Origin of the sequence: Pseudomonas siliginis (assembly GCF_024072275.1) — a bacterium.
GTDB classification, from domain to species: domain Bacteria; phylum Pseudomonadota; class Gammaproteobacteria; order Pseudomonadales; family Pseudomonadaceae; genus Aquipseudomonas; species Aquipseudomonas siliginis.
The window spans coordinates 4,297,466-4,354,119 of the sequence record NZ_CP099598.1 but is presented as its reverse complement, the minus strand read 5'-3'; the positions used below and the strand labels follow the sequence as shown (position 1 = coordinate 4,354,119).

Annotated in this window: 52 protein-coding genes, 4 tRNA genes and 1 pseudogene (2 of these 57 running past the window's edge); 42 read left to right on the top strand and 15 right to left on the bottom strand. The window is 61.1% G+C overall.

Going from position 1 to position 56,654, the window contains the following annotated elements:
• Positions 1–426: the beginning of an ABC transporter substrate-binding protein gene (locus tag NF676_RS20030; protein WP_252868108.1), read on the bottom strand. 507 nt of this gene lie to the left of the window's left edge; only the first 426 of its 933 coding nucleotides appear in the window; it begins with the start codon at positions 424–426; the stop codon falls past the left edge of the window.
• A 1-nt stretch (position 427) separates the two neighbouring features.
• On the bottom strand, positions 428–2,503 hold the full coding sequence (locus tag NF676_RS20025) for a TonB-dependent receptor plug domain-containing protein (RefSeq protein ID WP_150743513.1): 2,076 nt from the start codon (positions 2,501–2,503) through the stop codon (positions 428–430).
• 245 nt (positions 2,504–2,748) lie between these two features.
• Between NF676_RS20025 and NF676_RS20020 the strand changes: the two genes are divergently transcribed.
• From NF676_RS20020 to NF676_RS19980, 9 genes are all read left to right on the top strand, one after another.
• On the top strand, positions 2,749–3,774 hold the full coding sequence (locus NF676_RS20020; RefSeq protein WP_024013958.1) for an NAD(P)H-dependent glycerol-3-phosphate dehydrogenase: 1,026 nt from the start codon (positions 2,749–2,751) through the stop codon (positions 3,772–3,774).
• A 30-nt stretch (positions 3,775–3,804) separates the two neighbouring features.
• On the top strand, positions 3,805–4,152 hold the full coding sequence (locus NF676_RS20015; RefSeq protein ID WP_122507621.1) for a DUF4389 domain-containing protein: 348 nt from the start codon (positions 3,805–3,807) through the stop codon (positions 4,150–4,152).
• Entirely contained in the window at positions 4,149–4,601 is a 453-nt protein-coding gene (sixA, locus tag NF676_RS20010; protein ID WP_252886657.1) for a phosphohistidine phosphatase SixA, read from the top strand. The genes NF676_RS20015 and sixA overlap by 4 nt, the downstream gene beginning before the upstream one ends.
• A gap of 202 nt (positions 4,602–4,803) precedes the next feature.
• Positions 4,804–6,459 (top strand): AMP-binding protein, encoded by a 1,656-nt coding sequence (locus NF676_RS20005; RefSeq protein WP_252886656.1) that lies wholly within the window; start codon positions 4,804–4,806, stop codon positions 6,457–6,459.
• A gap of 31 nt (positions 6,460–6,490) precedes the next feature.
• Entirely contained in the window at positions 6,491–6,934 is a 444-nt protein-coding gene (locus NF676_RS20000) for a hotdog fold thioesterase (RefSeq protein ID WP_016773655.1), read from the top strand.
• Between the two features lie 152 nt (positions 6,935–7,086).
• Complete coding sequence (locus NF676_RS19995) at positions 7,087–7,893, top strand: alpha/beta fold hydrolase (RefSeq protein ID WP_252886655.1); 807 nt, start codon at positions 7,087–7,089, stop codon at positions 7,891–7,893.
• The gene (locus tag NF676_RS19990; protein ID WP_252886654.1) at positions 7,890–8,744 is read left to right on the top strand and encodes an alpha/beta hydrolase; all 855 of its coding nucleotides are present in this window, start codon (positions 7,890–7,892) and stop codon (positions 8,742–8,744) included. Before NF676_RS19995 ends, NF676_RS19990 begins: the two co-directional genes overlap by 4 nt.
• A gap of 115 nt (positions 8,745–8,859) precedes the next feature.
• Positions 8,860–9,666 carry a DUF4892 domain-containing protein gene (locus NF676_RS19985; protein ID WP_056788158.1) on the top strand — a complete coding sequence of 269 codons (807 nt, stop codon included), beginning with the start codon at positions 8,860–8,862 and terminating at the stop codon, positions 9,664–9,666.
• A 69-nt stretch (positions 9,667–9,735) separates the two neighbouring features.
• Complete coding sequence (locus NF676_RS19980) at positions 9,736–10,776, top strand: AI-2E family transporter (protein WP_041479597.1); 1,041 nt, start codon at positions 9,736–9,738, stop codon at positions 10,774–10,776.
• A 596-nt stretch (positions 10,777–11,372) separates the two neighbouring features.
• Here NF676_RS19980 and NF676_RS19975 read toward each other — a convergent pair.
• Complete coding sequence (locus NF676_RS19975) at positions 11,373–12,455, bottom strand: ATP-binding protein (protein WP_252886653.1); 1,083 nt, start codon at positions 12,453–12,455, stop codon at positions 11,373–11,375.
• Positions 12,455–13,204 carry a response regulator gene (locus tag NF676_RS19970; protein ID WP_252887980.1) on the bottom strand — a complete coding sequence of 250 codons (750 nt, stop codon included), beginning with the start codon at positions 13,202–13,204 and terminating at the stop codon, positions 12,455–12,457. The genes NF676_RS19975 and NF676_RS19970 overlap by 1 nt, the downstream gene beginning before the upstream one ends.
• A 262-nt stretch (positions 13,205–13,466) precedes the next feature.
• Here NF676_RS19970 and pyrF point away from each other — a divergent pair, with 262 nt between their 5' ends.
• Positions 13,467–14,165 (top strand): orotidine-5'-phosphate decarboxylase, encoded by a 699-nt coding sequence (gene pyrF, locus NF676_RS19965; RefSeq protein ID WP_041479471.1) that lies wholly within the window; start codon positions 13,467–13,469, stop codon positions 14,163–14,165.
• Positions 14,166–14,291: 126 nt separating this feature from the next.
• Here pyrF and NF676_RS19960 read toward each other — a convergent pair whose 3' ends face one another.
• Positions 14,292–15,296, bottom strand: a complete 1,005-nt coding sequence (locus tag NF676_RS19960) for an NADP-dependent oxidoreductase (RefSeq protein WP_016773662.1) — start codon at positions 15,294–15,296, stop codon at positions 14,292–14,294.
• A gap of 237 nt (positions 15,297–15,533) precedes the next feature.
• Here NF676_RS19960 and NF676_RS19955 point away from each other — a divergent pair, with 237 nt between their 5' ends.
• The 4 genes and pseudogenes from NF676_RS19955 to NF676_RS27830 all read left to right on the top strand — a co-directional run bounded on the left by NF676_RS19955 (position 15,534) and on the right by NF676_RS27830 (position 19,963).
• Positions 15,534–16,295, top strand: a complete 762-nt coding sequence (locus NF676_RS19955) for an SDR family oxidoreductase (RefSeq protein ID WP_016773663.1) — start codon at positions 15,534–15,536, stop codon at positions 16,293–16,295.
• Positions 16,296–16,486: 191 nt separating this feature from the next.
• The gene (locus NF676_RS19950; RefSeq protein WP_056788172.1) at positions 16,487–17,887 is read left to right on the top strand and encodes an aminotransferase-like domain-containing protein; all 1,401 of its coding nucleotides are present in this window, start codon (positions 16,487–16,489) and stop codon (positions 17,885–17,887) included.
• Between the two features lie 108 nt (positions 17,888–17,995).
• A pseudogene (locus NF676_RS27835) lies at positions 17,996–19,054 on the top strand (HAMP domain-containing protein); the annotation flags it as partial.
• A gap of 15 nt (positions 19,055–19,069) precedes the next feature.
• A complete protein-coding gene (locus NF676_RS27830; RefSeq protein WP_370695148.1) occupies positions 19,070–19,963 on the top strand; it encodes a methyl-accepting chemotaxis protein in 894 nt (297 codons plus the stop codon).
• Positions 19,964–20,216: 253 nt separating this feature from the next.
• Here the strand turns inward: NF676_RS27830 and NF676_RS19940 are convergent, their stop codons facing one another.
• A complete protein-coding gene (locus NF676_RS19940; protein WP_039764159.1) occupies positions 20,217–20,975 on the bottom strand; it encodes a hypothetical protein in 759 nt (252 codons plus the stop codon).
• A gap of 384 nt (positions 20,976–21,359) precedes the next feature.
• Here NF676_RS19940 and NF676_RS19935 point away from each other — a divergent pair.
• The 4 genes from NF676_RS19935 (at position 21,360) to NF676_RS19920 (ending at position 21,772) form a co-directional block, all read left to right on the top strand.
• A tRNA-Glu gene (locus NF676_RS19935) sits at positions 21,360–21,435 on the top strand.
• 2 nt (positions 21,436–21,437) lie between these two features.
• Positions 21,438–21,513, top strand: a tRNA-Gly gene (locus NF676_RS19930).
• Between the two features lie 104 nt (positions 21,514–21,617).
• A tRNA-Glu gene (locus tag NF676_RS19925) sits at positions 21,618–21,693 on the top strand.
• A 3-nt stretch (positions 21,694–21,696) separates the two neighbouring features.
• Positions 21,697–21,772: transfer RNA gene (locus tag NF676_RS19920), tRNA-Gly, on the top strand.
• 135 nt (positions 21,773–21,907) lie between these two features.
• Here NF676_RS19920 and NF676_RS19915 read toward each other — a convergent pair.
• The 4 genes from NF676_RS19915 to NF676_RS19900 form a co-directional block, all read right to left on the bottom strand.
• The gene (locus NF676_RS19915; protein ID WP_252886652.1) at positions 21,908–23,647 is read right to left on the bottom strand and encodes a dipeptidase; all 1,740 of its coding nucleotides are present in this window, start codon (positions 23,645–23,647) and stop codon (positions 21,908–21,910) included.
• Positions 23,648–23,835: 188 nt separating this feature from the next.
• Positions 23,836–24,474: a LysE family translocator gene (locus tag NF676_RS19910; RefSeq protein WP_042610677.1), complete on the bottom strand. Its 639-nt coding sequence runs from the start codon at positions 24,472–24,474 to the stop codon at positions 23,836–23,838.
• Between the two features lies 1 nt (position 24,475).
• A complete protein-coding gene (locus NF676_RS19905) occupies positions 24,476–25,246 on the bottom strand; it encodes a 2OG-Fe(II) oxygenase (RefSeq protein ID WP_095181606.1) in 771 nt (256 codons plus the stop codon).
• A gap of 90 nt (positions 25,247–25,336) precedes the next feature.
• Entirely contained in the window at positions 25,337–25,963 is a 627-nt protein-coding gene (locus NF676_RS19900; protein ID WP_252886651.1) for an alanyl-tRNA editing protein, read from the bottom strand.
• An 89-nt stretch (positions 25,964–26,052) separates the two neighbouring features.
• Here NF676_RS19900 and NF676_RS19895 point away from each other — a divergent pair, with 89 nt between their 5' ends.
• Positions 26,053–27,051, top strand: a complete 999-nt coding sequence (locus NF676_RS19895) for a LysR family transcriptional regulator (RefSeq protein ID WP_024013940.1) — start codon at positions 26,053–26,055, stop codon at positions 27,049–27,051.
• 631 nt (positions 27,052–27,682) lie between these two features.
• On the opposite strand, the gene NF676_RS19890 is transcribed toward NF676_RS19895, so the two are convergent.
• Positions 27,683–28,090, bottom strand: a complete 408-nt coding sequence (locus NF676_RS19890) for a PA2817 family protein (RefSeq protein ID WP_252886650.1) — start codon at positions 28,088–28,090, stop codon at positions 27,683–27,685.
• Between the two features lie 73 nt (positions 28,091–28,163).
• Entirely contained in the window at positions 28,164–30,611 is a 2,448-nt protein-coding gene (locus tag NF676_RS19885; protein ID WP_252886649.1) for an acyl-CoA dehydrogenase, read from the bottom strand.
• 247 nt (positions 30,612–30,858) lie between these two features.
• Between NF676_RS19885 and NF676_RS19880 the strand changes: the two genes are divergently transcribed.
• The 4 genes from NF676_RS19880 (at position 30,859) to NF676_RS19865 (ending at position 34,027) form a co-directional block, all read left to right on the top strand.
• Positions 30,859–31,518, top strand: coding sequence for a transglutaminase-like domain-containing protein (locus tag NF676_RS19880; protein WP_252886648.1), 660 nt, complete (start codon positions 30,859–30,861; stop codon positions 31,516–31,518).
• A 43-nt stretch (positions 31,519–31,561) separates the two neighbouring features.
• A complete protein-coding gene (locus NF676_RS19875) occupies positions 31,562–32,185 on the top strand; it encodes a glutathione S-transferase family protein (RefSeq protein ID WP_150637621.1) in 624 nt (207 codons plus the stop codon).
• Between the two features lie 133 nt (positions 32,186–32,318).
• The gene (locus tag NF676_RS19870; protein WP_095181611.1) at positions 32,319–33,251 is read left to right on the top strand and encodes an ABC transporter ATP-binding protein; all 933 of its coding nucleotides are present in this window, start codon (positions 32,319–32,321) and stop codon (positions 33,249–33,251) included.
• Positions 33,248–34,027, top strand: a complete 780-nt coding sequence (locus tag NF676_RS19865; RefSeq protein WP_056788203.1) for an ABC transporter permease — start codon at positions 33,248–33,250, stop codon at positions 34,025–34,027. The genes NF676_RS19870 and NF676_RS19865 overlap by 4 nt, the downstream gene beginning before the upstream one ends.
• Before the next feature lie 139 nt (positions 34,028–34,166).
• Here NF676_RS19865 and NF676_RS19860 read toward each other — a convergent pair whose 3' ends face one another.
• Entirely contained in the window at positions 34,167–34,685 is a 519-nt protein-coding gene (locus tag NF676_RS19860) for a DUF2062 domain-containing protein (RefSeq protein ID WP_039760200.1), read from the bottom strand.
• Positions 34,686–34,821: 136 nt separating this feature from the next.
• Between NF676_RS19860 and NF676_RS19855 the strand changes: the two genes are divergently transcribed.
• The 12 genes from NF676_RS19855 to NF676_RS19800 all read left to right on the top strand — a co-directional run bounded on the left by NF676_RS19855 (position 34,822) and on the right by NF676_RS19800 (position 46,290).
• A complete protein-coding gene (locus NF676_RS19855) occupies positions 34,822–37,056 on the top strand; it encodes a DNA internalization-related competence protein ComEC/Rec2 (protein WP_252886647.1) in 2,235 nt (744 codons plus the stop codon).
• Between the two features lie 101 nt (positions 37,057–37,157).
• Positions 37,158–37,793, top strand: a complete 636-nt coding sequence (locus NF676_RS19850; protein WP_016771007.1) for a MotA/TolQ/ExbB proton channel family protein — start codon at positions 37,158–37,160, stop codon at positions 37,791–37,793.
• Complete coding sequence (locus NF676_RS19845) at positions 37,790–38,218, top strand: ExbD/TolR family protein (protein ID WP_041479458.1); 429 nt, start codon at positions 37,790–37,792, stop codon at positions 38,216–38,218. Before NF676_RS19850 ends, NF676_RS19845 begins: the two co-directional genes overlap by 4 nt.
• Positions 38,218–39,228, top strand: a complete 1,011-nt coding sequence (lpxK, locus tag NF676_RS19840; RefSeq protein ID WP_252886646.1) for a tetraacyldisaccharide 4'-kinase — start codon at positions 38,218–38,220, stop codon at positions 39,226–39,228. Before NF676_RS19845 ends, lpxK begins: the two co-directional genes overlap by 1 nt.
• Before the next feature lie 23 nt (positions 39,229–39,251).
• The gene (locus NF676_RS19835; protein WP_003179363.1) at positions 39,252–39,437 is read left to right on the top strand and encodes a Trm112 family protein; all 186 of its coding nucleotides are present in this window, start codon (positions 39,252–39,254) and stop codon (positions 39,435–39,437) included.
• Positions 39,434–40,198 carry a 3-deoxy-manno-octulosonate cytidylyltransferase gene (gene kdsB, locus NF676_RS19830; protein ID WP_073472249.1) on the top strand — a complete coding sequence of 255 codons (765 nt, stop codon included), beginning with the start codon at positions 39,434–39,436 and terminating at the stop codon, positions 40,196–40,198. The genes NF676_RS19835 and kdsB overlap by 4 nt, the downstream gene beginning before the upstream one ends.
• Positions 40,198–40,662, top strand: coding sequence for a low molecular weight protein-tyrosine-phosphatase (locus NF676_RS19825; protein ID WP_252886645.1), 465 nt, complete (start codon positions 40,198–40,200; stop codon positions 40,660–40,662). The genes kdsB and NF676_RS19825 overlap by 1 nt, the downstream gene beginning before the upstream one ends.
• Positions 40,659–41,678: a UDP-N-acetylmuramate dehydrogenase gene (murB, locus tag NF676_RS19820; protein WP_095181616.1), complete on the top strand. Its 1,020-nt coding sequence runs from the start codon at positions 40,659–40,661 to the stop codon at positions 41,676–41,678. Before NF676_RS19825 ends, murB begins: the two co-directional genes overlap by 4 nt.
• A gap of 249 nt (positions 41,679–41,927) precedes the next feature.
• On the top strand, positions 41,928–42,398 hold the full coding sequence (locus NF676_RS19815; RefSeq protein ID WP_041479453.1) for a (2Fe-2S)-binding protein: 471 nt from the start codon (positions 41,928–41,930) through the stop codon (positions 42,396–42,398).
• Positions 42,395–44,716, top strand: coding sequence for a xanthine dehydrogenase family protein molybdopterin-binding subunit (locus NF676_RS19810; protein WP_252886644.1), 2,322 nt, complete (start codon positions 42,395–42,397; stop codon positions 44,714–44,716). Before NF676_RS19815 ends, NF676_RS19810 begins: the two co-directional genes overlap by 4 nt.
• The gene (locus NF676_RS19805; RefSeq protein ID WP_056788224.1) at positions 44,717–45,697 is read left to right on the top strand and encodes an XdhC family protein; all 981 of its coding nucleotides are present in this window, start codon (positions 44,717–44,719) and stop codon (positions 45,695–45,697) included. It abuts the gene before it with no gap.
• Positions 45,694–46,290, top strand: coding sequence for a nucleotidyltransferase family protein (locus NF676_RS19800; protein ID WP_252886643.1), 597 nt, complete (start codon positions 45,694–45,696; stop codon positions 46,288–46,290). The genes NF676_RS19805 and NF676_RS19800 overlap by 4 nt, the downstream gene beginning before the upstream one ends.
• A 191-nt stretch (positions 46,291–46,481) precedes the next feature.
• On the opposite strand, the gene rne is transcribed toward NF676_RS19800, so the two are convergent.
• A complete protein-coding gene (rne, locus tag NF676_RS19795; protein ID WP_252886642.1) occupies positions 46,482–49,763 on the bottom strand; it encodes a ribonuclease E in 3,282 nt (1,093 codons plus the stop codon).
• A 699-nt stretch (positions 49,764–50,462) separates the two neighbouring features.
• Between rne and rluC the strand changes: the two genes are divergently transcribed.
• Genes rluC through sppA form a run of 3 tightly spaced genes read left to right on the top strand, consistent with a single transcriptional unit; the run spans position 50,463 to position 53,085 of the window.
• Positions 50,463–51,422 carry a 23S rRNA pseudouridine(955/2504/2580) synthase RluC gene (rluC, locus tag NF676_RS19790; RefSeq protein ID WP_016770994.1) on the top strand — a complete coding sequence of 320 codons (960 nt, stop codon included), beginning with the start codon at positions 50,463–50,465 and terminating at the stop codon, positions 51,420–51,422.
• Complete coding sequence (locus NF676_RS19785; RefSeq protein WP_236168399.1) at positions 51,409–52,071, top strand: HAD-IA family hydrolase; 663 nt, start codon at positions 51,409–51,411, stop codon at positions 52,069–52,071. The genes rluC and NF676_RS19785 overlap by 14 nt, the downstream gene beginning before the upstream one ends.
• Positions 52,072–52,095: 24 nt before the next feature.
• Positions 52,096–53,085, top strand: coding sequence for a signal peptide peptidase SppA (gene sppA, locus NF676_RS19780; RefSeq protein WP_056788236.1), 990 nt, complete (start codon positions 52,096–52,098; stop codon positions 53,083–53,085).
• An 86-nt stretch (positions 53,086–53,171) separates the two neighbouring features.
• On the opposite strand, the gene NF676_RS19775 is transcribed toward sppA, so the two are convergent.
• Entirely contained in the window at positions 53,172–53,750 is a 579-nt protein-coding gene (locus tag NF676_RS19775) for a Maf family protein (RefSeq protein ID WP_071173215.1), read from the bottom strand.
• Between the two features lie 105 nt (positions 53,751–53,855).
• Here NF676_RS19775 and NF676_RS19770 point away from each other — a divergent pair, with 105 nt between their 5' ends.
• The 4 genes from NF676_RS19770 to fabD all read left to right on the top strand — a co-directional run.
• Entirely contained in the window at positions 53,856–54,383 is a 528-nt protein-coding gene (locus NF676_RS19770; RefSeq protein ID WP_003204262.1) for a YceD family protein, read from the top strand.
• A gap of 13 nt (positions 54,384–54,396) precedes the next feature.
• Complete coding sequence (gene rpmF, locus NF676_RS19765; protein WP_003179396.1) at positions 54,397–54,579, top strand: 50S ribosomal protein L32; 183 nt, start codon at positions 54,397–54,399, stop codon at positions 54,577–54,579.
• 4 nt (positions 54,580–54,583) lie between these two features.
• Positions 54,584–55,594 (top strand): phosphate acyltransferase PlsX, encoded by a 1,011-nt coding sequence (plsX, locus tag NF676_RS19760; protein ID WP_082530305.1) that lies wholly within the window; start codon positions 54,584–54,586, stop codon positions 55,592–55,594.
• 123 nt (positions 55,595–55,717) lie between these two features.
• Positions 55,718–56,654: the 5' portion of an ACP S-malonyltransferase gene (gene fabD, locus NF676_RS19755; protein WP_056788244.1), read on the top strand. It continues 2 nt past the right edge of the window; 937 of the gene's 939 nt are visible here — the first part of the coding sequence; the start codon lies at positions 55,718–55,720; its stop codon straddles the right edge of the window (only 1 of its three bases is visible, at position 56,654).

The following is a 56,654-nucleotide window of genomic DNA, read 5'->3' as shown; positions in this document are numbered from 1 at the left end:
GATCAGTTGCAATTGCCGGCTCAACGGTGGGTCGCTCCAGAGCAGACTCAGGCGCGCCGGTTGGGCATCGGCGAAACGCTGGCGCGCCTGCAAGCGGCTGATGCGCAACACCAGCGTCGATGGGCCTTGTGAGTCTTGCAGGCGCCAGTCGAGGCTGGGCAGGTCGAGCAGAATCAAGCGCAGACTGGCCGGCAGTTTGCCCGGTGCCGGCAAACTGGCCAGCGGCTGGAACCGCACATTGTCGGTCGGGCGCAGTTCACTCAGTGCTTGTACGAAAGCCTGCACGCCGGGGCTTTCCTCGGCGCCGGTCAACAAAATATCCGCCGCTTGCACCGCGACCCCGTGCAGCCACGCGGTCAAGAACAGGCAGAGCCCCGCCAGCCAGTGGCCAAGGGTTGGCGTCTTCCGTGACGGGCCGTTGCGCATCCTAGAACTCCAGCTCGGCACTGAAATACATTACCCGGCGTTCGTCGTAATTATTGTCGACGAAGGTGTTCGGCTGATGGTCGAGGCGCTGTTGCAGCACGCCGGCCAATTGCAGCTGAGCTTTGCCAATGGCGATGCGTTTGGCAATGCGCGTGTCGACGCGTTCGAAGCGATAGCCGTTGAGCGCGTTGTCACCGTAATAGAAGAGGGCGCTGTTCCAGCCATGCCCCCAGTTGCGCAGCCAACCGGCGGAACCGCTGTTGCGCGAGGTCAACTGCTGATCCAGCGGATTGCTCGCCTCGGCGTCGACGAAGGCGTAGGTCAAACGCAAACGGTCGGCGCTATTGAGGCGCCAGTCGAGTTGCGTTTCGGTGCCGCGAAAGCGCGAGCTGTTGGCATTGCTGGCGATGTACTGATTGTTGCGCAGCGGCTCGCTGATCATCCCAGTGATTTCGTCGTAGAACAGCTTCACGTCGACCGCCAGTCCGAGCTCGGCGAAGTAGCCGTTGTAGCCCAATTCCCGCGAGCGCATGTGTTCCTGATCGAGATCGCCGGGGCCGCGGGTCTTGACGAAATAACGCGCCGACGACTGGCCATAGGCCGAGGGTCGCAGGTTGCTGACCTGATAGCTCCAGTTGACGTTGTTCTCGAACATGTCCGGTGAACGGATCGCCTCCGAGTACACCGCGCGCAGGCCGTGACGCGGGTTGATCAGGTAGTTGACCGCGAAGCGCGGGGTCAGCGAACTGCCGATCAGTTGCGTGTCTTCGAACATCGCCCCGCCCTGCACCAGCCAGTGCTCGGTAGCGCGCCATTCCAGTTGGCCGAAGGCGCGCCAGGTGGTGTCGTCGAGGGTGCCGTTGAAGTAGGTTTCGGAGTCGGCGCGGTCGTAGCGGTAATTCAGGCCGCTGACCAGACGCAGGCTGTCTGCCAGGCTGAGGGTGTCCTGCAGTTCGAGGTCGTAACGCGACTCGCGGGCGCTCTGGTCGATATCGCCGCACAAGGTCTGGCTGGCGCCGTTGCGCCATTGCTCGAGCACTTGATTGGCCAGCGCCATTTCCTGCGGCGTGCCGGGCGCCGCGCCGGGGCCGGTGAACCGGGTGATGTTGCGCGCCAGCCGTTCGGTGTAATTCGGGTTGAGCTGCCACAGCTGCGTCAGTTCAGGGCTGAACGACACTTCGGCATCGCAGGCGCGCCAGACCTGCTGGCGATCCCAGTGCTGCGCCGAACCTTGCACATAGAGGCTGTGTTCGGGATTGATGTCGAGGTTCCAGCGCACCGAACCGGCGTAATCCTTGGCCACCACGTCGGAATTGTTCCCGGCGTCGGTAATCCCAGAGAACACCGGGCGGTAGGTATAAGGCCGCTGATTGCTGCCGTCTTTGGCGTTGAGCTGCCAGTCGAGGCTTTGATCTTCATTGAGATCATGGCTGACCGCCAAGCTCAGACGGTTCAAGCGCCGACTGTCGCGATAATCGGCGCCGTTGCGGTCGCTGTCGAAACCGTCGTCTTCCTGGCCGGACAGCGACAAGCGCAGATCGCCGCCATCCCAACCGGTGCCCTGGCTGGCATAAAAGTCGTTGATGCCACGCTGGCCACGGGTGATCTTCAGGCGCGTGCCGTGGCTGTCGGCCGGGTGGCGAGTGATGATGTTGATCACCGCCATCAATGCGTTGGCGCCGTAGCTGACAGTGTTCGGACCGCGAAACACCTCGATCCGCTCGATATCTTCCATCGCGACCGGAATATCGCTCCAGTCCACCGTCGCCAGCCCGGCGCGATACACCGAACGGCCATCGATCAACACCTGCATGCGCCGTGCTTCGCTGGCGTTGGTGCCGTGGTAGTTCACCGCTGGCTGATTGCCGTTGATGCTGCCAACCATCATTCCCGGTACCAGTCGCAGCAATTCGCTGATGTCGCGGGCGCCGCTGGCGCTGATCAATTCGCTGTCGAGAACGGTCATGCTCCCCGGTACTTCGGCCGGGGTCTGCTTCAGGCGCGTGGCCGTAAGCACCGGCGGCAGCGTCTGGCTGTCGACGAACAGATCGTCCGCCAGCACCAGCGGGCTGAACATCAGCGCGAGTAACAGGGGCGAGCGCGGGGAAGGAGGGCCAGAAAACACGACACAGCCTGCAGAGAGAAGAATTGGCGCGCATGTTAACCGAGGGCTGCGACTTTTCCAGTGACGTTGCAGGCATTTTCCTAGGTTTTATTGGTCTTCTTCCTACAAATGTCGGTAATTGTTGCTGGGGCTGGCCGCCACCGGGTCGCCCCGTATAATGCCCGGCATCGCCACTGGTATGGATTAACGGATTGCATATGACTGAACAGCGCCCGATTGCGGTCCTGGGAGGCGGAAGTTTTGGTACCGCCGTGGCCAATCTGCTGGCCGAGAACGGCCATCAAGTCCTTCAGTGGATGCGTGACCCCGAGCAGGCCGAGGCCATCCGGGTCAATCGCGAAAACCCGCGTTACCTCAAAGGCATCAAGATTCTCCCGGGGGTGACCGCTGTCACCGACCTGCAAGCCACTCTCGATGCCTGCGATCTGTGCTTTGTCGCGCTGCCATCCAGCGCCTTGCGCACGGTACTCGCCGCCCACGCCGAGCGCCTGAGCGGCAAGATGCTGGTCAGCCTGACCAAAGGCATCGAAGCGCAGACCTTCAAGCTGATGAGCCAGATTCTCGAAGAGATCGCCCCGCAGGCGCGGATCGGCGTGTTGTCCGGTCCGAACCTGGCGCGGGAAATCGCCGAGCACGCACTGACCGCCACGGTGGTCGCCAGTGAAGACGAAGAACTGTGCAAAGCGGTGCAAGCCGCGCTGCACGGGCGCACCTTCCGCGTCTACGCCAGCGCCGACCGGTTCGGTGTCGAGCTGGGCGGGGCATTGAAGAACGTTTACGCGATCATCGCCGGCATGGCGGTGGCGCTGGAGATGGGCGAGAACACCAAGAGCATGCTGATCACTCGCGCCTTGGCCGAGATGACCCGCTTCGCCGTGAATCAGGGCGCCAACCCGATGACCTTCCTTGGTCTGGCCGGGGTTGGCGATCTGATCGTCACCTGTTCGTCACCCAAGAGCCGCAACTACCAGGTCGGCTTCGCCCTCGGTCAAGGCTTGAGCCTCGACGAAGCGGTGTCGCGTCTTGGCGAGGTCGCCGAAGGGGTCAACACCCTCAAAGTGCTCAAGGCCAAGTCCCAGGAAGTCGGCGTGTACATGCCGCTGGTCGCCGGGCTGCACGCGATCCTGTTCGAGGGACGCACGCTGGAGCAGGTGATCGGTCTACTGATGCGTGCCGAGCCGAAAACCGACGTCGACTTTATTTCCACCAGCGGTTTCAACTGATTCAGCTGTTACACGGACAGGAAGCAAGCCATGAACGATTCGAAAAGCGAAACCCAGTACGAATCCATCCTCCTGCGGGTGTTGTGGATGATCGTTTATCTGCTGGTCTGGCAAGTCGCGCAGTTCATCCTCGGCGCGGTGGTCTTGGTGCAACTGATCTACCGCCTGATCTACGGCGCACCGAGCGCCAGCCTGATGAATTTTGGCGACAGCCTCAGCCAGTTCCTCGCGCAGATCGGCCGCTTCGGCACGTTTCACAGTGACCAGAAGCCCTGGCCGTTCGCCGACTGGCCAGCGCCGCGCACCCCGGAAGGGGAAGCGCCGCACACCGTCGCCCCGACCGCGCACCCGGTGCGCGATGAGGAGCCCAAGCTATGAAACTGTGGGTATTGCGTCATGGTGAGGCGGTGCCTCACGGCTCGAAAATCGATTCCGAGCGCGAGCTGACCGAGCATGGTCGTAACGAAGTCCTGCGCAGCGCGGCGCATTTGATGGGCCAGCCGCTGACGGCGATTTACGCCAGCCCTTATCAGCGCGCGCAGCAGACCGCGCAGATTGTCCGCGAGGCATTGGGTTTCGAGCCGGAGATTCGCACGGTCGAATGGCTGACGCCGGAAAGCGATCCGGACAAGGTCGCCGAGCAATTGGTGTCGGTGAGCAATGTGCTGCTGGTCAGCCACAACCCGTTGGTGGGTAATCTGCTCAGCTATCTGCAGCACGGCGCCGGGCATCCGCCGGAGCGGGTGAGTACGGCGGGGCTGGCGGAGCTTGAGCACAGTGAACTGCTGATTGGCTCGATGAAGCTCAATAGCCTCAAGCACCCTTAACGCCATATCCCTGTGGGAGCGAGCCTGCTCGCGAAGGCGGCGTGTCATTCACCCTTTTTGGGGCTGACATACTGCATTCGCGAGCAGGCTCGCTCCCACATTGATTTCTGCCAACCCATGAAATTATTTGTTTGAAAATTCCAACCAAGCACTTGCTTGGTTGACTACGCTTGCTCCAGACCAAAAAACAGGAGCGAGTCGCATGTCTGCCGCCTTCCGTTTGCCGCTGGACGTGTTCTACGAACGGGAAGCCCGGCACCCGCGCCAGCGCTTTCTGGTGCAACCCATCGGCGGCGGTCAGGTGGAGACGCTGACGTGGGCCGATGTCGGCCATCAGGCCCGCTGTGCGGCGCACTGGTTGCGCGCGCGGGAGCTGCCGCCCGGCAGCCACATTGCGCTGATCTCGAAAAATTGCGCGCACTGGATCATCGCCGATCTGGCGATCTGGATGGCCGGGCATGTGTCCGTGCCGCTGTACCCCAATCTCACCGCTGAATCCGTTGCGCAAGTGCTGACTCACTCGGAAAGTGCGCTGGCGTTCATCGGTAAGCTCGATGATTGGGCAGGCATGGCGCAAGGCGTGCCGACGGGTTTGCCGACCATCAGCCTGCCGCTGCATCCGCCCGGCGAGTTCGATTACAGCTGGGCGGACCTGCAGAGCTGTTCGCCAATCCAGGACGATCCACGCCCCGCCGCCGAACAGTTGGCGACGATCATCTACACCTCCGGCACCACCGGCCTGCCCAAAGGCGTGATGCACAGTTTCGCCAATCTCGGTTTCGCCACCAGTCGCGGCACGCAGCTGTTCGGGCTCAACGAGAACGATCGGCTGCTGTCGTATCTACCGCTGTGCCACGTTGCCGAGCGCATGTTTGTCGAGTTGGCTTCGATCTATACCGGGCAGACCGTGTTCTTCGCCGAAAGCCTCGAGACTTTCATCACCGATCTGCAGCGCGCGCGGCCTACGGCAATGTTCGGCGTGCCGCGTATCTGGACCAAATTCCAGATGGGTGTTTACAGCAAGATCCCGGCGCAGCGCCTGGATTTTCTCCTCGGGCTGCCCTTCATCGGCAAGCGGGTCGGCCACAAAGTGCTGGCCGGGCTTGGCCTGGATGCCTTGCGCGTGGCGTTGTCCGGCGCCGCGCCGGTACCGCAGACCTTGCTCGCCTGGTATCAGAAACTCGGCCTCGATGTGCTGGAAGTCTATGGCATGACCGAGGGCTGCGGTTACTCGCATATCTGCCTGCCGGGGCGATACAAGCAAGGCTGGATTGGCCAGCCGTGCCCGGAAGTCGAGGTGCGCATCGATGAGGCCGGCGAGGTGCAGGTGCGCAGTCAGGCCAACATGCTCGGCTATTTCAAGGAACCGCAGAAAACCGCCGAGACGCTGACCGCAGACGGCTTTCTGCGTACCGGCGACAAGGGCGAGCAGGACAGCGAAGGGCGCCTGCGCCTGACCGGGCGACTCAAGGAAATCTTCAAGACCAGCAAGGGCAAATACGTCGCGCCGGCGCCGATCGAAAACCGTCTGGCCGTGCATTCACGCATCGAACAAGTATGCGTGGTGGGCGATGGCCTGAGTGCACCGCTGGGGTTGTGCGTGCTGTCGGCGGTCAATCAGCAAGAGCCTCGTGCCAGCCTGCACGCGAGCCTGGAAAAATTGCTGGAGGAGGTCAACGCCGCCCTCGACAAGCACGAACGCCTGCACCGACTGGTAGTGGTCAAGGACAGTTGGGCGGTGGACAACGGCTTCCTCACGCCGACCCTGAAAATCAAACGCAACGTCATCGAAGACCGCTACGGCGAGCGTTTCGAAGAATGGAGCGCGCGCAGCGAGGCAGTGCTGTGGCAGGATTGAGCGTCGATTACAACAACAAAGGAAGTCTGCGATGAGCTTGTGGCGTACTACTCCCGACATTGAACAGTTGAACGCAATCCAGAAGAACACCATTGGCGAAGTGCTGGATATTCGCTTCGAAGCCTTCGACGAACAGTCGCTGACCGCGAGCATGGTCATCGACCATCGCACCCACCAGCCTTACGGTCTGCTGCATGGCGGCGCATCGGTGGTGCTGGCGGAAACCGTCGGCTCGATGGCCAGTTATCTGTGCATCGATGCCAGCAAATTCTATTGCGTCGGCCTGGAGATCAACGCCAACCACTTGCGCGGCTTGCGTAGCGGAAGGGTGACGGCGGTGGCCACGCCAATTCATATCGGCCGCACCACGCATGTCTGGGACATCCGTTTGACCAGCGACGAAGGCAAGGCCAGTTGCGTGTCGCGCCTGACCATGGCGGTGGTGCCGCTGGGGGAACAGCCGCCGCTGCGTTGACAGGTTGTAGATCAAAAGATCGCAGCCTTCGGTGTTGTGGTCTTTTGCTTGCGAAGCGTCTCCACCACCATTTCTGGCAGTTATGGTCATTGCTGCGGCGCCGGGTCTTGCGGACAATCAACGCCACGATTCCCGCTCATGGATTTGCCCGCATGTCGCAACCGATCTTTTTCGCCCACGCCAACGGCTTCCCTTCGGGGACCTATGGCAAGTTGTTTGCGGCGCTGGCGCCGGAGTATCGGGTCGCGCATCTGGAGCAGCACGCCCATGACCCGCGTTTTCCGGCGGACGACAATTGGTACAACCTCGTCGACGAACTGATCCATCACCTGGAGCAGCAAGAGCAGCCGGTGTGGGGCGTCGGCCATTCCTTTGGCGGTCTGCTGCACCTGCATGCGGCGTTGCGTTGTCCCAAGCTGTATCGCGGCGTGGTCATGCTCGACTCGCCGGTGCTGACCCGCACCGATCAGTGGGTGATTCGCGCGGCCAAGCGCTTTGGTTTCATCGACCGGCTGACACCCGCCGGGCGCACCCTCGGGCGGCGTGAAGAATTCGCCGATCTCGACAGTGCACGCAGTTACTTTTCCGGCAAAACCCTGTTTCGCGGCTTCGATCCGGAATGCTTCGATGCCTACCTGCAACACGGTTTGCATCAGGTCGACGACAAGCTGCGTCTGCGTTTTGACCCGGCCACCGAAATCAGCATTTATCGCGGCGTGCCGCACACCAGTCCCGGGCGCACCCGCCAGTTGCAGGTGCCGCTGGCCATCGTGCGCGGGCACAAGAGCCGGGTGGTCATGCGCCATCACACACGTTTCGTCTCGCGCCTGCCCCAGGGCGAGGCGCTGAGCATGCCCGGCGGGCACATGTTTCCGCTGGAGCGCCCGCAGGACACGGCGCGATTGCTCAAGAGCCTGTTCATGCGTTGGGAACAGCGGCAGAACAAGGATTGCGCATGAGCCCGACCTGCGAAGAAGTGCGCCTGAACCTGCCGCATATCGAGTTGGCCGCTCATCTGTTCGGCCCCGAGGACGGCTTGCCGGTGATCGCGTTGCACGGCTGGCTCGACAACGCCAATAGCTTCGCCCGGCTGGCGCCCAAGCTTGATGGCTTGCGCATCGTCGCGCTGGACATGGCCGGCCACGGTCATTCCGCTCATCGACCAAGCGGCGCCGGTTATGCGCTGTGGGACTACGCCCATGATGTACTGCAAGTCGCCGAGCAGCTGGGCTGGAAGCGTTTCGGCCTGCTCGGGCATTCGATGGGCGCGATTGTCTCGATGGTGCTGGCCGGTTCGCTGCCCGAGCGCATCAGCCATCTCGCGCTGATCGACGGCGTGATTCCTCCGACAGACAAGGGCGAAAACGCTGCCGAACGCATGGGCATGGCCCTGCAGGCGCAACTTGATCTGCGGGAAAAGCGCAAACCGGTCTACACCACCCTCGAGCGTGCCATCGAGGCGCGGATGAAAGGCCTGGTGGCGGTCAGTCGCGAAGCCGCTGAACTGTTGGCCCAGCGCGGGTTGATGCCGGTGCCCGGCGGTTACACCTGGCGCACCGACAATCGCCTGACTCTGCCATCGCCGCTGCGCCTTACTGAAGAACAGGCGATGGCGTTTGCCTCGCGCGTCAGTTGCCCGGCGCGTCTGGTGGTCGCGGCGGATGGCATGCTGGCCAGGCATCCTGAGTTGCTGGAGCGTCTACCCTTCAGCCACGAACAGTTGCCGGGCGGGCATCATTTGCACCTGAATGACGAGGCTGGCGCAGGTCTTGTAGCAGACTGTTTCAATCGCTTCTTCGCCATGCCTTGACTTGCAGCGGGCAACTGTCGAGGCTGGGCGGGTTGAAATGGGAGACAAACTCGATGGATTTCTATACCGCTGCGACCCCGACCCGCCCAGCCATGACCGTCCGGTGAGGCTGACTATGCGGTCACTCAGTCTCTTCGCGCTGTGCTGCTTCAGCTCCTTGTCCTTCGCTGCCGATGTGCCGGGCAGCCAGGATCTGCAAATCGTGCCGCGTCTGGCCGATGCTCAGATCGTCGACTATCGCCCGGCGGCCGAGCTGGAGCGCATCTACCCGCTGGGCTCGATCCGCAAGATCAGCGGCCAGTTGCGGTTCGACGGTCAGGTCACCGCCCGCGGCCAGACTACCTCGGTGACCTACGAGTTGCCGCCGGAACATTCCGCCACCGAAGCCTTTACTGCCGCCCGCGAAGCCCTGCAACAGCAGGATGCCGAATTGCTGTTCTGGTGCCAGGCCCGCGATTGCGGCGAAAGCAGCCTGTGGGCCAACGAGGTCTTCGGCAACGCCAAGCTGTATGGCTCTGACGAGCAACAGGCTTATCTGTTGTTGAGGCTGGCGGCGCCAAAGGACAACACGCTGGTGGCGCTTTACAGCATCACTCGCGGCAATCGCAAAGCCTATCTGCATGTCGAGCAATTCGAGGCTGCGGCGCCGTTGGGCGAATTGCTGCCGACCTCGGCGACCCTGCTGCGTCAGTTGAAAAGCACCGGCGAGCTGGATTTTCCGAAACTGGTCGATGAACCGGATGCCACCTGGTTGCGCCTGATTTCCCGTGGTCTGAATCTCGACACGACCTTGCGGGTTACGGTTTCCGGGCCCAAGGCCGAAGCCTGGCGCCAGGCGCTGATCAATCAGGGCGTACGGGCGGCACGTCTGGAAGCCGGCAATCTCGAAGGCTCGGGCCTGCGCATCGACTTGTTGCGATAAGCTGTGCCGGGCGAGCACGCACACAGTGTTCGCCTACTCTTTCGCTGACTGACTTTGCCGGGACTTCCCATGCTCAATAACGATCGCCTGCTGGTGCAGATTCTGCTGCTGGTGTTGTTTGGTGCCAGCCTTTGGGTGATGGCGCCGTTCTGGTCGGCGCTGTTCTGGGGCGCGGTGCTGGCGTTTGCCAGTTGGCCGCTGATGCGTTTGCTCACGCGCTGGCTCAATGGCCGCGAATCGCTGGCCGCGTTGATCCTGACACTGGGCTGGATGTTGCTGGTGGCGGCGCCACTGGTGTGGCTGGGTTTCAACCTCGCCGATCATGTGCGCGATGCCACGGCATTCATCAAGGATGTGCAGGTCGACGGTTTGCCGGAAGCACCGACCTGGCTTGGCAGCGTGCCTTTGGTTGGTGAGCGGCTGGTGTCGATGTGGGATAGCATCGATCAACAGGGCGCGGCGTTGATGGTCTCGATCAAGCCGTATCTGGGGCAGGTCGGCAACTGGTTGCTGGCACGCAGCGCGCAGATCGGCGGGGGGATTCTCGAGCTGACGCTGAGTCTGGTGTTCGTGTTCTTTTTCTACCGTGACGGGCCGCGACTGGCGGCGTTTGTGCACAGTCTGCTGCAGCGCTTGATTGGTGATCGTGCTGGCTATTACATCGAACTTGTCGCCGGTACGGTGCAGCGGGTGGTCAACGGTGTGATTGGTACAGCGGCGGCGCAGGCAGTGCTGGCGTTGATCGGCTTTTTCATTGCCGGGGTTCCCGGGGCGCTGGTGCTGGGGATCGTCACGTTTCTGCTGAGTCTGATTCCGATGGGGCCACCGCTGGTGTGGGTGCCGGCCACGGCGTGGTTGGCGTGGAAGGGCGAGTACGGGATGGCGGTGTTTCTCGGGATCTGGGGGACGTTCATCATCAGTGGCGTGGACAACGTGCTCAAGCCGTATCTGATCAGCCGTGGCGGTAATCTGCCGTTGGTGATTGTGTTGCTCGGGGTGTTTGGCGGGTTGATTGCGTTTGGCTTTATCGGGTTGTTTATTGGGCCTACGTTGTTGGCTGTGGCTTATAGTCTTTTGACGGATTGGAGTAAGAGTCAGGCTCGGGTCTAGGGGGGGGCTTGGCGGCCTTTGGGCCGACCGGGCTCTTGGGGTTTTGGGTGAATATCCATTTCTGCGGTAACGGCGACTTAGGGTTCCGCCCTTACGGCGGGTCACCTTTTTCAAACGCCAAAAAGGTAACCCAAAAGGCTTGCTCCTGCGTTCGGCCCTCGCATGCTCGGGTTCCTTCGCTGCGGGATCGATCCGGGCGCAGCGGCTCCGGTTTGCTTCGCTGCACCTCCTTCCGCTGTGTCTGGCTGCGCCAGACGGTCGCTGCGCTCCCACGCCCGGATCAATCCCTCCGCTCAGCCTTCCGACGTCGCCGGTGGATCAAGATCAAGAGTACTCGAGCTTGCGCTCATTGTTGAGTGGGGCGGCTTCGCCGCGGGCAGCTGCGCTGCTTTGCTTTTGCTTTTGATTTTGTGGGAGCGAGCCTGCTCGCGAAGGCGGCCTGACAGCCGACCTGTTTCTTGAGGTTGTACCCAGTCCAAGTGTAGGAGTGAGCCTGCTCGCGATGACGTCCTCACTGCCAACCCATCGCCCTCTGAGATCACTCGATCCCCTGTGGGAGCTGGCTTGCCAGCGATAGCGCCCTCACAGCCAACCCATTATCCCGGATGAACACCACTCCAATGTGGGAGCGAGCACCGCGGCAACCGAACAATTGCGGTCAACCCGCCGCCCGGTGTGTCTTCCAGCGTCAATTGTCCACCCAACCGCTGCGCGGCTTCGCGGGCGATGGTCATGCCCAGCCCTACGCCGCCGGAGTTGCGATTACGCGATCCCTCCAGTCGATAGAACGGCTCAAAAACCGCTTCCCGCTGTTCTTCAGCAATACCCGGTCCGTGATCAATCACCCGAATCAGCAGCTCTTCACGCTGTTCCAGCAGTTCAATCCGTGCCTGTCCGGCGTAGCGCAGGGCGTTGTCCAGCAGGTTGTTGATGCACGAACGCAGCGCCATCGGTTGCACTGGCAAAGGCGCGCAGTGGCCGCTGACCTGTACATCGGCGCCCTGGTCCTGGGCGTTTTCGCACAGCGATTCGACCAGCGCCTGCACGTCCAGCAACTGCAAGGCTTCGCTGGTGCGTTGTTCGTGCAGATAGGTGAGGGTGGCGTCGAGCATGCCGATCATGTCGTCCAGGTCCTGGCGCATCTGGCTTTGCAGTTTGTCGTCGCTGATGTTTTCCAGACGCAGTTTCAGGCGTGACAGTGGCGTGCGCAGGTCGTGGGAGACGGCGCCGAGCATGCGCGCGCGTTGCTGGACCTGTTCGCGGATGCGCCGTTGCATGAGGTTGAAGGTGTGGGCCGCTTGCCGGGCTTCGCGCGGGCCGGATTCGTCGAGGGGGGCGCTGTCGAGGTCTTCGCTCAGGCGCTCGGCGGCGTCGCTCAGGCGCTGGATCGGCCGGGTGAGCAGCTTGGCACCGTACCAGGCGGCGATCATCAGCGTGATGAATTGAAAGGTCAGCGGCACCACCGGGCCACCGAACCATGGGCGCGCTTGTCTCGGTGGATAAGCGGCGTCGTGCATGGGCGGTTGGCCGTCGATGTTCGCTGAGAACTCGGGCGGTGGTGGGGGCGGAGGAGGGCCGTAGAGCCTGAACCAGGCGAAGGCCAGCAGGTGCGCCAGGACAATTGCCGCGAACAGCACCCCGAACAGGCGACCGAACAGGGTGTCGAAGCGCGCCTTCATCAGCCGATGTCCCGCGCGTCGAACAGGTAACCCTCGCCGCGCACGGTCTTGATCAACTGCGGGGCTTTCGGGTCGTCGCCGAGTTTTTGCCGCAAGCGCGAGACCAGCAGGTCGATGCTGCGGTCGAAGGCTTCGATCGAGCGACCGCGAGCGGCGTCAAGCAGTTGTTCGCGGCTGAGCACGCGGCGCGGGCGTTCGATGAAGACCCAGAGCAGGCGGAATTCGGCATTGGACAAGGGCACTACCAGGCCGTTGTCGGCGACCACTTGGCGCAGGACGCTGTTGAGGCGCCAGTTGTCGAAGCGAATGTTGGCGCGCTGGTCAGTGCGGTCGTCGCGCACGCGGCGCAGGATGGTCTGGATGCGGGCGACCAGTTCGCGTGGTTCGAACGGCTTGGCCATGTAATCGTCGGCGCCCAGTTCCAGGCCGATGATGCGGTCGGTGGGTTCGCAGCGGGCGGTGAGCATGAGTATCGGGATGTCCGATTCGGCGCGCAGCCAGCGACACAGCGACAGGCCGTCTTCGCCGGGCAGCATCAGGTCGAGGACGATGACGTCGAAATGTTCGCCCTGCAGCGCCTGGCGCATCGCCGCGCCGTCGGTGACGCCGCTGGCGTGAATGTTGAAACGGGCGAGGTAATCGATCATCAGCTCGCGGATCGGCACGTCATCATCGACGATCAGCGCGCGGATGCTCCAGCGCTTGTCGTCTTTGCTTTCATCCGTCATGGTTGTCGGGGTGTTGTGCATGGGGCTGTTCACTACCAGGGGTGGTTTCAGCATAGGCGTCCGGCCGAGAGGCGGGAAGTGCTGTTGTAAGGGCGTATTGCGCAGGGCGAGGCTAACCCGGGTGGGTGTTGCCGGCGTGTCGGCTGTGTATCGAAGTCGACACAATAGCCGTGCGGGCTAAGCTGATAACCGCCAGCGCGACGATTTACCGATCATCGGGTGCCGCGCCGCCGCCGGTTCCGCTACAATGCGCGCCGTTTTCGACCAGCCTGAGAGCCCATCCATGTCCGCCTGCCAGACTCCTATCATCGTCGCCCTGGATTTCCCCACCCGTGACGCCGCACTGAAGCTGGCCGATCAGTTGGACCCGAAACTGTGCCGGGTCAAAGTGGGCAAGGAACTGTTCACCAGTTGCGCGGCGGAAATCGTCGGCACCCTGCGTGACAAGGGTTTTGAAGTGTTTCTGGATCTCAAATTCCACGACATTCCCAACACCACTGCGATGGCTGTGAAAGCCGCTGCCGAGATGGGTGTGTGGATGGTCAACGTGCACTGCTCCGGCGGTCTGCGCATGATGGCAGCCTGCCGCGAGGAGCTGGACAAGCGCAGTGGTCCGCAACCATTGTTGATTGGTGTGACCGTGCTGACCAGCATGGAGCGCGAGGATCTGGCCGGTATCGGTCTGGATATCGAGCCGCAGGAACAAGTGCTGCGTCTGGCGGCACTGGCCGAGAAGGCCGGGATGGACGGTCTGGTCTGTTCGGCGCTGGAAGCGTCGGCGCTGAAAACCGCGCACCCGTCGCTGCAACTGGTGACCCCGGGAATTCGCCCGGCGGGCAGTGCGCAAGACGATCAACGGCGCATTCTGACCCCGCGTCAGGCGCTGGATGCCGGTTCCGATTATCTGGTGATCGGCCGTCCGATCAGCCAGGCGGCGAACCCGGCGCAGGCGCTGGCGGCGGTTGTAGCGGAAATCGCCTGAACCTTATTGAAGATCCAACTGTGGGAGCGAGCCTGCTCGCGAAGAGGGAGTGTCAGTCGGCATCATTACCGACTGATCCACCGCTTTCGCGAGCAGGCTCGCTCCCACATTGGTTTCAGGCTGGCCTTAAACCTTCAGAACCAACTTGCCAAAGTTCTCGCCGTTGAACAGTTTCATCAGCGTCTCCGGGAACGTCTCCAGCCCTTCAACCACATCTTCCTTGCTCTTCAGCTGCCCGTTGGCCATCCAGCCGGCCATCTCCTGCGCGGCGCTGGCGAACTGCGCGGCGTAGTCCATCACCACAAAACCTTCCATGCGCGCGCGATTGACCAGCAGTGACAGGTAATTGGCCGGGCCTTTGACCGCTTCTTTATTGTTGTACTGGCTGATGGCGCCGCAGATCACCACTCGCGCCTTCATGTTCAAGCGGCTCAGCACCGCGTCGAGAATGTCGCCGCCGACGTTATCGAAATACACGTCCACGCCCTTCGGGCATTCGCGCTTCAGACCGGCCACGACGTCTTCGGCCTTGTAATCAATGGCGCCGTCGAAGCCCAATTCGTCGATGAGGAATTTGCACTTGTCGGCCCCGCCGGCAATGCCAACGACGCGGCAGCCTTTGATTTTGGCGATCTGCCCGGCCACGCTGCCCACCGCACCTGCGGCGCCGGACAGCACCACGGTGTCACCGGCTTTCGGTGCGCCTACGTCGAGCAAGGCGAAGTAGGCGGTCATGCCGGTCATGCCCAGTGCAGACAGATAGCGTGGCAATGGCGCGAGTTTCGGGTCGACCTTGTAGAAACCGCGCGGCTCGCCGAGGAAATAATCCTGCACACCGAGGGCGCCATTGACGTAATCGCCGACGGCGAAGCCAGGATTGTTCGAAGCGATGACTTTTCCCACGCCCAGTGCGCGCATGACCTCACCGAGACCGACCGGCGGGATGTAGGACTTGCCTTCGTTCATCCAGCCGCGCATGGCCGGGTCGAGGGATAGGTATTCGTTTTTCACCAGAATCTGTCCCGCCTGTGGCTCGCCGACCGGTACTTCCTGGTAAGTGAAAGTCTCGCGGGTCGCGGCGCCCACCGGGCGTTTGGCGAGCAGGAACTGGCGATTGGTCTGGTTGGTCATGACAGGCACTCGAATGGAATGAAGCCTTGTTGATAGCTCTTCAACGGCGATGTCGCAAGGTTGGCTGATACGGCGAATGCGAGTCCATCCAGTGCAGTGATGGTTACGGGGCGGGTTTCATCACTGCGGCGCATGCGCCGGTAAACAGCGATTGCATAGTGCTGACGTGCTTTCGCTGCCCTTGGCTATGCTGCGACGCCAACATCTCCCAGTTTTTTTGCATTCGAGGACATCTCCATGAGCATGACGTTTTCCGGTCAGGTGGTTGTAATCACGGGAGCCGCCTACGGCATCGGTCGCGCGACAGCCCTGGCGTTTGCCGCCGAAGGCCTGAAAGTGGTGGTGGCTGACCTCGACGCGGCTGGAGGCGAAGGCACGGTGGCGCTGATTCGTACCGCCGGTGGCGAAGCGTCCTTCGTGCGCTGCGACGTGACGGTGGAAAGCGATGTAAAAAATCTGATGGATGAGGTGATCAATACCTACGGTCGTCTCGACTATGCCTTCAACAACGCCGGGATCGAAATCGAGAAGGGCAAACTGGCCGACGGTACGCTGGACGAGTTCGACGCGATCATGGGCGTCAACGTCAAAGGCGTCTGGCTGTGCATGAAGTATCAATTGCCGTTGCTGTTGGCGCAGGGCGGTGGCGCGATCGTCAACACGGCGTCGGTAGCCGGGCTGGGTGCGGCGCCGAAGATGAGCATCTACGCGGCGTCGAAACATGCGGTGATCGGCCTGACCAAATCGGCGGCGATCGAATACGCGAAGAAGAAAATCCGCGTCAACGCAGTGTGCCCGGCGGTAATCGACACAGACATGTTCCGCCGCGCCTACGAAGCTGACCCGAAGAAAGGCGAATTCGCCAATGCCATGCATCCGGTCGGACGCATCGGCAAGGTCGAGGAAATCGCCAGCGCGGTGCTGTATCTGTGCAGCGATGGCGCAGCGTTCACCACTGGGCACTCATTGGCGGTGGACGGCGGCGTGACGGCGTTCTGAAAGTTGCCGAAATACAAAGAACCCGCCTGCGTGCGGGTTTTTTTGTACCTCGCGGTCGGTCCCTGTGAATACCGTTAAACAATGTGTATCAAACCGTTAGAACTGGCGCATTTGGCGGTGTTGTCGCACAGCCTCGGCGGTGCGGCTGTGATTTACTGCTGCCAGCAAAACTGACAGGAGTTTGCGAGCTCATGGAACTGAGAATTGACCGACAGGCAATGGTGCCGGTCGTGCAGCAGATCGTCGACGGAATGACTGACTGGATTGTGCAAAGCGGCATCCCGCCGGCCACCCGGTTACCCTCCGTACGGCAAATCGCCCGGGGGAATCTGCTCAGCCAGTCGTGCGTTGTCGAAGCCTGCGAGCGCCTGGTTTCGCAAGGCGTATTGACCACACGCCAGGGCGCGGGATTCATCGTCGCGGCCTCGCCGGCATTGCGCGAAACGGACTCGGAACTGGCAGTGTTCGAGGGCCGCCATGCGTGGTGCGATGAGGTGAGCGCTTCGACGGGTCGCTTGATCTTGGGGCAAGGAGGCTTGCCGCCGAGCTGGCGTGAGCCCGACGACCTCAGCTACGCGCTGCGCGAGGTGGCACGCACCGACATGGCCAGCCTGTTCAATTACAGCTCGCCACTGGGGTTGCCAGCGTTGCGCGAGCAAATTGCCAAGCGTCTGAAACTGCTGAATATCGACGCCTGCAATACCCGGCTTATGAGCACCAGCGGTGCCAGTCATGCGCTTGACCTGATCGTGCGCACCCTGTTCAAGGCTGGCGATTGCGTGGTGGTGGAAACGCCCGGTTATGCACCGTTGTTTGACCTGTTGCGTCTGCACGGCGTACAGATGCTCGAAGTTCGTCGTACGCCGAGCGGGCCGGACATCGACATGCTCGAGTCGGTGCTGCGTCAGTTTCGTCCCGGCGCCCTGTTCATCGGCAGTCATCACCACAATCCCACCGGCAGTTGCCTGACGCCTGCGGTGGCCCAGCGTATCGTGCAGTTGAGCAAGACCTACGACCTGCGCGTGATCGAAGATGACGTCTACGCTGATCTGCACACCGGCAACGGTACGCGGTTGGCGGCGCTGGACCATGGCGGCCGGGTCATTTATGTCGGCAGCTTCTCCAAGACACTGAGCAGCTCGTTGCGGGTCGGTTTTGTCCTGGCGGACAGCGAACTGCTGAAGCGCCTGGCGGAGGTCAAGATGATCAGCGGCCTGGGCTGTTCGAGGCTGGCCGAGGCGGTATTGGCCAGACTGATGGCGACCGGCGCCTATCGCAAACTGGTGCAGCGCCAGCGTCAGCGCTTGAATGCCGATCGCGCGGCGGCCTTGCAGGCACTGGAAGACGCCGAGTGGGAAGTGTTCGGCAAGCCGGTTGGCGGGCTGTTTATCTGGGCGCGGGCACGCTTGCGCGACCAGGCGTCGGTGCGCAGGCAGGCCCAGCACTGCGGGCTGGAGTTGTCAGCAGCGGACGCTTTCAGTCCCAGCGGTGAGTGCGGTGACTGGCAGCGCATCAATGTGGCCTGTGCCTGCGACCCACGGGCGCGGCAGTTTTTTCGCAATACCTGCGCGGATCGACCTCCAGCATTCTGAAAACGACGCGGGCGTAGCTTTTTGCCATTATTCCGACGCCAGAGTCTTGTGCTGGTTCGAGCCCGTTGCGAATCTTCGGCAACAGACTTTGGCAGGGGACTACGCGCAATGATTTCGGCCGTGCAAGGACGTTTTGCCAACCTCGGTATGGCGAAAAAACTGGGTATCGGATTTGTGCTCGTCTTGTTGCTGACTGCGTTGGTGGCGGCGATCGGCGTCTGGTCGCTGCAAACCATCAGTCTGCGTTTCGACGGCTTGAAGCAGATGTCCGCGCTCAACAGCGGCCTGCTCAAGGTGCGCCTGCTCGAGCAGGAATACGCCCTGCGCGGCAATCCGAAAACCGCCGATGCCTTGCGCGAAGGCGTCGATGGGCTGGTTGTTCTAGCCGGCGAGCTCAAGGCACATTCCCCGGCCAATGTGCCGGTGATGAGCGATGTCGAGCAAGCGCTGGGCGCGTATCGCAAGGCCTTCGATGAATTCGTCTCGCTGAGCCAGGCCAAGGACCTCGCGCTGGAGATGGCCAGTTGGTCGGTGTCCAGCGTGGCCAATAACCTCGACGTGTTGCAGAGCGGGCTGGCCGATGATGGCGCCTATACGTTGAAAGACACCGAGGGCAAGGACGGCGCCCAGTTCATCGAACAGGCGAATCAGGTCAGTCAGGTCTCGCGACTGATGCTGCAGGCGATGAACGAAGCGCGGGTGCGGCTGGATCAAAGCCGCAAGGGCGATGCCGACAATGCCGGCCAAGGCAACATCGAGCAGGCCGCGCAAGCGCAGGAGCAGGCCGAGGCGCTGAAAACCACGGTCAAGGACGAGGGCTATCTGACTGTGCTCAACGAAGTGTCGGGGCATATCGCCGGATTCAACGAGAAACTGGCTGAATACACCGGTTTGCTGGCGCAAGAAAAAACTGTGTACGAGCAACTGCATCAGCGCGCTGCGCAGGTGGTGGACCGGGTCAATCAGGCCTATGTCGCCGAAGATGCTTCGATGCAGGCGGAGCTGAAAAAGAACACGGTGTTGATCATTGGCTCTTCGGCGCTGGCCTTGTTGGTCGGATTGCTCGCCGCGTGGGTGATCACGCGCCTGATCGTGGCGCCGCTGCGCAGTGTGATTCGCGTGGCGCAGCAGATTGCTGCGGGTGATCTGACGGCGAAGGTCGAGGTGACGCGCCGCGATGAAATGGGGCAATTGATGTTGGCCATGCAGCAGATGGCTGCCGGTCTCGGCACGATTGTCAGCGGCTTGCAGGCCGGCATCGAGCGCTTGGCCGGTTCCGCGCAATCGCTGTCGGCAGTGACCGAGCAGACCAATCTGGAGGTCAACAGCCAGAAGGAGGAAACCGAGCAGGTCGCCACCGCCATGAACCAGATGACCGCCACCGTGCATGACGTCGCGCGCAATGCCGAAGAAGCAGCTCTCGCGGCGCAGACGGCGGATGACAAGGTCGAGAGCGGCCAGCAGGTGGTGCGTCAAAGCATGGCGCGGATCGAGCAGTTGGCGGATTCAGCGACCTCGGCCAGTTCCAGCATCGAGAGCCTCAGCGCCGAAATTCAGAATATCGGCACGGTGCTGGAGGTGATCAAGAGCGTGGCCGAGCAGACCAATCTGTTGGCGCTGAACGCGGCAATCGAAGCCGCGCGCGCCGGCGAGCAGGGCAGGGGGTTTGCGGTGGTGGCCGATGAGGTGCGTGCGCTGGCACGGCGTACGCAGCAATCGACCGAGGAGATCGAACGCTTGGTCAGTGCCCTGCGCGCGGCGGCGCAGTCGTCGGTGCAGCAGATTCGCAGCAGTGGCGAACTGGTGAAGCTGGCGGTCAGTGATGCGTTGCAGACCGAGAGTGCGCTGGGGAGTATTGCCGCGGCGGTGTCGTTGATTCAGCAGATGAATCAGCAGATCGCGGCGGCGGCGGAGGAGCAGAGTTCGGTGGCGGAGGAGATCAATCGCAGTGTTACGCAGATTCGTGCGAGTGCGGATCACTCTTCCGTGGCCATGCGCGGGAATGCGGCTTCGAGTGTTGAGCTGGCGCAGTTGGGTGGCGAGTTGCGCTCGATGGTTGGGCATTTTCGGCTTTGAGCCTTGGCGGCCCTTGGGCCGACCAGGCTCTCGGCTTCGCCGCGTGGGGATGGCCCGGGTTTGCTTTTGCTGTTCTGTGGGAGCTGGCTTGCCAGCGAAGGCGGCCTGACAGCCGACCGATTTTTACCTGAGAACACTACTTCCCAATGTGGGAGCGAGCCTGCTCGCGAAAGCGGTCTTCAATTCACACCTCTTTCAAGTCGCCCACAAAAAAGCCACCAATAACGGTGGCTTCTCTTCCAGCATTCCCGCCTCAGTCGTAAATCACTTTTTTCTTCCAGTCCGCATCGGCTTCGACATCCTTCAAACCGGCGGTCAGTTGGTTTTCTTCACCTTCCACCGGGGCAATCTTGTCCATGACCTGGGCGTTCGCTCGGGCGAGGAGTTTTTCCAGGTATTGCAGTTGCTCCGCGTACATCTGCGGGTCCTGCTGTTTGCGCAGATATTGCACGCCGCGTTCGAAGGCGAGGCGGGCCTGGCCGGGTTGGTTTTGTTGCAGGGACTGTTGGCCGAGGTTGTTGAAGAATTCGATGTGCAGCAGCACGAGGATGTGGCGCACCTCGCGGATCCATTGTTTGGCTTCGTTCGGTGGCAGGAAGCCGTCGTGGGCGGCGCGGGTGATCTGGCCGTGCAGGGCTTCGAGGAGGAAGCGCACGTCTTTGGCTTTGGCTTCGGTGAGGATCGGCGCGGGCGGGTTGTTCACCGGGATCGATTCGCCTTGGGCAACGAGGGCGCTCAGTTCGGTGATGCGGGCCTTGGTGGTTGCGCTGGTCTTTTCCAGATTGAGCAGGCGCTGGCAGACGTTGAGTTCCAGGCGGGTCAGCAGCAACTTGAGCGCCGGGGTCATGAACTGGCCGGGGAAGGTTTCGGTCAGTTCGCCGCAGCGGCGCAGGCGGTCGTTGAGTTCGACTTTAGTGCGGGCCTTCTCCAGTTTGTTGTTTTCCACCACATGGTTCATGTAGCCAATGGCGATCAGAATTGCGATCCCGGCTACGACTAGCAGGGTGATCATGAGTGGTGTCACCGGTAAGACCTCTTTATAGGGTTCGCATGCGAGTGTAGTGGCTGGGCATTTAGGCGCCTAGCGCCGCTCGACGGGTTTGATCGGCTGCTGCAATCTGTATCGGCTGCCAGCGGTATAGATGAATGCTGGCGCTTGATGTGCAGATTGCCATCACTGTGCGGTGGACTATAACGTCTTGGCGAGTGGCGGAATATAGGCGTCAGGTTTCGGACGACGGAAAAGCCCTACGCGGCCCGTAATCCAGGTCGAAGTCATTGATTTAAATAAATTTATATCAGGGGGTTGACGACCCTTCAATCCATCCATAGAATGCGCGCCACTTGCAGCGTAAAGCACACAGCGAAACGCGGCAGGGAGTGAATGTTGTAGTGTGTCCCCTTCGTCTAGTGGCCTAGGACACCGCCCTTTCACGGCGGTAACAGGGGTTCGAGTCCCCTAGGGGACGCCAATGCGGGAATAGCTCAGTTGGTAGAGCACGACCTTGCCAAGGTCGGGGTCGCGAGTTCGAGTCTCGTTTCCCGCTCCAATTTTAAACAGCAGTGCTTTCGGGCGGTGCTGAGTGAAACCAGAACCAAATCTTCGGATGCGGATCTGGACACCGAAACACACACCATGTGTTCCGGGTAGCGTGTCCCCTTCGTCTAGTGGCCTAGGACACCGCCCTTTCACGGCGGTAACAGGGGTTCGAGTCCCCTAGGGGACGCCATTTGCGGGAATAGCTCAGTTGGTAGAGCACGACCTTGCCAAGGTCGGGGTCGCGAGTTCGAGTCTCGTTTCCCGCTCCAATTTCACAAAAACGCCGATCAGTGATGATCGGCGTTTTTGTTTGTGCGCGTTTTGTGGCGGCAATAAAAAAGGACCTTTCACAGGTCCTTTTTCATTTTGAGCCCGGTCATCGGTGACTGGGCTCAGGCAGGGCTTTACAGCTTCGGCAATTGCCCGACACGCCCCATCATTTCCGTGACGATCTGCAGATCCAGCAGGAACTGGTCGACGGTCTTGAATTCGCCATCGGTGTGGCCGGTGTATTTGGCTTCCGGTCGCGCCAGGCCGAATTGCACACCGTTCGGCAATTCGTGAACCGAAGTCGCGCCAGCGGAAGTACCGAATTCCGACTTCATGCCGAGGTTTTCGCTGGCCACCGCGAGCAGCGCCTTGACCCACTCACCCTCGGGGTTGCGATACATCGGTTCGGCCACTGAGTAGTCGAACGCCACGGCAACGTGAGTCTTCTTGCTCCAGGCGTCCAGTTTCTCAGCGATCTCAGCCTTGAGCTTTTCCGGGGACTTGCCCTTCGGTACGCGCAGATTCACCGCCAGTTTGAAGGTTTTGTCATCCTCACCGACGTAGGTCAGCGAGGTGGTCAGCGGCCCCATGAACGAGTCGGAGAAGCCCACGCCAAGTTTTTTGCCCAGATAATCCAGGCCCCAGTTGTCATCGGCATAACGTGCGGCATCGGTGAACTGGTTTTGCTTGAGCGCGACTTTGCCGTCCAGGCTGTTGATGAAGCTCAGCATCCGTGCGACCGGGTTGACGCCGGACTCAGGCTCGGAGGAGTGCGCAGAAACCCCCGTCACGGTCAGTTTGACGTCTTTGCCATCAACCTTTGCCGCGACTTCGAAGTCGCCGCCGTTGGCTTTGGCATAGGCATCGCCGGCTTTTTGCAGACTGGCGGCGAGCTCGGCAGGCTTGTCGGTTACCAGCGTGGCCACCGACGCGGACGGAATCTGGTTGGTCGCCTTGCCGCCGGTCATCGAAATGATTTCCGCGCCGTTGCCTTCGCCTTTGCGTTTGGCAAAGTTGGCCATGACGGTGCCGTAACCTTTTTCGGCGATCACTACCGGATAACCGCCGTCCAGCGCCATGTTGTAGTTCGGCGTCGGGTTGCGTTCGAAGTAATAGGGAATGGCATCGCCGCTGGTTTCTTCGGTAGTGTCGACCAACAGCTTGAAGTTACGCGCCAGTGGCAGTTTCTCGTCCTTGATCACTTTCATGGCGTACAGCGCCACGACGATCGCATTCTTGTCATCCTCTGTGCCACGACCGTACATGCGATCGCCAATCAGCGTGACTTTGAACGGGTCGAGTTTGGTGCCATCTTTCAGCACCCAGTTTTCCGGCGTCACCGGCACCACATCGGCGTGGGCATGAATGCCAACGACTTCGTCGCCTTTGCCATCCAGAGAGATTTCGTAGACACGGTTATCGATGTTGCGGAATTTCAAACCGAAGGATTCGGCGAGTTTCTGGATCTCGCCGGCAATCTTGATGAATTCCGGGTTGTCGTGTTGCTCCACGCCGTCCTTGCGGAAGGTCGGGATCTCGACGAGTTGGCGCAGGGTTTCCAGCGCGGCCTTGCCATATTTCACGCGGGTATAAATGCCCAGCAGACGGTGAATTTCATTCTGCTGTTCGGCGTTCAGGGTCTTGTTGTCGAGGAAGGCGCTGATGGACGGGTTGAGGTTATCCGTCTTGGCCAGGTCGCTTTTCGCCAGGCTGCCAAGGAAGCTGCGGAAATCCGTCAAGCTCTTGCCGTCGAAGGATTTCAGGATCGCTGCGCTTTGCTCGGCAGTGATGTTGGCTTGTGCGGCGCTGGTAAACGTGGCGAGGCTGGCCATGACCAGAGTGGCGGCGGCCAGTTTTTTCAGGGAAAAGACCATGGAACAGGCATTCCTTTGCAAAGGATTGGGAAAGTATTTCTGTCGCTTGTGACAGAAACATTTTGTAAACCTAACACTGCGAGCGCTGGGAAAGGGAGTCGCAAACTTGATCTGTCGCACAGAAATGCAAAAGAGGCGCACAAATGAAAAAGTCCCGGCAGCTGATGCCGGGACTTTTTTTGTGTGAGTTACATCGACAGCATCAGGCGTCCGGCAAACAGAATCAGGATGACGCCCATGCTGCGCTCGAACCAGTGTCCAAGGCGCATGAACAGCAGGCGCACTTTATTGCTGGAGAAAAACAGCGCGACGATCACAAACCACAGCGCGTTGACGAAGCACATCCACAATCCGTAGAACGCCTGGATCTGCAGCGGTGTGCTGGCGCTGATGATCGTGGTGAAGATGGCCAGGAAAAACAGCGTGGCCTTGGGGTTGGTCGCGTTGGTCAGAAAACCGGTGCTGAATGCCTTGAACAGTGACTGTTCAACCAGCGGCTCGTCAGCGTTTTTTTCGCCTTCAACGCTGCTTTTCGGTTTGCTGCGGATCAGGCTGACGCCCAGATAAAGGATGTAGGCACCGCCGACAACCTTGGCGACGGTGAGCAGCCAAGGCGTGGTGTGCATCAAGGCGCCGACGCCAAGCAAGGTATACAGCACATGCACGGAAATCCCCGCGCCGATGCCCAGCGCAGTGCAGATACCGACGAGCCGGCCGAAGCGCACGCTTTGACGGATGGTCACGGCGAAGTCCGGGCCGGGTGCTACCACGGCGAGAAAGTGGATGGTGGCCAATGCGAGAAACTCGCCCAGGTAATTGGAAAGCATGTCAGCTCCAGAAAGTCAGAGGGGAAGCATTGCCGCGATAGCCGACAAAGAACGACAGGCTCAAACGCGGATCGGCCACGCCCGGAGTCACCGAGTGCATGCGCCGCGAATTGAACATGATGAAATCGCCGGGCTGCGGTCGTACTTCGAGGGCGGGCGGCCCCAGCAGCGACGGCTCGATGCCATAACTGTCGCCGCGCATTTCGTCGAATTGATCGGGGGTGATGTGGTCATTCCACATCTGCAAGGCGCCACCCTCGGCGGGCATGTTCAGGTAGACGTTGCAGGCAAATTGCGCCTCGAGACTGCGCGCCTGAAAACTGTCCGGGGCGTCTTTGGCGAAGATGTCGTGATGAGCAAGAAAGCACACGCCGGGTTTGACCACCCGCGACAAGCCGACATACATCTTGCGCCCGTAGAGATTTTCCAGATGCGCGCCCGCGGGCCAGGATTCGTCGAGCATGCAGCGCAACGTGTCGATCGGCGAAGAGTAGGGCGCGCAGCGCTGGCGCAGTTCGTCGATGTTGCGGGTGGCGCGTTCGAAGTAATCCTCGATCAGCAGCGGCTGGTTTTCCGCCTCGTAAAAGGCCATGCCGATACGGCCGATACTCGGCGCGTTGATGTAGCCTTCAAAGCCCGGGGCGAGGATCTTGTCGCCGATCTCGATCGCCAGCGGCTCGGGCAGAAAGCGTTTGACGCGGATGGCGAGGACTTCTTCGTTGGCCAGTTTTTTTATGCACGTCTCATCGAGACGCTCGACGTCTAGCATCATTTGTTTTAGGTCCATCTATCGATAGTCAACGGAACCGGCGAGTGCGGTTCCCCGGCGTCGGACGTTGCGCGATGGCAACGTCCGAAATGCTCAATCCACGCTGTAGTGGACGGACAGCGTGCCCTTTTTCTGCGAAAGGGACGCGATCGTGACTGTGCCCAGATCCTTCAGGCTACGTACGTGGGTGCCACCGCAGCCATAGGCTGGCAGCTCACCGAAACTGATTTCCCGCGCGCCTTCGCGCAGCGAGGTCAGGCGCGGCAGATCATGTTCGATCCACTGCTCGATACCGGTTTGTACGGTTGGCGCATCGACTTCTTCAGCGCTATCGCCCGGCTTGAATTGCACCCGGCCTTCGTCCGGCCAGTGGTGCGCCTTGATCGGCATCCAGCCCATGGCCTGAATGAAATGACCGATCAGGTGCCCGGCCGAGTGCATGCGCGTATTGAAGCGGCGGCGCTCTTCATCGATACGGATGACGGTCATGCCCAGCGGCAGCGGGCGGTCGACGAAATGCACAATGCGCTCAGGTTCCTGCACCACGCGCGACACCCGGCTTTCACCAATCCAGCCGGTGTCGCAAGGCTGACCGCCGCCCTGGGGGTGAAACAGGGTAGCGCGCAGCACTACGGCGAATTCGTTCTCGTGGGGTGTGCAGTCGAGGACTTCGACATTCGCCTTGAGGTCATCACTGTGAAAAAACAGGCGAAGCGTCATATTCCATGCCCTGATCGAAGTTCTGTTTTTATTATATGAATCGTGCAATAACGTGATAATCCGTTCCAATATCAAAGGACTTGTGCGTCGTGAGCATCAATCTTCCGCTGCCGCTGCTGGGTGAAATGGCGATTTTCGTCAAGGTTGTCGAGACCGGCAGCTTCTCTGAAGCGGCGCGGCAGATGGGTTCCTCACCCTCAGCGGTCAGCCGCAGCATTTCCCGATTGGAGAAGGCGTTGGCCACGCGCCTGCTGCAACGCACCACGCGCAAACTGCGCTTGAGCGATGGCGGTGAGGAGGTGTTCAAGCGTTGCCAGGAAATGGTCAGCGCGGCCAGGTCGGTGATGGAAATCAGCGGCCAGTTCACCCACGAAGCCGAAGGTCTGGTGCGGGTCAGCGTGCCGAAAGCGGTGGGGCGCTTTGTGATTCATCCGCACATGCCGGAGTTTCTGCGCCGCTATCCCAAGGTTGATGTGGAGTTGCTACTGGAAGATCGTCAGGTCGACTTGATCGATGATCATGTCGATCTGGCGATTCGCATCACTGATCGTCCACCGGCCGGTCTGGTCGGGCGGCAGTTGCTGACCATCGATCATTTGCTTTGCGCCACGCCGCAATACCTGGCCGAACACGGCACGCCGACGCATCCTCACGATTTGCTCAATCACAGTTGTATTTATCTGGGCGAAACGCCGAGCGATGCGCGCTGGAAATTCAAGAAGGGCAGTAAAGCTGTCACGGTCGGGGTGCGTGGGCGTTATGCCGCCAATCACACGGGCGTGCGGTTGGGGGCGGTGTTGCAGCACATCGGCATTGGCAGTCTGCCGTATTTCACGGCGCGTTATGCGTTGGAGCAGAAGTTGATTGTGCAGGTGCTGCCGGACTGGACGTTTCTTGCCTCTTATCATGGTGGGTTGTGGTTGCTGCATTCGCCGACGCGGTATTTGCCGCCGAAGTTGCGGGTGTTCATTGATTATCTGGTGGAGTGTTTGCAGAAGGAGCCGACGTTGGGTAGGCCCGGGAAATCTGCCGGTGGGAGCAATGCGGCTGTGGCGTATGAGCTGCCGGAGAGTGAGGGGTTGCTTTGAGGTTTTTTTGGTGGGACTTGGCGGCCTTTGGGCCGACCAGGCTCTGGTGGTTTGGGTGAATATCCGTTTCTGCGGTAACGGCTGCTTAGGGTTTCGCCCTTACGGCGACTTACTTTTTTACAAGCGCCTAAAAAAGTAAGCAAAAAACGCTAGCTCCTACGTTCGGCCCTCGCAGGCTCGGGTTCCTTCGCTGCGGGATCGATCCGGGCGCAGCGGCTACGGTTTGCTTCGCTGCACCTACACTCGCTGTGTACGACTGCGTCGTACGGTCGCTGCGCTCCCACGCCCGGATCAATCCCTCCGCTCAGCCTTCCGACGTCGCCTGTGAATCAAGATCAAAAGCGGTACTCGAGCTTGCGCTCATTGTTTTGAGTGGTGAGGGGCGGGTGGTGTCTGGCTGTTTTTGTGGTGAATTTTCCCCTCACCCCAGCCCTCTCCCGAGGGAGAGGGGGCCGGTTTGTGGGTTGTTCATAATCTGCATTCGACTCGGTAATTCAGGTCGACGTACCTCATCCAAACAGCGCGGTCAGTCCCCTCTCCCTCCGGGAGAGGGCTAGGGTGAGGGGCTTTTGATCTTGAAAAAAGGCCCGCATGGAATCTCCATGCGGGCCTTTTCAGTAGTGTTCGAATATCAGTGCTTGCTGTCCTGCGCCGACATGGCCAGCAGTTGTTTTTCCTGGTTCCAGTCAAACGGTTCGTCGGTCTGTTCGGCTTCGTAGCGGCGTTCTTCGAGGGCCTGGTAGAGGTCGATTTCTTCGTCGGAGAGGTAGTGCAGGCAGTCGCCGGCGAAGAACCACAGCAGGTCGCGTGGGATCAGGTGGGCGATTTGCGGGTAGCGGGTGATGACTTGGGTGAGGATGTCCTGGCCCAGGTATTGGCTTTCGATAGGGTCGATAGGCAGGGAGGCCAGCAGTTCGTCGAAGCGCTCGAGGAACAGGGCATGGCTTTCTTCGGGCACTTGTTCGGCCTCACCTACGGCGACCAGGATACTGCGCAGGTGGTCGAGCAACACGAGATGATCGGCAACGACGTTGGACACGAGATAAGTCCTCAAGAGCAAAACGGGCGCGGGAGTATAAAGCCCTCGCGCCGTTTTTTCACATAAACCGGGTTCAGCGGACTTTGCCCTCTGCCTGGGTCAGTTCTTCTTTGGCGAAATCGTCGACGTCGATCACCTTGCGGCGGGCCGCTTCGGCGTCGCGCAGGCTTTGCGCTTCGACGGCTTGCAGCACGCCGGCTTCCAGCGCGGCATCGATGGCGTGTTCGCCGGCAGCCGGTTTCACCTGGCCGCTTTTCAACGCGGTGTGGAGTTTTTTGTGCAGCGATTGCGCGGCATTGAGCAGGTCGCTGGCGTGTTGCAGCGCGCCCACGGCATCGTCCGCCGATTGCGGGCGGTAGCAGCCGGCGAGCAATTCTTCGAGGGCCGGATCGCCTTTGGCGCGACCGATGACCGCAGCGACTTCGGCGCCGAGTTTGTCCGATGGGCCTTTGTGACGGCGCCCGAACGGGAAGACGATGACCCGCAGCAGGCAGCCGAAGACTTTGTTCGGGAAGTTGCTCAGCAGTTCATCCAGCGCACGCTCCGACTGGCCGAGGCTTTCTTCCATGGCCCAGCGGAACAGCGGCTCCATGTACGCCGGCGAATCCAGGTCGTGATAACGCTTGAGCGCCGCAGAGGCCAGATACAGGTTGCTCAGCACGTCGCCGAGGCGCGCCGACAGGCGTTCGCGGCGTTTCAGTTCGCCGCCCAGGAGCATCATGCTGAAGTCGGCGAGCATGGCAAATGCGGCGGCCTGACGGTTGAGCGCGCGGAAGTAGCCTTGGCTGATCCTGTCACCCGGCGCATGTTCGAAATGGCCAAGGCCGAGGTTTAGCACCAGTGTGCTGGCCGCATTGCTGACGGCGAAACCGATGTGCTTGAGCAGCAGGCCATCGAATTCCTTGAGTGCCTGGTCTTTATCCTGGCGACCGGCCAAGGCCATTTCCTTGAGTACGAACGGATGGCAACGGATCGCGCCCTGACCGAAGATCATCAGGTTGCGCGACAGGATGTTCGCGCCTTCGACGGTGATGAAGATCGGCGCGCCGTTCCAGCTGCGGCCGAGGTAGTTGTTCGGTCCCATGATGATGGCTTTGCCGCCGTGCACATCCATGGCGTGGCTGATGCATTCGCGGCCGCGTTCGGTGAGGTGGTATTTGAGGATCGCCGACAGCACCGAGGGTTTTTCACCCAGGTCCACCGCGTTGGCGGTGAGCATGCGGGCGGCGTCCATCATCCACGCGTTACCGCCGATGCGCGCCATGGCTTCCTGAATGCCCTCGAAAGCGGACAGCGGTACATTGAACTGCTCGCGAATCTGCGCGTACTGGCCGGTTACCAGACTGGTGAACTTGGCCGCACCGGTACCGACGGCTGGCAGCGAGATTGAACGCCCGACGGACAGGCAGTTCATCAGCATCATCCAGCCCTTGCCGAGCATTTCCTGACCACCGATGAGGTAGTCCAGCGGAATGAACACGTCCTTGCCGGAGTTCGGGCCGTTCATGAACGCGGCGCCCAGCGGCAGGTGCCGACGACCGATTTCCACTCCTGCGGTATCGGTCGGGATCAGCGCCAGACTGATGCCGAGGTCCTCTTCCTCACCGAGCAGGTGATCCGGGTCATAAGCCTTGAATGCCAGGCCAAGCAGGGTTGCTACCGGGCCGAGGGTGATGTAGCGCTTTTCCCAGTTCAGGCGCAGGCCGATGACTTCCTGTCCTTCCCACTGGCCTTTGCAGATGATCCCGGTGTCGGGCATCGCGCCGGCGTCGGAACCGGCCAGCGGACCGGTCAATGCGAAGCACGGAATATCGTCGCCACGGGCCAGGCGCGGCAGGTAGTGATTACGTTGTTCATCTGTGCCGTAATGCAGCAATAGTTCGGCAGGGCCGAGGGAGTTGGGCACCATCACGGTGGAGGCGAGGTCGCCGCTGCGTGTCGCCAGTTTCATTGCCACTTGTGAGTGAGCGTAGGCCGAGAAGCCTTTGCCGCCGTATTCCTTGGGAATGATCAGGGCGAAAAAGCCATGTTCCTTGATGTGCGTCCAGGCCTCGGGCGGCAGGTCCATGGACTGGCCGATCTGCCAGTCGCTGACCATTGCGCAGAGTTCTTCGGTCGGGCCGTCGATGAAGGCTTGTTCTTCTTCGCTAAGTTGCACTTTTGGATAGGACAGCAGTTTGTCCCAGTCCGGACGGCCGCTGAACAGCTCGCCGTCCCACCATACGGTGCCAGCATCGATCGCGTCGCGTTCGGTCTGTGACATGGGCGGCAGGGTTTTCTGGAACCAGTTGAACAGCGGCGCGGTGAGGTGCTTGCGGCGCAGGTCAGGCAGCAACAATGGCGCGGCGACCACCGCCAACAGGACCCAGAAGACAAACAGCAGCCAGCCCGGCGCGTGACTGAAAATCCCCATGGCGACGAGATAGGCCGCAACGATGCCCAACGCGGGCAGCGGGGCGATGCGTCGATGGGCGAGGTACGCCACGCCGACGATCAAAACCAGTATCCACAACAACAGCATATTCAGTCCTCCGTGAACCAAGGCAAATCGACCCTCCAGAGCTTAGACGGCATCTGCAAACAAGGGTGGTCAGAGCATGGTGATTGAAATCGTGGGAAACCCCGGATGGTTTTCGTAGGTTCGGTGGGCAACACGTGTGGGAAATCGTTCGTTGCTGCGCAGCTTTGCTTTCAGGTTTGGCCGAAACGTCGTTATCTCTGTGCTCAGGCTGTCGCTAGACTCGTGGCTTACCCAGGAGATTGCCGTCATGCACGAGTATCTGAGCCCCGGCCGCTTCATCGATAGTGACCACCCGGCGGTGGTGGAGTTCGCCGAGCAGCATCGCGGCGCCAGTAACGATCCGCGTGAGCAGGCGATCAGTCTGTATTACGCCGTGCGCGAGGCGGTGCGCTACAACCCCTACACCTTCAGTCGTGATCCGCAAACTTTGTGTGGCAGTTACGCACTCGCAGCAGGAGAAAGTTACTGCGTGCCGAAAGCTACGCTGCTCGCCGGTTGTGCCCGGCATTGCGGGATCCCGGCGCGCATCGGTCTGGCCGATGTGCGCAATCATTTGTCGACGCCGCGTCTGCTCGAGTTGCTGAAAAGCGACGTGTTCGCCATGCATGGCTACACCGAGCTGTTTCTCGACGGCCGCTGGGTCAAGGCGACGCCGGCGTTCAACCAGCAACTGTGCGAGCTGTTCAACGTCGCAGCGCTGGAATTCGACGGGGTCAACGACAGCGTTTTCCACCCGTTCAACCGTGATAGCGCGCAGTTGATGGAGTATCTGCTCGATCACGGCCAGTTCACCGATGTGCCGGAAACGTTCTTCTTCGAGCACCTGCAAAAGTGCTATCCGCATCTGTTCAGTGAGCAACTGCCGGTGCTGTTGGGCGACATGCAGACTGATTTGAGTCGCACCTGATCCGGCGTATGCTGGCCGTCCACTCACTTGCAAAGAGGCGGTCATGCTGAAGATCTGGGGACGGAAAAATTCATCGAACGTCAGAAAGCCCTTGTGGGCTGCCGAAGAGTTGGGCCTGGCTTACGAGGCCATCGATGCCGGCGGCGCGTTCGGTGTGGTCGATACGCCCGAGTACCGCGTGATGAACCCCAATGGCCGGGTGCCGGTGATCGAGGATGACGGTTTCGTGCTGTGGGAATCCAACGCCATCGTTCGCTATCTGCTGGCCAAACACGCCCCGGACAGCGCCTGGTATCCGGCGGATGCGCAAGCCCGCGCCACGGCGGACAAATGGATGGACTGGACCACGTCGAGTTTCGCCGGGCCGTTTCGCACGGTGTTCTGGGGTGTGCTGCGCACGCCTGCCGAGAAGCAGGACTGGAAGGCGATCAACGCCGCGATCAAGGAATGCGATGAACTGCTGAACATGGCCGACCACGCCTTGATCAGCCAGCCTTATCTCTCCGGCAATGACATCGGCATGGGCGACATCCCGTTGGGCAGTTTCATCTATGCCTGGTTCGAAATGCCCATCGAGCGCGCCCCGCAACCGCATCTGCAAGCCTGGTATGAACGTTTGAAGCAGCGCGTGGCCTATCAGAAAGCGGTCATGACCGCGTTGACTTGATAATTACTATCGACACACTTGACTGTACTTGTGCGGCGGCGGCAAGCACCATTGCGAACTTGCGCCGCGGTTGTTTCCCTCGCCGCCCGCCCTTATTTACTTCTTTCCTTCCTTCTTGGTGCGTAAATCCGATATGAGTTCCGCTCTGTCCATCCGGCAGCTAACCAAAACCTACGGCAACGGGTTCCAGGCCTTGAGTGGTATCGATCTGGACGTCGCCGAAGGTGACTTTTTCGCCTTGCTCGGCCCCAACGGCGCCGGCAAATCCACAACCATCGGCATCCTCTCGACCCTGGTCAACAAGACCAGCGGCACCGTGAATATTTTCGGCAATGACCTGGACAAGAACCCGGCGGCGCTCAAGCGCTCGATCGGCGTGGTGCCGCAGGAATTCAACTTCAACCAGTTCGAAAAGACCTTCGACATCGTCGTAACCCAGGCCGGCTACTATGGCATTCCGGCGAAAGTCGCCAAGGAACGCGCCGAGCAGTACCTGACCCAGCTCGGCCTGTGGGACAAGCGCGATGTGCCGTCGCGTTCACTGTCCGGCGGCATGAAACGTCGTTTGATGATCGCTCGTGCACTGGTGCACGAACCGCGTCTGCTTATTCTTGATGAACCGACTGCGGGCGTCGACATCGAGCTGCGCCGTTCGATGTGGACCTTCCTCACCGAGCTGAACCAGAAAGGCATCACCATCATTCTGACCACGCATTATCTGGAAGAGGCCGAGCAGCTGTGCCGCAACATCGGCATCATTGACCACGGCACCATTGTCGAAAACACCAGCATGAAACAGTTGCTGGGCCAGTTGCACGTGGAAACCTTTTTGCTCGACCTGAAACACGACTTGCACGTTGCGCCGCAATTGCTCGGCTACCCGGCCCGATTGCTCGACGGCCACACCCTGGAAGTGCAGGTCGACAAATCCATGGGCATCACGGCGTTGTTCACCCAGTTGGCGCAGCAGAACATCGAAGTGCTGAGCCTGCGTAACAAAACCAATCGCCTCGAGGAGTTGTTCGTGTCCCTGGTGGAGAAAAATCTGTCGAAGGTGGCGGTATGAGTTCCGAGTTCGGTCCCAACCTCGTCGCCCTGCAAACCATCGTCTACCGCGAGGTCAAACGCTTCATGCGGATCTGGCCGCAGACGCTGCTGCCGCCGGCGATCACCATGGTTCTGTACTTCGTGATCTTCGGCAACCTGATCGGCCGACAGATCGGCGACATGGGTGGCTTCACCTACATGGAGTACATCGTGCCGGGTCTGATCATGATGTCAGTGATCACCAACTCCTACGGCAACGTGGTCTCAAGTTTCTTCGGCAGCAAGTTCCAGCGCTCGATCGAAGAGCTGATGGTCTCGCCGGTGTCACCGCACACGATCCTGATCGGCTTCACCATTGGTGGGGTATTGCGCGGTCTGGCGGTGGGTCTGATCGTGACGATCCTGTCGCTGTTCTTCACCCATCTGCAGGTGCATCACCTCGGCGTGACCATTCTGGTAGTGGTGCTGACCGCGACGATCTTTTCGCTGCTGGGCTTCATCAACGCGGTGTTTGCGCGCAACTTCGATGATATTTCGATCATTCCGACCTTTGTGCTGACCCCGCTGACTTACCTGGGCGGCGTGTTCTACTCGATCACTTTGCTGCCACCGTTCTGGCAGACCGTGTCGCTGGCCAACCCGGTGCTGCACATGGTCAACGCCTTCCGCTACGGCATCCTTGGTGTCTCGGATATCCGTATCGGCATCGCCATCACCTTCATGCTGGTGGCGACCGTGGTGCTTTATCTCGGCTGTGCGCGGTTGCTGGTGAGCGGGCGCGGGATGCGCACCTGATCCCGACCGTGTCACCTTCTTCGCGAGCAGGCTCGCTCCCACATTGGAATGATGTTCTCTGTGGGAGCGAGCCTGCTCGCGAATGGGCCAGCCCAGACACAACAAAAAACGGCCTCCCATCGCGGAGGCCGTTTTGCATTCATTTCTGCCGACTTTGCTTGCGCCGCCGCCATTGCCGCGCCACCCACCAGCGCCAGTAAAGCATCACCAGAAAATAGGCGAGGACGCCCAGCACCAGGCCAACAACCACCGAGCCCAATAAAAACGGCTGCCACAATGTCGACAGCTCTCCGCTGATCCATTCCCAGGTCAACTCGTCCGGCAGATGCCGCGCCGGCACATCCATCAGGAACGCCCCGGCCTGGTAGGTGCAGAAAAACACCGCCGGCATGGTGATCGGATTGGTCAGCCAGACCAGGCTCACCGCGATTGGCATATTGCCGCGCACCATCACCGCCAATGCCGCCGCTACTAGCATCTGTGCCGGGATCGGCAGGAACGCCGCAAACAGGCCGACCGCCATCGCCCGGGCGACCGAGTGGCGGTTGAGATGCCAGAGGTTAGGGTCATGCAGCAACGTGCCGAGAAAGCGTAAGGATTTGTGTTCCCTGATGCTCGTCGGGTCGGGCATGTAACGTTTGAATAAGCGCCGGGGCATAGGGCTTCTCGGTCGGTTAAGGCGGCAAGTATGTCTGGATTCTACGAACCGCCCATTCAGACTTTGTGACAATTGTTGACGACGGTGGTGCCGCAGACCGGCTATGCCTAGTGGGGGGACTCTCAAGGACGGGCATATGCGCACAGGGATGATGGCGCTGGCAGTCGGTCTGCTGGCCCCGGTTTTTTTGCCGGCCTTGCCGCCGGTCGGTTGGTTGCTGGTGCTGCCAATGGTGGCGCTGATGTTGCTGCCGTTTCGCAGCTTTCCACTGGCATTTTTGCTGTTTGGCTTTACCTGGGCCTGCGTTGGCGCGCAGTGGGCGCTAAATGACCGCTTGCCACCGAGCCTGGACGGCGAAACCCGTTGGCTTGAAGGGCGCGTGGTCGGCTTACCGCAGCACAGCGATGGCGTGGTGCGTTTCGAGCTGGCTGATGCGCGCTCACGCCACGAAAAACTGCCATCGCTGCTGCGCCTGGCCTGGTACGCCGGGCCGCCGGTCAACAGCGGCGAACGCTGGCGCCTGGCGGTGAAGTTGAAGCGCCCGGGTGGCCTGCTCAACCCGCACGCCTTCGACTACGAGGCCTGGCTGCTCGCGCAACGGATCGGCGCAACCGGCACGATCAAGGATGGCCAGCGCCTGGCTGAGGCCCGGCATGCATGGCGCGACGGCGTTCGCCAACGCCTGCTGGCGGTGGATGCGCAAGGACGCGAGGGCGCGCTGGCAGCGCTGGTGCTCGGTGATGGCTCTGGGCTCAGTCGCGAGGATTGGCAGGTACTGCAAGACACCGGCACCGTGCATCTGCTGGTGATCTCCGGCCAGCACATCGGTTTGCTCGCCGCAGTGATGTATCTGCTGGTTGCCGGGCTGGCGCGTTTCGGAATCTGGCCGTTGCGCTGGCCCTGGTTGCCGTGGGCGTGTGGCCTGGCATTCGCGGCGGCGCTGGGTTACGGCTTGCTCGCCGGGTTCGATGTGCCGGTGCAGCGCGCCTGCGTGATGGTGGCGCTGGTATTGTTGTGGCGCCTGCGTTTTCGCCATCTCGGCGCGTGGTGGCCGTTATTGCTGGCGTTCAATGGCGTGCTGTTGTTCGATCCGCTGGCCAGTTTGCGTCCAGGTTTCTGGCTGTCCTTCGCGGCCGTTGCAGTACTGATTTTCACCTTCGGCGGGCGGCTTGGGGCCTGGCGCTGGTGGCAGACCTGGACCCGCGCGCAGTGGCTGATCGCGATCGGCTTGTGTCCGGTGTTGCTGGCGCTGAGCTTGCCCATCAGCGTCAGCGGGCCTGTAGCCAATCTGCTGGCCGTTCCGTGGGTCAGCCTCGTGGTGCTGCCGCCGGCATTGCTCGGCACGCTATTGCTGCCCGTGCCTTATGTTGGCGAAGGACTGTTGTGGCTGGCCGGTGGTTTGATCGACTGGCTGTTTATCGGGCTGGCGCTGATTGCCGGGCAATGGCCGGCGTGGATACCAGCCGCCATTCCACTCTGGGCGTTGATCCTGGGCAGCCTTGGCGCGATTTTATTGCTGTTTCCCCGTGGCGTGCCGATGCGTCCATTGGGCTGGCCGCTGATGTTGCTTTTGATATGGCCGCCTCAAGAGCGAATAGAAGAAAGGCGAGCCGATGTCTGGCAAATCGACGTCGGCCAAGGCTTGGCGATTCTTGTGCGCACGCGACATCATGCACTGCTCTATGACGCCGGCCCGCGCTTCGGCGATTTCGATATCGGCGAACGAGTGGTGTTGCCAGCGTTACGCAAACTCAACGTGCAACAGCTCGACCTGATGCTGCTCAGCCACGCTGACGCCGATCACGCTGGCGGCGCCCGGGCGGTCATGCGTGGATTGAACGTGCACCGCGTGGTCAGCGGCGATCCGCCAAACCTGCCGCCGGAGCTGAACGCCGAAGCCTGCGCAAGTGGCGAACAGTGGCAGTGGGATGGCGTGCAGTTCCAGCTCTGGCAATGGTCGGCGGCCGATGACAGCAACCAGCGCTCCTGTGTATTGCAGATCGAAGCCAACGGTGAACGCCTGCTGCTCACCGGCGACATCGACATTCACGCCGAGCGCGTTCTGCTCGACAGCCCACTGGCCGTGCCGACGCAGTGGCTGCAATCGCCACATCACGGCAGTCGCAGTTCATCATCGATGGCTCTGCTCAAAGCCTTGCAGCCCGAAGCGGTACTGATCTCCCGTGGCCACGGCAACTCCTTCGGTCATCCGCATCCAACCGTGCTGGCGCGCTACCGCAAGCAAGGTCTGCGCATCTACGACAGCGCCGAGCACGGTGCCATTCATCTGCAACTGGGCAGCTTCAAACCGCCGTGGACGATGCGTCAACAGCGGCGTTTCTGGCGTGATCCGCCGGTCCCGGGCCGTTGATCGGTGCCAGCATGGGTGCCACCTCACGGTCGTCGGGGCGGCGGCTCTTAATCGCGGATCGGTATGGTAAAGTGGCGCACTTTTTCGAGGGGACTGTCACTGTGTGGGAATTGGTCAAATCCGGCGGCTGGATGATGTTGCCGATCATTCTGAGTTCCATCGCGGCCATGGCGATCGTCGCCGAGCGCCTGTGGACACTGCGCGCCAGTCGCGTCACCCCCGAGCATCTGCTGGGTCAGGTCTGGGTCTGGATCAAGGACAAGCAGCTCAACAAGGAAAAGCTCAAGGAGTTGCGAGCCAACTCGCCGCTGGGGGAAATCCTCGCCGCAGGCCTGGCCAATTCCAAGCATGGTCGCGAGATCATGAAAGAGTGCATCGAAGAGGCCGCCGCGCGGGTCATTCATGAACTCGAGCGCTACATCAACGCGCTCGGCACCATCGCCGCCATGGCGCCGTTGCTCGGCCTGCTTGGTACCGTGTTGGGCATGATCGACATTTTCAGTGCCTTCACCGGGTCCGGCATGACCACCAATGCTTCGGTACTGGCCGGCGGTATTTCCAAAGCGCTGATCACGACCGCAGCGGGCCTGATGGTCGGTATTCCGGCGGTGTTCTTCCACCGCTTCCTGCAACGTCGTATCGACGAGCTGGTGGTCGGCATGGAGCAGGAAGCGATCAAACTGGTGGAAGTGGTGCAGGGCGACCGTGATGTCGACCTGGCCGAGGGCAAAGCGTGAAATTCCGTCGCAAGCCCCGGGAAACCGTGGACATCAACCTCGCGTCGCTGATCGACGTGGTGTTTATCCTGCTGCTGTTTTTCGTGGTGACTACCACTTTCACTCGGGAAACCCAGTTGCGCGTGGATCTGCCGGAAGCGGTCAGCGGTTCGCCCGCCGAAGATCAGCAGGTCAAACAGCTGGATGTCGCGATCAGTGCCGAAGGCGTGTTCTCGGTGAACAACAAGATTCTGCCGAAGAATGATCTGCCGACGCTGATGGAAGCCATGCAGAAAGAATCCAACGGCGACACCAACATGCCGCTGTCGATCAGTGCCGATGGCAAGGCCCAGCATCAATCGGTGATCACTGCCATGGACGCGGCCGGCAAGCTCGGTTTCAGCCATCTGCGCATGACCACGGTCGAGGCGGCGCCGAAATCCTGATGAGCCTGTCCGATCGCCTGCTCGCCGCGTGGTATCAGGGGCACCCGGCCCTGACGCTGCTGCGGCCGCTGGAAATGCTGTATCGCCGCGTGGTGATCAACAAGCGTCAGCGCTTTCTCGACGGTGACGGAGAGATCTACCAATCGCCCGTGCCGCTGATCGTGGTCGGCAATATCACCGTCGGTGGCACCGGCAAGACGCCGATGATTCTCTGGCTGATCGAACATTGCCGACGCCGTGGACTGCGCGTCGGCGTGGTCAGCCGCGGTTACGGCGCCAAACCGCCGCACCTGCCGTGGCGGGTCGAGGCCGAGCACAGCGCCGAGGTTGCCGGTGACGAGCCGCTGCTGATCGTCCAGCGCACTGGTGTGCCGCTGATGATCGACCCTGATCGCAGCGCCGCCGTCAAAGCCTTGATTGCCAGTGAGCCGCTGGACCTGATTCTGTCTGACGACGGCATGCAGCATTATCGCCTCGCGCGGGATCTGGAACTGGTGCTGATCGATGCCGCGCGCGGACTGGGCAATCAGCGCTGTCTGCCGGCCGGGCCGTTGCGTGAGCCGGTCGAGCGCCTGCAAAGTGTCGATGGCGTGCTGTTCAACGGTGCCCTTGATGATCGCGACGATGGTTTCGCCTTCCGCCTGCAACCCACGGCCCTGGTCAATCTGCGCAGCGGCGAACGTCAGTCACTGGAGCATTTCCCGCCGGGGCAAGCGCTGCATGCGGTGGCCGGGATCGGCAACCCGCAACGTTTCTTCAATACCCTCGAAGCGCTAGACTGGCGGCCAGTCCCGCATGCGTTTGCCGACCACGCCGAGTACAGCGTGCAGGCGTTGAATTTCACCCCGTCATTGCCGTTGGTGATGACCGAAAAGGACGCGGTGAAGTGCCGTGCCTTTGCTGCTGCCGACTGGTGGTATCTGGCGGTCGATGCCGTGCCGTCGCCAGCCTTCGTGGCCTGGTTCGACACTCAGCTGATGCGCCTGTTGCCGGATCGTCTGCTGCCTTAACTCTTTTATTTCTGGGAATGTTCATGGACACCAAACTGCTCGACATCCTCGCTTGCCCCGTGTGCAAAGGTCCGCTCAAGCTCAGTGCCGACAAGACCGAGCTGATCAGCAAGGGCGCCGGTCTGGCGTACCCGATCCGCGACGGCATCCCGGTGATGCTGGAAAGCGAAGCGCGCACCCTGACCACCGACGAGCGCCTGGATAAATGACCACAGCCTTCACCGTTGTCATCCCATCGCGGTTCGCCTCGACCCGTCTGCCGGGCAAGCCGTTGCTGGATATTGCCGGCAAGCCGATGATCCAGCATGTCTGGGAACAGGCGAGCAAAAGCAGCGCGACCCGCGTCGTGGTTGCCACCGATGACGCGCGCATCGTCGAGGCGTGCAAAAGCTTTGGCGCCGAAGTGGTGCTGACCCGTGAAGATCACAACTCCGGCACTGATCGTCTGGCCGAGGTCGCAGCGAAACTCGGTCTTGCGCCTGATGCGATCGTGGTCAACGTCCAGGGCGATGAGCCGTTGATTCCGCCGAGCGTGATCGACCAGGTCGCCGCCAACCTTGCTGCCCATACCGAAGCGCGCATGGCCACGCTGGCCGAGCCGATCGAAGACGTGGAAACCCTGTTCAACCCGAACGTTGTGAAGGTTTCCAGCGATATCAACGGTCTGGCCCTGACGTTCAGTCGTGCAACCTTGCCATGGGCACGCGATGCATTTGCCAAGAGCCGCGAGCAGCTGCCGGAAGGCGTGCCCTATCGCCGCCACATCGGTATTTATGCCTATCGCGCCGGGTTCCTCCACGACTTCGTGAGCTGGGGGCCGTGCTGGCTGGAAAACACCGAATCCCTCGAGCAACTGCGTGCCTTGTGGCATGGCGTGCGCATTCATGTCGCTGACGCGCTGATCGCGCCGCCGACCGGTGTCGACACCGTCGAAGACCTTGAGCGGGTTCGTCGCCTGCTGGGGGCCTGATGCGCGTTCTGTTTGTGTGCCTGGGCAACATTTGCCGTTCGCCCACCGCCGAAGGCGTGTTGCGCCACAAGTTGCGTGAAGCCGGGCTGGCGGATGTGGTCGAAGTGGCCTCCGCCGGCACCGGTGACTGGCACGTCGGCAACCCGCCGGACAAGCGCAGCCGGGCGGCGGCGAAACTGCGCGGTTATGACCTGTCGACGCAACGCGCGCAGCAGGTCAGTCGGGCCGACTTCGCCAGCTACGACCTGATTCTCGCCATGGACAACAGCAATCTGCGCAACCTCAAGGCTTTGCAGCCATCCACCGGCAGGGCCGAGCTGGATCTGTTCCTGCGTCGTTATGCCGGGCTGGTCGATGAAGTGCCGGACCCGTATTACGACGGCGATCAGGGTTTCGAGCAGGTGCTGGATCTGATAGAAGCGGCCTGCGACCAGTTGCTGATCGAAGTGAAGGGCCGTTTATGAGTTTGCAGGTGCAACCGCAAGTATCGTTGCAGGCCTTCAATACGTTCGGCGTCGATGTGCGCGCGCAGCTGTTTGCCGAAGCCCACAGCGATGACGATGTCCGCGAAGCGCTGGCCTATGCCGCTTCCCATGACGTGCCGTTACTGGTGATCGGCGGCGGTAGCAACTTGCTGCTGACGGCGGATATTCCGGCGTTGGTGCTGCGCATGGTCACGCGCGGCATCCGCGTGCTCAGCGATGATGGCAGTCGCGTGGTGGTCGAGGCGGAAGCGGGCGAACCGTGGCATCCGTTCGTGCAGCACACGCTGGCCCAGGGTTTTGCCGGGCTGGAAAACCTCAGCCTGATTCCCGGCACCGTCGGCGCCGCGCCGATGCAGAACATCGGCGCCTATGGCGTCGAGATCAAGGACGTGTTTGCTGGCCTGACCGCGCTGGACCGCGAGAGCGGCGAGCTGCGTGATTTCAGTCTGGAAGACTGCAATTTCGGCTACCGCGACAGCCTGTTCAAGCAGCAGCCGGGACGTTGGCTGATTCTGCGGGTGCGCTTCAAGCTTGATCGCGCAGCGCACCTGCATCTGGAATACGGTCCGGTGCGCCAGCGCCTGAGCGAGCAGGGCATCGAGCAGCCGACGCCCACCGATGTCAGCCGCGCCATCTGCAGCATCCGCAGCGAAAAACTGCCGGACCCGGCGGTGCTCGGCAATGCCGGCAGCTTCTTCAAGAATCCGCTGGTGCCTGCCGCTGTGGTCACGCAGATCAAAGCGCAGCACCCGGATCTGGTGGCTTACCCGCAAGCGGACGGGCAGATGAAACTGGCCGCTGGCTGGCTGATCGAACGCGCCGGCTGGAAGGGTTTTCGCGATGGCGATGCCGGCGTGCACAAGTTGCAGGCGCTGGTGCTGGTCAACTACGGCACGGCCACCGGCCCGCAACTGCTCGACCTGGCGCAACGTATCCAGAAAGACATCGCCGAGCGCTTCCATGTCGAACTGGAAATGGAGCCCAATCGGTATTGAGGCTACGCTTGCCTGACGCCATCCAAAGCCCTGCACTGATGAAAAAAGTGCAGGGCTTTTTTGTTAATGCTGGGTTAACTTAGCGACCTAACGATACCTACCATTTGCTCCACCCAAAGGCCCGGTGCAGACGTTCCCGTCGGCGCAAGAGAGCCTGATTAGCCTGAGTCGATCTGCGCGAACCCACCGCTGATTTTCCGGCGGCAGATTGCTCGACCCATAACCACTAAAAAATATGCGGGCGTGCCCATGATTACCCTGAAACTCAACGGTCAAGACCACTCCCTCGATGTCACCGAAGACATGCCGCTGTTGTGGGCGATTCGTGACGTCGCCGGTTACAACGGCACCAAATTCGGTTGCGGCATGGGCCTGTGCGGCGCTTGCACCATCCATATCGACGGCTTGCCGGCACGCAGTTGCATCACGCCGATCGGCTCGGTAATTGGTCAGAACGTCACCACCATCGATAATCTCCACGCCGACCCGGTAGGCAAGGTCGTGCAGCAAGCCTGGCTCGACAGTGCCGTGGCCCAATGTGGTTATTGCCAGGGCGGGCAGATCATGTCGGCCACCGCTCTGCTGAAAACCAATCCGAACCCGAGCGACGAGCAGATCGAAGAAGCCATGGTGGGCAACATCTGCCGCTGCGGCACCTACAACCGGATCAAAACCGCGATCCGCCAGGCCTCCACTCAACTGAAGGAGGTGAAGGCATGAGCCGCGTCCCGAATGATTTCGCCCTGAGCAACCTCAGCCGCCGTGGCTTTCTCAAAGGCGTCGGCGCCACCAGTGCGCTGGTCCTCGCCGCGAGCTGGGGCTGGCAGGATGCGCTGGCCGATGACGCTGCGAAGAAGTTTGGCGCCGATGGCATGCCCAATGGCTGGATCGACGATCCCAAGGTTTACGTGAGCATTGCTGCCGATGGCAGCGTCACCGTGGTGTGCAACCGTTCGGAAATGGGCCAGGGCGTGCGCACCAGCCTGAGCATGGTAGCGGCCGATGAACTCGAGGCCGATTGGGCGCAGGTCAAAGTGCAGCAGGCGCCGGGCGACGAAGTGCGCTTCGGCAACCAGGACACCGATGGTTCGCGCAGCATGCGTCACTGGTACGAGCCGATGCGTCGTTGCGGCGCCGCCGCGCGGACCATGCTCGAACAGGCGGCCGCTGCGCAGTGGAAAGTGCCGGTTGGCGAATGCCATGCGCAACTGCACAAGGTCATTCACAAACCGTCCGGCCGTGAATTGGGTTACGGCGAACTCGCCGCTGCGGCCAGTGCGCTGGCAGTACCGGCGCGTGACAGCCTGCGTCTCAAGCAGCCGTCGGAATTTCGCTACATCGGCAAGGAAGGCACCAAGGCCATCGACGGTGCCGATATCGTCAATGGCCGCGCAGTGTACGGCGCCGATGTGCATTTCGATGGCATGCTCTACGCCACCATCGCTCGCCCGGCGGTTTATGGAGGCAAGGTCAAAAGCCTCGATGACAGCGCCGCACTGAAAGTCCCTGGCGTGCTAAAAGTCATGCAGATCGAAGGCCGGCCATTGCCGTCGGAGTTCCAGCCACTAGGCGGCGTCGCGGTTGTGGCCAGCAATACCTGGGCGGCGATCAAGGGCCGCGAGGCGCTGAAGATCGAGTGGGATGACGGCCCGAATGCCAGTTATGACTCGATTGCCTATCGCAAAGAGCTTGAAGCCGCGTCGCTGAAGGCCGGCAAAGTGGTGCGCAACACCGGTGATATCGACAAGGCCTTGAGCGGCGCTGCCAGCACTCTCGAAGCGTCGTATTACCTGCCGCACCTGGCGCAGGCGCCGATGGAACCGATGGTTGCTATCGCCCGTTACAAGGACGGCGTGTGCGAAGCCTGGGCGCCGAGTCAGGCACCGCAGGTCACCCGCGAGCGCATCGCCGAGCGCCTGGGCGTACCGTTCGAAAAGGTCACCTTCAACGTAACGCTGCTGGGCGGTGGTTTCGGGCGCAAGTCGAAACCGGACTTCGTCGTCGAAGCGGCGATTCTCGCCAAGGAGTTTCCGGGCAAGGCTGTACGGGTGCAGTGGACGCGCGAAGACGACATCCACAATTCGTATTTCCACACCGTGTCGGCGGAATATCTGAAGGCGGGCATCGACAAGAACGGCATGCCGTCCGGCTGGCTGCATCGTACCGTGGCGCCGAGCATCACCGCGTTGTTTGCGCCGGACATGAACCATGAGGCGGCGTTCGAGCTGGGCATGGGCTTTACCAACATGGCCTATGCGATTCCCAACGTGCGCCTGGAAAACCCCGAAGCCAAGGTACACACGCGGGTTGGCTGGTATCGCTCGGTGTCGAACATTCCCCACGGCTTCGCGATTCAGAGTTTCGTCGATGAACTGGCGCACAAGGCCGGGGAAGATCCGCTCAAGTACCAGATCAAATTGCTCGGCCCGGACCGGCAGATCGATCCTCGCACCTTGAGCGAAGAGTGGAACTACGGCGAATCGCCCGAGCGTTATCCGATCGACACCGGGCGCATGCGCACCGTGCTGGAAACTGCCGCCAAGGCCGCCGGTTGGGGGCGCAAACTGCCCAAGGGCCGTGGCCTCGGTCTGGCGGTGCATTACAGCTTCGTCACCTATGTCGCGGCGGTGATTGAAGTCGAGGTCAAGGACGACGGTTCGCTGATCGTGCACAAGGCCGACATCGCTGTGGACTGCGGGCCGCAGATCAACCCTGAGCGCATCCGTTCGCAGTTCGAAGGCGCGTGCGTCATGGGCCTGGGCAACGCTGTGCTCGGTGAGATCAGCTTCAAGGACGGCAAGGTCCAGCAGGACAACTTCCATATGTACGAGGTCGCGCGCATGTCGCTGGCGCCCAAGGAAGTCGCGGTGCATCTGGTCACGCCGCCGGGTGACGTGCCGTTGGGTGGCGTTGGTGAGCCGGGCGTGCCGCCGATTGCTCCGGCGCTGTGCAACGCGATCTTCGCCGCCACCGGCAAGCGTATCCGCAATCTGCCGGTGCGTTATCAGTTACAAGGCTGGCAGAAGGCGGAGGCGTAAATGGACAGCGTCGATCTCAACGTCCTGCGCAGCGTCCTCGAGTGGCGCCGCGCCGGGCAACGGGTGGTGCTGTTCAGCGTGGTGCAGACCTGGGGCACCGCGCCGCGCTCGCCCGGCGCCATGCTCGCCTTGCGCGAGGACGGCGTGGTGATCGGTTCGGTGTCAGGCGGCTGTGTCGAAGATGACCTGATCGCGCGGCTGCACGACGGCCGCATTGCCACCGATGGTCCGCCAGTGCAGATGATTACCTACGGCGTGACCCGCGAAGAGGCCGCGCGTTTCGGCCTGCCTTGCGGCGGCACCCTGCGCCTGACCGAAGAGCGCGTCGGTGACCCGGCGTGGGTCGCCGAGCTGCTGCAGCGTTGCGAAAACCATGAAATCGTCGCCCGAGAACTGAACATCGAAACCGGCGAGGTGCGGCTGGCTCCGGCGAGCAAGTCCGATTCGCTGGTGTTCGACGGCAAGACTCTGCGAGCGATTTACGGCCCGCGCTGGCGCTTGTTGCTGATCGGTGCCGGGCAGCTGTCGCGCTACGTCGCCGACATGGCGCGGCTGCTGGATTTCGAAGTGCTGATCTGCGATCCGCGCACCGAGTTCGTCTACGGCTGGGAAGAGCAGCATGGCCGTTTCGTCCCCGGCATGCCGGACGAGGCGGTGTTGAACATCCAGACCGACGAGCGCACGGCGATTGTCGCCTTGACTCACGATCCACGCCTGGATGACATGGCTTTGCTCACCGCGCTCGACTCGCCGGCGTTTTACGTCGGCGCGCTCGGTTCGCGGGTCAACAGCCAGAAGCGCCGGGAAAACCTCGCTCAGCTAGGCTTGTCGCAAGCGTCGATTGATCGCTTGCACGGGCCGATCGGCCTGCACATCGGTAGTCATTCGCCGGCAGAGATCGCTTTGTCCTTGCTGGCGGAAATTGTCGCGATCAAGAACGGTGTGGAGTTGAAGCAGAAAAAAACGCTGGAGGGTGCATGAGCCAATCCATCGCAGTGATCGTGCTGGCAGCAGGCGAGGGCAAACGCTTTCGCCAGATCGCCGGTCCCGACAAAGACAAATTGCTCGCTGATTGCACCGGGCGTGACGGCGCGGTGCGCTCGGTAATCGAGCAGGTGCTGGTGAACCTGCCGGCCAGTCTCGACAAGCGCGTACTGGTCACCACCGAAGCGCGACCACAGGCGATGCGCATGGCCCAGGCATATGGCTGCGACGTGGTGTCAATCGAGTCGACCGGCATGGGCGACAGCATTGCCGCAGGTGTTGCCGCTTGCCCTGACGCCGATGGCTGGTTGATTGTGCTGGGTGATATGCCGTTTATCTTGCCATCGAGTATTGAGCGAGTGGTCGCGGCGATGGCTGATGACGCTGTGAGTGTGCCGGTGCGGGGTGGCGAGTTTGGCCATCCGGTGGGGTTTGGTCGTTCGTTTGCCGCGCAGTTGCAGGCGCTGACCGGTGATCGTGGCGCACGGCCGTTGTTTGCGCAGGGTAGGGTGGTTGAGGTGGCGGTAGATGACCCGGGGATGTTGTGGGATATCGATGTGCCTGAATCTCTGGTATTTCCTCAGCCCTGAGCCGTGTTGAAATTCCCTGTGGGAGCGAGCCTGCTCGCGAATGCGCTGGTTCAGCTACATGAATATTGTCTGACCCAGCGCTTTCGCGAGCAGGCTCGCTCCCACAAAGGTTGTGGATGATGCTGGTATTTCAGGCAATAAAAAGCCCCGCCAGGCTTTCACCGGGCGGGGCTTTTTATTGGCTTCAGGAATTACACGAGTGGTTTAGGCTCGTGCTCTTTTTCCTGGGCTTCTTCGCGCTGTTCAACCGCGTCCTGAACGGAGCGTGGTGCTTCAGCGATCACCGCTTCAACCGATGCTTCTTCCGCGACCGGGGCAGGGGCTGCCTCGACCACTTCAGCCGCAGCGGCTGGTTCGGCAGCCACTGGCGCTGCAGCGGCAGCCAGTTCGGCTTCCTTCTGCAGACGCTCGGCTTCACGCTTGCGACGACGCACTTCACGCGGGTCGTTTGGCGCACGGCCGTTTGGCGTCAGGGCGCTGACCGGAGCCGGAGCTTCAACCACCGGGGCTGGCGATTCGACTGCGGCTGGTGCTTCTTCAGCCTGAGCTTTTGCAACTGGTGCTTCGACAGCTGGTGCTTCAACCACTGGCTCTGGAGCCGGTTCGGCCGCTACAACTACTGGTTCGGAAACCATGGCCTGCGGTACTTCGGCTTCAGCGACTGGCGCTGGAGCTTCGGTGACGGCTGGCTCGGCAACCCAGTTGAACGCAGTCTGCTCTTCGCGAACTTCACGCACGGTTTTGGTCACGTTTTCGCTGACGGTTTCGGTCGCTGGTTCGGATTCAGCAACTGGCGCTTCAACGACAGCTTCCGGTTCGGCAGGCGCTTCAACCTGAGGCTGAGCTTCGCGGACCGGGGCGACTTCGATTTCCGGTGCAGCAGTCACTTCCACTGGAGTGGTGGCTTCGACAACCGGCGCTTCGACTGGAGCGGTTTCCAGTGTGGCGGCAGTGGCGCGTTCAGCCTGCTCGTGAGCTTCGGCTTCTGCCGGAGCGCTGATGGTGCTGCTGGCAACGGCAGCGGTGACAGCCAGGCCAGCGGCCAGATCGGCAGTGCTTGGCTCGCCAGCGTTTTCAGCGGACTCGGATTCTTCCGAACCTTCGATCACATTGCCGTTGGCATCACGTTGACGCTCGCGACGGTTGCTGCGACGACGCTGGCCACGGGAGCGACGACGTGGACGATCGCCTTCGGCGTTGTCCTGACCGTCTTCCGGCAGTTGCTCTTCGTTGTTGCTGTTCACTTCTTCTTCAGCAACGGCAGCAGCGGCCTGCTCGGCACGCGGTTGACGCTCTTCACGCGGCGCACGCGGGGCGCGTTCTTCGCGTGGCTGACGGGCCGGACGCTCTTCAGCGGTCACGGCAGCAACGGCTGCGACTGGCGCGGCGTCCAGTGGCTCGCGCAGTTCACGCACACGCTCTTCACGCTCGCCACGCGGCTTGCGATCTTCACGCGGTGCACGCGGTGCACGTTCTTCACGCGGGGCACGTGGTGCGCGCTCTTCGCGGGCTACCGGCGCTTCGCTGCGGGTTTCACGCGGCTCACGGGCTTCACGTGGCTGACGCTCTTCGCGCGGCTCGCGTGGTGCGCGCTCTTCACGTGGAGCACGGTCTTCGCGCGGCTTGCGTTCTTCATCACGACGACCGTTGCGGTTGCGGCTCTGCTGACGACCGTTGCGACGCTCTTCGTTGCGGGCAGGACGCTCGGTGGCAGCCGGTTTCGCAACGGCAACCGGTGCGGCTGGCTCTTCCTTGGTGGCGAACAGGCTGACCAGCGACTTCACCAGACCCTTGAACAGGCTTGGCTCAGGCGCGGCAGCTGGTGCTGGAGCAGGTGCGGCAGGTGCAACTTCAGTCGGCACCGGTGCGTTGGCACGGGCCGGCGCAGTTTTCACTGCAGCTTCCTGGCGAACCAGAGTGCGGGTCGCAGCGGCTGGCTGGACTTCTTCGACTTCGGCAGCGGCCGCAGCGATTTCGTAGCTGGACTGGTTGGTCGCGGCTTCCGGGCTGTCGTCACGCAGACGCTGAACTTCAAAGTGCGGCGTCTCGAGGTGATCGTTCGGCAGAATGACGATACGGGCACGGGTGCGCAGTTCGATCTTGGTGATCGAGTTGCGTTTTTCGTTGAGCAGGAACGCAGCGACCGGGATCGGCACCTGCGCGCGAACTTCGGCGGTACGGTCTTTCAGGGCTTCTTCTTCGATCAGGCGCAGGATGGCCAGCGACAGCGATTCAACGTCACGGATGATGCCGGTGCCGTTGCAACGCGGGCAGACGATGCCGCTGCTTTCGCCCAGCGATGGACGCAGGCGCTGACGGGACATTTCCAGCAGGCCGAAACGCGAGATACGACCGATCTGCACGCGGGCGCGGTCAGCTTCCAGGCATTCACGGACTTTCTCTTCCACGGCGCGCTGGTTCTTCGCCGGGGTCATATCGATGAAGTCGATGACGATCAGGCCGCCGATGTCGCGCAGGCGCAACTGACGGGCGATTTCTTCGGCGGCTTCAAGGTTGGTCTGCAGCGCTGTTTCTTCGATGTCGCTGCCTTTGGTGGCGCGCGCCGAGTTGATGTCGATGGACACCAGGGCTTCGGTCGGATCGATGACGATGGAGCCGCCGGAAGGCAGTTCGACGACGCGCTGGAACGCGGTCTCGATCTGGCTTTCGATCTGGAAACGGTTGAACAGTGGCACGCTGTCTTCGTACAGCTTGATCTTGCTGGCGTACTGCGGCATCACCTGGCGGATGAAGGTCAGGGCTTCGTCCTGGGCTTCAACGCTGTCGATCAGCACTTCGCCGATGTCCTGGCGCAGGTAATCGCGGATGGCGCGGATGATCACGTTGCTTTCCTGGTAGATCAGGAATGGCGCGGAGCGATCCAGCGAGGCTTCTTTGATGGCGGTCCACAGTTGCAGCAGGTAATCAAGGTCCCACTGCATTTCTTCGCTGCTGCGGCCCAGGCCGGCAGTGCGCACGATCAGACCCATGTCGGCCGGAGCAACCAGACCGTTCAGCGCTTCACGCAGTTCGTTGCGTTCTTCGCCTTCGATGCGACGGGAGATGCCGCCGGCACGCGGGTTGTTCGGCATCAGTACGAGGTAACGACCGGCCAGGCTGATGAAGGTGGTCAGGGCGGCGCCCTTGTTCCCACGTTCTTCTTTCTCGACCTGAACGATGACTTCCTGGCCTTCGCTCAGGACGTCCTTGATGTTGACGCGGCCTTCTGGGGCTTTCTTGAAGTATTCGCGGGAGATTTCTTTGAGGGGCAGGAAGCCGTGGCGCTCGGAGCCGAAATCGACAAAGGCAGCCTCAAGGCTTGGTTCGATGCGAGTGATACGGCCTTTATAGATGTTGGCCTTCTTCTGCTCGCGTGCACCGGATTCGATGTCCAGGTCGTAGAGGCGTTGGCCATCTACCAGTGCAACACGCAACTCTTCGGGTTGAGTTGCGTTAATCAGCATTCTTTTCATGTAGTACCGTCGGTTTCCGGGCTGCCGGAAACGGCGTTCGGCACACACGACTTCTCACGGTCGGTGTCAGGTGCGTCGGGAGTGGTTGGCCATTCCCGTGTCCAGCGATGTGCGGCCAATTGGGCCGATACCGCGACGTACGCGTCCTGCTTGCTGTGGCTACTTAAGCACTCAGTCAGGAGGAGGAATCAACCAGCGGCTGTGGACGAGATGAAGCGTCTTGATCAAAGCTTGTTGCTACACAGTCCGGCGGTTGTGCATCTCCACCCTACACGTATCCCTGATAATTCGGGTGCTGCCGCGCGCAGAATCCGCAGCGGGTTGGCATTTACCGTGAGCTCCGAAAGGGGAGGTCACGCATCATGGCTAATTCAGGCGATGTTTCCGAAGCAATCGCTCGGGGTCATTCGCAGTCGACTGCACTTTGTGAACTGGCCTCGAATGTCGCCTGCCTGGCGAGTCAGAACTCTGCCCGGCGGTGTAATTCAGGCCTCATGTCACCTGCGCTCGTTACAACCGCAAACTCCACCGTTACGTAGCGAAAGCCCCGTAGGACGGCCTCGCGCCCTGGTGAATTGCGTTGGTCAGGGCCGGTCTTTGACCGTGGTTCCGCTGTCCAGGCCGCTTTTGGCGGCGTTCGCGACTATAGCAGCAATGATTAAGTGCTTCAATTCCATAAAAATTGTTATCATCCGCGGCATGACAACTACTGCCCCTTCGACTCCAGGCGTTCAACTGCTTGAAGTCTCGCCGGAGTATGCCGGCCAACGAATCGACAACTTTCTCCTCGCCCGGCTCAAAGGCGTGCCCAAGACCTTGATTTACCGCATTTTGCGCAAAGGCGAAGTGCGCGTGAACAAAGGTCGGATCAAGCCCGAATACAAGCTGCAGGCCGGCGACATCGTGCGCGTGCCGCCGGTTCGCGTGCCTGAGCGCGACGAACCGGTGCCGCTGGCCCAGGGGCTGTTGCAGCGCCTGGAAGCCTCGATTGTCTTCGAAGACAAGGCCCTGATCGTCATCAACAAGCCCGCCGGCATTGCGGTTCATGGCGGCAGCGGGCTGAATTTCGGCGTGATCGAAGCCTTTCGTCAGTTGCGTCCCGACGCCAAGGAACTGGAGCTGGTTCACCGTCTCGACCGTGACACCTCCGGCCTGCTGATGATCGCCAAAAAACGCAGCATGTTGCGCCACCTGCACGAGCAGTTGCGCGGCGATGGCGTCGACAAGCGCTACATGGCGCTGGTCCGTGGCAACTGGGCAACCTCGATCAAGCAGGTTCGCGCTCCGCTGCTCAAGAGCAATCTGCGTTCCGGCGAGCGCATGGTCGAAGTCAATGACGAGGGCAAAGAAGCCCTGACGCTGTTCAAGGTGCTGCGCCGCTTCGGTGATTTTGCCACCATGGTCGAAGCTAAACCGGTTACCGGTCGTACCCACCAGATTCGCGTGCACACCTTGCATGCTGGCCATTGCATTGCCGGTGACAGTAAGTATGGCGACGAGGATTTCACCAAGGAAATCCGCGATTTGGGCGGTAAGCGTCTGTTCCTGCACGCTTACATGCTGACGGTGCCGCTGCCCGACGGCGGCAAGCTGAATCTGCAAGCGCCCGTCGATGAAATGTGGGCCAAGACCGTGGAGCGATTGAGTGCGCCCATCTGATTACAAGCTGCTGATTTTCGACTGGGACGGCACCCTTGCCGATTCCATCCATCGGATCGTCGAGGCCATGCACTCGGCGTCCGGGCGTTCCGGTTTCGAGCTGCGCGATGACTTCGCTGTCAAAGGCATCATCGGTCTCGGCTTGCCGGAGGCGATTCGCACGCTGTACCCCGAAATCAGCGACGCAGAAATGCTCGCGTTTCGTGAGTATTACGCCGATCACTACATCGCTGCCGAAGCCGTGCCGTCGCCGCTGTTCGAGGGCGTGGTCGAGTCGATGGCATCGTTTCGCGAGCAGGGTTATCACCTGGCGGTAGCGACGGGCAAGAACCGTCGCGGACTGGATCGGGTGCTCAAGGCCAATGGCTGGGAAGATTATTTCGATATCACCCGCGCCGCCGATGAAACTGCCAGCAAGCCACACCCTCTGATGCTTGAGCAGATCGTCAGCCACTGCGGCGTACGTCCGGAGCAGGCGTTGATGGTCGGCGATTCGTCGTTCGACCTGCTGATGGCACGCAACGCGGGGATGGATTCGGTGGCGGTCAGTTACGGCGCGCAATCGATCGAGTCCCTGCAACAGTTCGAGCCGCGCCTGTCGATCGACCGTTTTTCTGAATTGCACGCCTGGCTGGGTCAGCAGGCTTAATACGTTTTTGCTGGGGTAGATGGCATGACCGACGAATGGAAAGCACCGGCCAAGGCAAGTGCCGACGACGGTGACGCGAAAAGCTGGAAGCTGTTGGAAAAGACTTTGCTGGCCGGCGTGCAGGAACAACGCCGTTCGCGGCGCTGGGGGATTTTCTTCAAGCTGCTGACGTTTGTTTATCTGTTTGTTGCGCTGCTGCTGTTCACGCCGCTGATGGACATGGAAAAAACCGCCACCCGCGGCCCGAACTACACGGCGTTGATCGAGATCGACGGCGTAATCGCCGACAAGGAGCCGGCCAGCGCCGACAATATCGTTGGCAGCCTGCGTGCGGCGTTCGAAGACAAGAAGGTCAAGGGCGTGGTCCTGCGCATCAATAGCCCGGGTGGCAGTCCGGTGCAGTCTGGCTATGTCTATGACGAGATCAAGCGTCTGCGTGGGTTGCATCCGGAGATCAAGCTCTACGCAGTGATTTCCGATCTTGGTGCTTCGGGCGCCTATTACATCGCCAGCGCGGCGGATCAGATCTATGCCGACAAGGCCAGTCTGGTCGGCTCGATCGGCGTGACGGCGGCGGGTTACGGTTTCGTTGGCACCATGGAAAAACTCGGGGTTGAGCGCCGCACCTATACCTCGGGCGAGCACAAGGCATTCCTGGATCCGTTCCAGCCGCAAAAGCCTGAAGAAACCGCATTCTGGCAAAGCGTGCTGGACACCACGCACAAGCAGTTCATCAACAGCGTCAAGCAGGGCCGTGGCGATCGTCTGAAGGACAAAGAGCATCCGGAGCTGTTTTCCGGGCTGGTCTGGTCGGGTGAGCAGGCGCTGCCGCTAGGCCTGATCGATGGCTTGGGCAATGCCAGTTCGGTGGCGCGTGATGTGATTGGCGAGAAGGAGCTGGTGGACTTCACCGTGCAGGAGTCGCCGTTCGATCGCTTCTCGAAAAAGCTCGGCGCCAGCGTGGCCGAGCAGTTGGCGATGTGGATGGGTTTCCACGGGCCTTCGTTGCGGTAAATCGTTTCAAGGTCAGAAGATCGCAGGTCAACGGCAGCTCTTGCACAATCGGTGTAGGAGCTGCCGAAGGCTGCGATCTTTTGCTTTCAAGGGATTTGCACACCCTCGACCAACAACATATCGATCAGGCGAATCAGCGGCAGGCCGATCAGGCTGGTGGCATCCGGGCCTTCGGTCGATTGAAACAGGCTTACGCCCAGTCCTTCGGCCTTGAAGCTGCCGGCGCAGTCGTACGGTTGCTCGATGCGCAGATAGCGCTCGATGCGTGCCTGATCCAGCTGGCGCATGTGCACGGTAAACGGTACGCAGTCGACCTGGCATTGCCCGGTCTGGCTGTTGAGCAGCGCCAGGCCGGTCAGGAAGGTCACGCTCGCGCCGCTCGCCGCCATCAATTGCTCGCGAGCCTTCTCGAAGGTGTGCGGCTTGCCGATGATCTGTTCGCCGAGGACGGCAACCTGATCCGAGCCAATGATCAGATGAGCAGGGTGGCTGTCCGCCAAGGCCCGGGCCTTTTCTTCGGCGAGACGTTTGACCAGATCGATTGCGGACTCGCCCGGGCGGTGGCTTTCGTCGATGTCCGGCGAGCTGCAGACGAACGGCAGGTGCAGGCGGGCGAGCAATTCGCGGCGATAAGTCGAGCTTGAAGCGAGTAATAAAGGCAGCATGGACGTCTCCTGAGGCAGGTGCGGATTCTAGCGGAGGCGCGCAAGTGACGGACAGGGCACAATTTCCTTTGACATGGGTGGGTGCATCCCTATAATGCTGCGCCTATGTTGAATGACCCGATTCCACCTCACGTTGACCCGCGCAAATTGGCTGACCGTGGCACCACCCTTCAAGGTGAACTGCTGCTGGCCGATTTGAAGAGACTCTGCGACCCGCTTTCCGACGATGTCGGTACGGTGCAGGCCAAATTCGTTTTTGAACGAGATGAACGTAAGTCTGTGGTCATCCACAGCTTTATCGACACCGAAGTCAAAATGGTTTGCCAGCGTTGTCTTGAGCTGGTCACCCTGCCGATCCACAGCGAATGCAGTTACGCGGTGGTGAAGGAGGGTGCGAATACCCAGTCGTTGCCGAAAGGTTATGACGTGCTGGAACTGGGCGAAGATCCATTGGATCTGCAGTCACTGATCGAGGAGGAGCTTCTGCTCGCCTTGCCCATTGTGCCTGCTCATCATCCGGAAGAATGCCAGCAGCCGGCGGGAGCAGATGAGCCCGAACCGAGCGAGGACGAGGTAACGCGGTCCAACCCGTTCAGTGTATTGGCGCAGTTAAAGCGTGACCCAAACGTTTAGGAGTTAATCAATTATGGCTGTTCAGCAGAACAAAAAATCCCGCTCTGCCCGTGACATGCGCCGTTCGCACGACGCTCTCGAGGCTAGCACCCTGTCTGTAGAAAAAACCACTGGTGAAGTTCACCTGCGTCACCACGTATCGCCAGAAGGCGTATACCGTGGCCGTAAAGTGATCGACAAGGGCGCTGACGAGTAATCACTTGTCTGCTCAAGTCATCGCGATTGACGCAATGGGCGGGGACTTCGGTCCCCGCAGCATTGTTCAGGCCAGTCTCGCTTGCCTGTCTGCTACACCCTCGCTGCACCTGACCCTCGTCGGTCAACCCTCCCTTCTTGAAGAACTGATCCACGGCCAGTCGGCTGCCGATCGCGCGCGCCTGACGATTGTCGCGGCGAGCGAAGTCATCACCATGGACGAAAAACCCGCCCAAGCCCTGCGTGGCAAGCCGGATTCGTCGATGCGTGTAGCCCTTGAACTGCTGCGCGATGGCAAGGTGCAGGCCTGTGTCAGCGCCGGCAATACCGGTGCGTTGATGGCCTTGTCACGATTCGTGCTGAAGACATTGCCCGGCATTGATCGTCCGGCCATGGTCGCGGCGATTCCGACGCAGACCGGTTATTGCCAGCTGCTCGATCTGGGCGCCAACGTCGATTGCAGTGCCGAGCACCTGTTGCAGTTCGCGGTGATGGGCTCGGTCGCTGCGCAGACCCTGGGTATCGCCCGTCCGCGTGTGGCACTGCTGAACATCGGCACCGAAGACATCAAGGGCAATCAGCAGGTCAAACTGGCCGCCACGTTGTTGCAGGCTGCGCGCGGGATCAACTACATCGGTTTTATCGAAGGCGACGGCTTGTATCGCGGTGAGGCCGACGTGGTGGTGTGTGACGGCTTCGTCGGCAACATCCTGCTCAAGTCCAGCGAAGGTCTGGCGACGATGATTGCTGCGCGGATCGAGGCTTTGTTCAAGAAAAACTTCGCTTCGCGCGCTGTCGGCGTTCTCGCGCTGCCGTTGATGAAGCGTCTGCAGGCCGACCTGGCCCCGGCGCGACATAATGGCGCAAGCTTTCTCGGCTTGCAGGGCATCGTCGTGAAAAGCCACGGATCGGCCGGGGTACAGGGCTTTCAGAGTGCCATTCAACGGGCGCTGATCGAGATTCAAGAGAACCTCCCCGAGCGTCTCCACGGTCGTCTGGAGGAGCTGTTGTCTTAGGCGTTTTCGTCGGACAATGCTTAAATGTGACCGCCCGGTTCAAAGGGCCATCCAAACTGTCAGTTTCTGGCGTCCCCAACGGGGCGTTATTTTCCGACGACAAGATCATTAGGGGCTTGTTACATGTCTGCTTCCCTCGCATTCGTCTTTCCAGGACAGGGTTCGCAGTCCCTCGGCATGCTGGCCGAGCTGGGCGCGCAACATCCGCTGATCCTCGAAACCTTTCAAGAAGCCTCTGCTGCGCTGGGCTACGACCTGTGGGCACTGACCCAACAGGGTCCGGAAGAGCTGCTCAATCAAACCGACAAAACCCAACCAGCCATTCTGACCGCTTCGATCGCCCTGTGGCGTCTGTGGCTGGCCGAAGGCGGCGCGCGTCCGGCGTTTGTCGCCGGCCACAGCCTGGGTGAATACAGCGCGCTGGTTGCCGCCGGCAGCCTGACCCTGGCTGACGCGGTCAAGCTCGTCGAGCGCCGTGGCCAGTTGATGCAGGAAGCGGTGCCGGCCGGGCAAGGCGGCATGGCCGCGATCCTCGGCCTGGAAGATGCCGACGTGCTGGCTGCCTGCGCCGAAGCGGCGCAAGGCGAAGTCGTCAGCGCAGTGAATTTCAACTCGCCGGGCCAAGTGGTGATCGCCGGTGCCAAGGCGGCCGTCGAGCGCGCCATCGAGGGTTGCAAGGCCCGTGGTGCCAAGCGCGCCATGCCATTGCCGGTGAGCGTGCCGTCGCACTGCGAGCTGATGCGTCCGGCTGCCGAGCGTTTCGCCGAATCCATCGCCGCCATCGACTGGCAGGCGCCGCAGATCCCGGTGGTGCAGAACGTCAGCGCACAAGTGCCAGCCGATCTGGAAACCCTCAAGCGCGATCTGCTCGAACAGCTCTACAAGCCAGTGCGCTGGGTTGAATCGGTGCAGACTTTGGCCGCCAAGGGCGCGACCAATCTGGTTGAATGCGGCCCGGGCAAAGTCCTCGCTGGCCTGAACAAACGTTGCGCCGAAGGCGTTTCGACTTCCAATCTCAATACCCCAGACGCCTTCGCTGCCGCTCGCGCAGCGCAGGCCT

Bases quoted from the DNA above. Each gene is read 5' to 3' on its own strand.
- NF676_RS19990 (WP_252886654.1), top strand. From the start codon at position 7,890: ATGAGCCCGACCTGCGAAGAAGTGCGCCTGAACCTGCCGCATATCGAG.
- NF676_RS19980 (WP_041479597.1), top strand. From the start codon at position 9,736: ATGCTCAATAACGATCGCCTGCTGGTGCAGATTCTGCTGCTGGTGTTG.
- NF676_RS19975 (WP_252886653.1), bottom strand. From the start codon at position 12,455: ATGAAGGCGCGCTTCGACACCCTGTTCGGTCGCCTGTTCGGGGTGCTG.
- NF676_RS19940 (WP_039764159.1), bottom strand. From the start codon at position 20,975: ATGATCACCCTGCTAGTCGTAGCCGGGATCGCAATTCTGATCGCCATT.
- sppA (WP_056788236.1), top strand. From the start codon at position 52,096: ATGACCGACGAATGGAAAGCACCGGCCAAGGCAAGTGCCGACGACGGT.
- NF676_RS19860 (WP_039760200.1), bottom strand. From the start codon at position 34,685: ATGCCCCGGCGCTTATTCAAACGTTACATGCCCGACCCGACGAGCATC.
- NF676_RS19805 (WP_056788224.1), top strand. From the start codon at position 44,717: ATGGACAGCGTCGATCTCAACGTCCTGCGCAGCGTCCTCGAGTGGCGC.
- NF676_RS19875 (WP_150637621.1), top strand. From the start codon at position 31,562: ATGCTGAAGATCTGGGGACGGAAAAATTCATCGAACGTCAGAAAGCCC.
- sixA (WP_252886657.1), top strand. From the start codon at position 4,149: ATGAAACTGTGGGTATTGCGTCATGGTGAGGCGGTGCCTCACGGCTCG.
- NF676_RS19960 (WP_016773662.1), bottom strand. From the start codon at position 15,296: ATGACCAACCAGACCAATCGCCAGTTCCTGCTCGCCAAACGCCCGGTG.
- NF676_RS19915 (WP_252886652.1), bottom strand. From the start codon at position 23,647: ATGGTCTTTTCCCTGAAAAAACTGGCCGCCGCCACTCTGGTCATGGCC.
- NF676_RS19835 (WP_003179363.1), top strand. From the start codon at position 39,252: ATGGACACCAAACTGCTCGACATCCTCGCTTGCCCCGTGTGCAAAGGT.
- NF676_RS19810 (WP_252886644.1), top strand. From the start codon at position 42,395: ATGAGCCGCGTCCCGAATGATTTCGCCCTGAGCAACCTCAGCCGCCGT.
- NF676_RS20015 (WP_122507621.1), top strand. From the start codon at position 3,805: ATGAACGATTCGAAAAGCGAAACCCAGTACGAATCCATCCTCCTGCGG.
- rpmF (WP_003179396.1), top strand. From the start codon at position 54,397: ATGGCTGTTCAGCAGAACAAAAAATCCCGCTCTGCCCGTGACATGCGC.
- NF676_RS19950 (WP_056788172.1), top strand. From the start codon at position 16,487: ATGGAACTGAGAATTGACCGACAGGCAATGGTGCCGGTCGTGCAGCAG.
- NF676_RS19775 (WP_071173215.1), bottom strand. From the start codon at position 53,750: ATGCTGCCTTTATTACTCGCTTCAAGCTCGACTTATCGCCGCGAATTG.
- NF676_RS20005 (WP_252886656.1), top strand. From the start codon at position 4,804: ATGTCTGCCGCCTTCCGTTTGCCGCTGGACGTGTTCTACGAACGGGAA.
- rne (WP_252886642.1), bottom strand. From the start codon at position 49,763: ATGAAAAGAATGCTGATTAACGCAACTCAACCCGAAGAGTTGCGTGTT.
- NF676_RS20020 (WP_024013958.1), top strand. From the start codon at position 2,749: ATGACTGAACAGCGCCCGATTGCGGTCCTGGGAGGCGGAAGTTTTGGT.
- lpxK (WP_252886646.1), top strand. From the start codon at position 38,218: ATGAGCCTGTCCGATCGCCTGCTCGCCGCGTGGTATCAGGGGCACCCG.
- NF676_RS20025 (WP_150743513.1), bottom strand. From the start codon at position 2,503: ATGTTCAGCCCGCTGGTGCTGGCGGACGATCTGTTCGTCGACAGCCAG.
- NF676_RS19985 (WP_056788158.1), top strand. From the start codon at position 8,860: ATGCGGTCACTCAGTCTCTTCGCGCTGTGCTGCTTCAGCTCCTTGTCC.
- NF676_RS19815 (WP_041479453.1), top strand. From the start codon at position 41,928: ATGATTACCCTGAAACTCAACGGTCAAGACCACTCCCTCGATGTCACC.
- NF676_RS19865 (WP_056788203.1), top strand. From the start codon at position 33,248: ATGAGTTCCGAGTTCGGTCCCAACCTCGTCGCCCTGCAAACCATCGTC.
- NF676_RS19770 (WP_003204262.1), top strand. From the start codon at position 53,856: ATGTTGAATGACCCGATTCCACCTCACGTTGACCCGCGCAAATTGGCT.
- NF676_RS19900 (WP_252886651.1), bottom strand. From the start codon at position 25,963: ATGACGCTTCGCCTGTTTTTTCACAGTGATGACCTCAAGGCGAATGTC.
- NF676_RS19970 (WP_252887980.1), bottom strand. From the start codon at position 13,204: ATGCACAACACCCCGACAACCATGACGGATGAAAGCAAAGACGACAAG.
- NF676_RS19910 (WP_042610677.1), bottom strand. From the start codon at position 24,474: ATGCTTTCCAATTACCTGGGCGAGTTTCTCGCATTGGCCACCATCCAC.
- murB (WP_095181616.1), top strand. From the start codon at position 40,659: ATGAGTTTGCAGGTGCAACCGCAAGTATCGTTGCAGGCCTTCAATACG.
- NF676_RS19880 (WP_252886648.1), top strand. From the start codon at position 30,859: ATGCACGAGTATCTGAGCCCCGGCCGCTTCATCGATAGTGACCACCCG.
- kdsB (WP_073472249.1), top strand. From the start codon at position 39,434: ATGACCACAGCCTTCACCGTTGTCATCCCATCGCGGTTCGCCTCGACC.
- NF676_RS19905 (WP_095181606.1), bottom strand. From the start codon at position 25,246: ATGATGCTAGACGTCGAGCGTCTCGATGAGACGTGCATAAAAAAACTG.
- NF676_RS19870 (WP_095181611.1), top strand. From the start codon at position 32,319: ATGAGTTCCGCTCTGTCCATCCGGCAGCTAACCAAAACCTACGGCAAC.
- NF676_RS20000 (WP_016773655.1), top strand. From the start codon at position 6,491: ATGAGCTTGTGGCGTACTACTCCCGACATTGAACAGTTGAACGCAATC.
- NF676_RS19995 (WP_252886655.1), top strand. From the start codon at position 7,087: ATGTCGCAACCGATCTTTTTCGCCCACGCCAACGGCTTCCCTTCGGGG.
- NF676_RS19825 (WP_252886645.1), top strand. From the start codon at position 40,198: ATGCGCGTTCTGTTTGTGTGCCTGGGCAACATTTGCCGTTCGCCCACC.
- NF676_RS19855 (WP_252886647.1), top strand. From the start codon at position 34,822: ATGCGCACAGGGATGATGGCGCTGGCAGTCGGTCTGCTGGCCCCGGTT.
- NF676_RS19885 (WP_252886649.1), bottom strand. From the start codon at position 30,611: ATGCTGTTGTTGTGGATACTGGTTTTGATCGTCGGCGTGGCGTACCTC.
- rluC (WP_016770994.1), top strand. From the start codon at position 50,463: ATGACAACTACTGCCCCTTCGACTCCAGGCGTTCAACTGCTTGAAGTC.
- NF676_RS19800 (WP_252886643.1), top strand. From the start codon at position 45,694: ATGAGCCAATCCATCGCAGTGATCGTGCTGGCAGCAGGCGAGGGCAAA.
- pyrF (WP_041479471.1), top strand. From the start codon at position 13,467: ATGTCCGCCTGCCAGACTCCTATCATCGTCGCCCTGGATTTCCCCACC.
- NF676_RS27830 (WP_370695148.1), top strand. From the start codon at position 19,070: ATGGGGCAATTGATGTTGGCCATGCAGCAGATGGCTGCCGGTCTCGGC.
- NF676_RS19955 (WP_016773663.1), top strand. From the start codon at position 15,534: ATGAGCATGACGTTTTCCGGTCAGGTGGTTGTAATCACGGGAGCCGCC.